The organism is Terriglobales bacterium (genome assembly GCA_035651995.1).
In the GTDB taxonomy this organism is placed as follows: Bacteria; Acidobacteriota; Terriglobia; order Terriglobales; family Acidobacteriaceae; genus DASRER01.
Genome location: DASRER010000027.1, coordinates 1 through 57671, shown reverse-complemented (window position 1 = coordinate 57671; position 57671 = coordinate 1). Strand labels below are relative to the sequence as shown.

General features: G+C 64.1%; 48 protein-coding genes and 1 tRNA gene (1 of these 49 running past the window's edge). 27 read left to right on the top strand and 22 right to left on the bottom strand.

What is annotated here, in order from left to right:
• Nucleotides 1–515: the 3' portion of an SPOR domain-containing protein gene (locus VFA60_10065; protein HZQ92125.1), read on the top strand. The gene continues 106 nt to the left of window position 1, outside the view; only the last 515 of its 621 coding nucleotides appear in the window; the start codon falls outside the window, past its left edge; the stop codon is at nt 513–515.
• Nucleotides 516–636: 121 nt separating this feature from the next.
• Here the strand turns inward: VFA60_10065 and VFA60_10060 are convergent, their stop codons facing one another.
• The gene (locus VFA60_10060) at nt 637–1257 is read right to left on the bottom strand and encodes a sulfite oxidase-like oxidoreductase (protein HZQ92124.1); all 621 of its coding nucleotides are present in this window, start codon (nt 1255–1257) and stop codon (nt 637–639) included.
• A 145-nt stretch (nt 1258–1402) separates the two neighbouring features.
• Here VFA60_10060 and VFA60_10055 point away from each other — a divergent pair, with 145 nt between their 5' ends.
• Both VFA60_10055 and VFA60_10050 read left to right on the top strand, forming a co-directional pair.
• Nucleotides 1403–2038, top strand: a complete 636-nt coding sequence (locus tag VFA60_10055) for a non-canonical purine NTP pyrophosphatase (GenBank protein HZQ92123.1) — start codon at nt 1403–1405, stop codon at nt 2036–2038.
• 260 nt (nt 2039–2298) lie between these two features.
• A complete protein-coding gene (locus VFA60_10050; protein ID HZQ92122.1) occupies nt 2299–5286 on the top strand; it encodes a prolyl oligopeptidase family serine peptidase in 2988 nt (995 codons plus the stop codon).
• 177 nt (nt 5287–5463) lie between these two features.
• On the opposite strand, the gene VFA60_10045 is transcribed toward VFA60_10050, so the two are convergent.
• Entirely contained in the window at nt 5464–6042 is a 579-nt protein-coding gene (locus tag VFA60_10045) for a putative Ig domain-containing protein (GenBank protein HZQ92121.1), read from the bottom strand.
• 231 nt (nt 6043–6273) lie between these two features.
• A tRNA-Ala gene (locus tag VFA60_10040) sits at nt 6274–6349 on the bottom strand.
• Nucleotides 6350–6455: 106 nt separating this feature from the next.
• On the opposite strand from VFA60_10040, the gene ribA reads away from it, so the two are divergent.
• On the top strand, nt 6456–7061 hold the full coding sequence (ribA, locus tag VFA60_10035) for a GTP cyclohydrolase II (GenBank protein ID HZQ92120.1): 606 nt from the start codon (nt 6456–6458) through the stop codon (nt 7059–7061).
• A gap of 121 nt (nt 7062–7182) precedes the next feature.
• Here the strand turns inward: ribA and VFA60_10030 are convergent, their stop codons facing one another.
• Nucleotides 7183–8043, bottom strand: coding sequence for a Rossmann-like and DUF2520 domain-containing protein (locus VFA60_10030; GenBank protein HZQ92119.1), 861 nt, complete (start codon nt 8041–8043; stop codon nt 7183–7185).
• Between the two features lie 100 nt (nt 8044–8143).
• Here VFA60_10030 and VFA60_10025 point away from each other — a divergent pair, with 100 nt between their 5' ends.
• From VFA60_10025 to VFA60_10010, 4 genes are all read left to right on the top strand, one after another.
• Nucleotides 8144–8716, top strand: a complete 573-nt coding sequence (locus tag VFA60_10025) for an NUDIX hydrolase (GenBank protein ID HZQ92118.1) — start codon at nt 8144–8146, stop codon at nt 8714–8716.
• Between the two features lie 316 nt (nt 8717–9032).
• The gene (locus tag VFA60_10020) at nt 9033–9242 is read left to right on the top strand and encodes a cold shock domain-containing protein (GenBank protein ID HZQ92117.1); all 210 of its coding nucleotides are present in this window, start codon (nt 9033–9035) and stop codon (nt 9240–9242) included.
• Between the two features lie 143 nt (nt 9243–9385).
• Entirely contained in the window at nt 9386–11311 is a 1926-nt protein-coding gene (locus tag VFA60_10015) for a PHP domain-containing protein (GenBank protein HZQ92116.1), read from the top strand.
• A gap of 120 nt (nt 11312–11431) precedes the next feature.
• Entirely contained in the window at nt 11432–12037 is a 606-nt protein-coding gene (locus tag VFA60_10010; GenBank protein ID HZQ92115.1) for a hypothetical protein, read from the top strand.
• A gap of 129 nt (nt 12038–12166) precedes the next feature.
• On the opposite strand, the gene VFA60_10005 is transcribed toward VFA60_10010, so the two are convergent.
• On the bottom strand, nt 12167–13024 hold the full coding sequence (locus VFA60_10005) for a hypothetical protein (protein ID HZQ92114.1): 858 nt from the start codon (nt 13022–13024) through the stop codon (nt 12167–12169).
• A gap of 452 nt (nt 13025–13476) precedes the next feature.
• On the opposite strand from VFA60_10005, the gene VFA60_10000 reads away from it, so the two are divergent.
• From VFA60_10000 to VFA60_09975, 6 genes are all read left to right on the top strand, one after another.
• Nucleotides 13477–14022 carry a hypothetical protein gene (locus tag VFA60_10000; protein ID HZQ92113.1) on the top strand — a complete coding sequence of 182 codons (546 nt, stop codon included), beginning with the start codon at nt 13477–13479 and terminating at the stop codon, nt 14020–14022.
• A gap of 182 nt (nt 14023–14204) precedes the next feature.
• A complete protein-coding gene (locus tag VFA60_09995; protein HZQ92112.1) occupies nt 14205–14771 on the top strand; it encodes a class D sortase in 567 nt (188 codons plus the stop codon).
• A gap of 68 nt (nt 14772–14839) precedes the next feature.
• Nucleotides 14840–15892, top strand: coding sequence for a glycine oxidase ThiO (gene thiO, locus VFA60_09990; GenBank protein ID HZQ92111.1), 1053 nt, complete (start codon nt 14840–14842; stop codon nt 15890–15892).
• Nucleotides 15892–16707: a class I SAM-dependent methyltransferase gene (locus VFA60_09985; protein HZQ92110.1), complete on the top strand. Its 816-nt coding sequence runs from the start codon at nt 15892–15894 to the stop codon at nt 16705–16707. The genes thiO and VFA60_09985 overlap by 1 nt, the downstream gene beginning before the upstream one ends.
• Nucleotides 16704–17132 (top strand): hypothetical protein, encoded by a 429-nt coding sequence (locus tag VFA60_09980; protein ID HZQ92109.1) that lies wholly within the window; start codon nt 16704–16706, stop codon nt 17130–17132. The genes VFA60_09985 and VFA60_09980 overlap by 4 nt, the downstream gene beginning before the upstream one ends.
• Before the next feature lie 635 nt (nt 17133–17767).
• Nucleotides 17768–19141, top strand: coding sequence for a dipeptidase (locus tag VFA60_09975; GenBank protein HZQ92108.1), 1374 nt, complete (start codon nt 17768–17770; stop codon nt 19139–19141).
• A 193-nt stretch (nt 19142–19334) separates the two neighbouring features.
• Here VFA60_09975 and VFA60_09970 read toward each other — a convergent pair whose 3' ends face one another.
• From VFA60_09970 to VFA60_09950, 5 genes are all read right to left on the bottom strand, one after another.
• On the bottom strand, nt 19335–20549 hold the full coding sequence (locus tag VFA60_09970) for a hypothetical protein (protein ID HZQ92107.1): 1215 nt from the start codon (nt 20547–20549) through the stop codon (nt 19335–19337).
• 92 nt (nt 20550–20641) lie between these two features.
• Nucleotides 20642–21157 (bottom strand): hypothetical protein, encoded by a 516-nt coding sequence (locus VFA60_09965; GenBank protein ID HZQ92106.1) that lies wholly within the window; start codon nt 21155–21157, stop codon nt 20642–20644.
• Between the two features lie 445 nt (nt 21158–21602).
• Complete coding sequence (locus VFA60_09960; protein ID HZQ92105.1) at nt 21603–22568, bottom strand: phosphoesterase; 966 nt, start codon at nt 22566–22568, stop codon at nt 21603–21605.
• Nucleotides 22569–22767: 199 nt separating this feature from the next.
• Entirely contained in the window at nt 22768–23133 is a 366-nt protein-coding gene (locus tag VFA60_09955) for a hypothetical protein (GenBank protein HZQ92104.1), read from the bottom strand.
• 261 nt (nt 23134–23394) lie between these two features.
• Nucleotides 23395–23895: a Fur family transcriptional regulator gene (locus VFA60_09950; protein HZQ92103.1), complete on the bottom strand. Its 501-nt coding sequence runs from the start codon at nt 23893–23895 to the stop codon at nt 23395–23397.
• Between the two features lie 257 nt (nt 23896–24152).
• On the opposite strand from VFA60_09950, the gene VFA60_09945 reads away from it, so the two are divergent.
• Entirely contained in the window at nt 24153–26699 is a 2547-nt protein-coding gene (locus VFA60_09945; protein HZQ92102.1) for a penicillin acylase family protein, read from the top strand.
• 480 nt (nt 26700–27179) lie between these two features.
• Here VFA60_09945 and VFA60_09940 read toward each other — a convergent pair whose 3' ends face one another.
• On the bottom strand, nt 27180–28385 hold the full coding sequence (locus VFA60_09940; protein HZQ92101.1) for a hypothetical protein: 1206 nt from the start codon (nt 28383–28385) through the stop codon (nt 27180–27182).
• 380 nt (nt 28386–28765) lie between these two features.
• Here VFA60_09940 and VFA60_09935 point away from each other — a divergent pair, with 380 nt between their 5' ends.
• The 3 genes from VFA60_09935 to VFA60_09925 all read left to right on the top strand — a co-directional run bounded on the left by VFA60_09935 (nt 28766) and on the right by VFA60_09925 (nt 31577).
• Complete coding sequence (locus tag VFA60_09935) at nt 28766–30652, top strand: bifunctional homocysteine S-methyltransferase/methylenetetrahydrofolate reductase (protein HZQ92100.1); 1887 nt, start codon at nt 28766–28768, stop codon at nt 30650–30652.
• Between the two features lie 239 nt (nt 30653–30891).
• Complete coding sequence (xseB, locus tag VFA60_09930; protein HZQ92099.1) at nt 30892–31179, top strand: exodeoxyribonuclease VII small subunit; 288 nt, start codon at nt 30892–30894, stop codon at nt 31177–31179.
• A gap of 29 nt (nt 31180–31208) precedes the next feature.
• Nucleotides 31209–31577, top strand: a complete 369-nt coding sequence (locus tag VFA60_09925; GenBank protein HZQ92098.1) for a hypothetical protein — start codon at nt 31209–31211, stop codon at nt 31575–31577.
• An 87-nt stretch (nt 31578–31664) separates the two neighbouring features.
• Here the strand turns inward: VFA60_09925 and VFA60_09920 are convergent, their stop codons facing one another.
• Nucleotides 31665–32117, bottom strand: a complete 453-nt coding sequence (locus tag VFA60_09920) for a hypothetical protein (protein ID HZQ92097.1) — start codon at nt 32115–32117, stop codon at nt 31665–31667.
• A 50-nt stretch (nt 32118–32167) separates the two neighbouring features.
• On the opposite strand from VFA60_09920, the gene VFA60_09915 reads away from it, so the two are divergent.
• Nucleotides 32168–33049: a farnesyl diphosphate synthase gene (locus tag VFA60_09915; protein HZQ92096.1), complete on the top strand. Its 882-nt coding sequence runs from the start codon at nt 32168–32170 to the stop codon at nt 33047–33049.
• 65 nt (nt 33050–33114) lie between these two features.
• On the top strand, nt 33115–33846 hold the full coding sequence (gene bshB1 / locus VFA60_09910; protein ID HZQ92095.1) for a bacillithiol biosynthesis deacetylase BshB1: 732 nt from the start codon (nt 33115–33117) through the stop codon (nt 33844–33846).
• 80 nt (nt 33847–33926) lie between these two features.
• Here the strand turns inward: bshB1 and VFA60_09905 are convergent, their stop codons facing one another.
• The gene (locus VFA60_09905; protein HZQ92094.1) at nt 33927–34562 is read right to left on the bottom strand and encodes an O-methyltransferase; all 636 of its coding nucleotides are present in this window, start codon (nt 34560–34562) and stop codon (nt 33927–33929) included.
• A gap of 110 nt (nt 34563–34672) precedes the next feature.
• Nucleotides 34673–35386, bottom strand: coding sequence for a metal-dependent hydrolase (locus VFA60_09900; GenBank protein ID HZQ92093.1), 714 nt, complete (start codon nt 35384–35386; stop codon nt 34673–34675).
• Between the two features lie 130 nt (nt 35387–35516).
• Here VFA60_09900 and hpt point away from each other — a divergent pair, with 130 nt between their 5' ends.
• Nucleotides 35517–36062 carry a hypoxanthine phosphoribosyltransferase gene (gene hpt, locus VFA60_09895; GenBank protein HZQ92092.1) on the top strand — a complete coding sequence of 182 codons (546 nt, stop codon included), beginning with the start codon at nt 35517–35519 and terminating at the stop codon, nt 36060–36062.
• Between the two features lie 153 nt (nt 36063–36215).
• Here hpt and VFA60_09890 read toward each other — a convergent pair whose 3' ends face one another.
• Nucleotides 36216–36731 carry a sigma factor-like helix-turn-helix DNA-binding protein gene (locus VFA60_09890; protein ID HZQ92091.1) on the bottom strand — a complete coding sequence of 172 codons (516 nt, stop codon included), beginning with the start codon at nt 36729–36731 and terminating at the stop codon, nt 36216–36218.
• A 485-nt stretch (nt 36732–37216) separates the two neighbouring features.
• Nucleotides 37217–40729, bottom strand: coding sequence for an ATP-binding protein (locus tag VFA60_09885; protein ID HZQ92090.1), 3513 nt, complete (start codon nt 40727–40729; stop codon nt 37217–37219).
• A 150-nt stretch (nt 40730–40879) separates the two neighbouring features.
• Between VFA60_09885 and VFA60_09880 the strand changes: the two genes are divergently transcribed.
• Nucleotides 40880–41989, top strand: coding sequence for an HD domain-containing phosphohydrolase (locus VFA60_09880; protein ID HZQ92089.1), 1110 nt, complete (start codon nt 40880–40882; stop codon nt 41987–41989).
• Nucleotides 41990–42188: 199 nt separating this feature from the next.
• On the opposite strand, the gene VFA60_09875 is transcribed toward VFA60_09880, so the two are convergent.
• Nucleotides 42189–42410 carry a hypothetical protein gene (locus VFA60_09875; GenBank protein HZQ92088.1) on the bottom strand — a complete coding sequence of 74 codons (222 nt, stop codon included), beginning with the start codon at nt 42408–42410 and terminating at the stop codon, nt 42189–42191.
• A gap of 264 nt (nt 42411–42674) precedes the next feature.
• On the opposite strand from VFA60_09875, the gene VFA60_09870 reads away from it, so the two are divergent.
• Nucleotides 42675–43364: a hypothetical protein gene (locus tag VFA60_09870; protein HZQ92087.1), complete on the top strand. Its 690-nt coding sequence runs from the start codon at nt 42675–42677 to the stop codon at nt 43362–43364.
• A 132-nt stretch (nt 43365–43496) separates the two neighbouring features.
• Nucleotides 43497–44225 carry an SIMPL domain-containing protein gene (locus VFA60_09865; GenBank protein HZQ92086.1) on the top strand — a complete coding sequence of 243 codons (729 nt, stop codon included), beginning with the start codon at nt 43497–43499 and terminating at the stop codon, nt 44223–44225.
• 120 nt (nt 44226–44345) lie between these two features.
• Here VFA60_09865 and VFA60_09860 read toward each other — a convergent pair whose 3' ends face one another.
• The 4 genes from VFA60_09860 to VFA60_09845 form a co-directional block, all read right to left on the bottom strand.
• Nucleotides 44346–45083, bottom strand: a complete 738-nt coding sequence (locus tag VFA60_09860; protein HZQ92085.1) for a TrbI/VirB10 family protein — start codon at nt 45081–45083, stop codon at nt 44346–44348.
• 208 nt (nt 45084–45291) lie between these two features.
• On the bottom strand, nt 45292–46305 hold the full coding sequence (locus tag VFA60_09855; protein ID HZQ92084.1) for a serine hydrolase: 1014 nt from the start codon (nt 46303–46305) through the stop codon (nt 45292–45294).
• A 21-nt stretch (nt 46306–46326) separates the two neighbouring features.
• Nucleotides 46327–48795, bottom strand: a complete 2469-nt coding sequence (locus VFA60_09850) for a serine hydrolase (protein HZQ92083.1) — start codon at nt 48793–48795, stop codon at nt 46327–46329.
• A gap of 169 nt (nt 48796–48964) precedes the next feature.
• Nucleotides 48965–52372 carry a TonB-dependent receptor gene (locus tag VFA60_09845; GenBank protein ID HZQ92082.1) on the bottom strand — a complete coding sequence of 1136 codons (3408 nt, stop codon included), beginning with the start codon at nt 52370–52372 and terminating at the stop codon, nt 48965–48967.
• A gap of 445 nt (nt 52373–52817) precedes the next feature.
• On the opposite strand from VFA60_09845, the gene VFA60_09840 reads away from it, so the two are divergent.
• From VFA60_09840 to murA, 3 genes are all read left to right on the top strand, one after another.
• A complete protein-coding gene (locus tag VFA60_09840) occupies nt 52818–53939 on the top strand; it encodes a serine hydrolase domain-containing protein (GenBank protein ID HZQ92081.1) in 1122 nt (373 codons plus the stop codon).
• Nucleotides 53936–54859: an N-acetylmuramic acid 6-phosphate etherase gene (gene murQ / locus VFA60_09835; GenBank protein HZQ92080.1), complete on the top strand. Its 924-nt coding sequence runs from the start codon at nt 53936–53938 to the stop codon at nt 54857–54859. The genes VFA60_09840 and murQ overlap by 4 nt, the downstream gene beginning before the upstream one ends.
• A 193-nt stretch (nt 54860–55052) precedes the next feature.
• Nucleotides 55053–56357, top strand: coding sequence for a UDP-N-acetylglucosamine 1-carboxyvinyltransferase (gene murA / locus VFA60_09830; GenBank protein ID HZQ92079.1), 1305 nt, complete (start codon nt 55053–55055; stop codon nt 56355–56357).
• A 365-nt stretch (nt 56358–56722) separates the two neighbouring features.
• On the opposite strand, the gene VFA60_09825 is transcribed toward murA, so the two are convergent.
• Complete coding sequence (locus tag VFA60_09825; protein ID HZQ92078.1) at nt 56723–57451, bottom strand: hypothetical protein; 729 nt, start codon at nt 57449–57451, stop codon at nt 56723–56725.
• Between the last annotated feature and the right edge of the window lie 220 nt (nt 57452–57671).

Here is a 57671-nt window from a genome sequence, read left to right as displayed (position 1 = left end):
CTCTGGGCCGCAGCTCACCGCACGGCGTGGCCGAAGCCGCCGTCGCGCCCGCGAGCGCGCCTGCGCCGGCGGTGGTGGCTGGCGGCAAGCCCGCGGCCACGCGCTCGGCTGCTGAACCGTCCAGCGAGTGCGCCACGGCGCCGTGCGAGAAGCCTTCCACCTCCGACGAGCTCGCCTTCTACCGGAACGCGCCGGAGAAACCGGCGGAAGCCGCTTCAGCCGCTGCTTCTGCTGTGAGTCCGCCGAAACCAGCCGAGCGCGAGACGCCGCGCCCGGCCGCTTCGTCGGCGACGCCGGTTTCAGGATTCGTTGTGCAGATTGCCGCCGTGACCAAGCGCGACGATGCGGACGCGCTGGCCGCCGCCCTGCGCAAGAAGAACTATCCCGTCTTCACCGTTCCCGATTCCAACGACAGGCTCTTCCACGTGCAAGTGGGCCCGTTCCCCGATCGCAAAGACGCCGCCGCGATGAAAGACCGGCTGGCGGGCGATGGGTATAACGCGATTGTGAAGTAGGTCCGTTCGGCGACGTTCATCGTCCCCGGCACTTGGCATTTAGCAGTTGGCATTGGCCGTCCAGTTTCCACCGGGAGGCACAGGGGCCAAATACCAATTGCTGAGCGCTCGTGGCCGGTTTTCAGTCCGTATCGAACCTCTGCTCCTTAAACGGGTCGCCGTAGATGTGGTAACCGTTGCGCTCCCAGAATCCGGCGTGCTCCTGCTCCTGGAATTCGAAGCCGCGCAGCCATTTCACCGACTTCCACGCGTACAGATGCGGCACGATCAGCCGCAGCGGGCCACCGTGCTCGGCGGTGAGCGGAGAGCCGTCGTGGTGCGTGGCAAGCAGCACGTTGTCGCGGTCGAGATCGGCCAGCGGGACGTTGGCGGTGTATCCCTGCTCGCCGTGGATGAGGACGTATTTCGCGCCCGGCTTCGGCTTCATCCGCTTGAGCAACTCGCGAAACGCCACGCCTTCCCAATGATTGTCGAAGCGGCTCCAGCGCGTAACGCAATGGAAGTCGCTGGTCACGCGAACGCGCGGCAGGCGGTTGAACTCGTCCCAGGTGAAACGCAGCGGCGATTCCACTGCGCCGAACAACTTCAGGTCCCATCGCGCCGGATCGAAGTGGGGCACCGAACCGTAGTGCAGAACGGGCCACTTGAGCGTCAGCGCCTGGTTGGGCGGCAGCCGGCCCGCGGCCTTCATCTTGGCTTCCAGTTGCCTGCGTTCGTTTCCGCTGAATACGCCGCTAAACATGGATTGCTCCGCGGGATTGGATTCGCGGTCCGGGAAATAGTTTCGCGCGAGAAGTACGATTTACGAAGTACGATTTGTGAAGTGGCTTCGTCGCGAGCTGTTCGGGTGCGTCCTTCGTAAATCGCGAATCGTACTTCATACTTGCATGCGCCTTCTCATCGCCACCTCGAATCCCGGCAAGCTGCGCGATTTCGCCGGGGCCGCCACGGGACCGTGCGTGGAAGTTCTCGCGCTGCCCGGCTTCGCTGCCCTGCCCGGCATCATCGAAGACGCGCCCGCGTTTGAAGGCAACGCGCGCAAGAAGGCTGAGCACTACAGCCGGTTTGCGCCGGGCGAGATTGTCGTCGCCGACGACTCCGGCCTGGAGGCAGACCCGCTCGGCGGCAAACCCGGCGTGCACTCGGCGCGCTACGCCGACTACGCCGCCGGCGTCGTGGACCTCTCGTCGGCCGGCAACACCCATGACGCCGACAACAACGCGCGCCTGCTGCGCGATCTCGATGACGTGGCTGACGAGCGGCGCACGGCGCGCTTTGTCTGCGTGCTCGCCGCCGCCCGCGACGGCAGGACGCTGGCGACGTTTCGAGGCGAAGCGGCGGGCGTGATCCTGCGCGCGCCGCGCGGCTCGGGCGGCTTCGGCTACGACCCGTTGTTCTTCTTACCGGCGATCGGCAAGACCTTCGCCGAACTCTCCGCCGAAGAGAAGGCGCGCTACAGCCACCGTGGGGCCGCGTTCAGGAAGTTGCTGGAGTGGTGCCGGACGGCCCTGCCCCAACATTAGTGATGGCGCCGTCTTGCGGGCGAAGCCGCCCGCGTCCGCACGGGCATGAGTGGCGTGGCCGTCCGGGTTCACCTGAACAGCGTTGGTTTGGCAAGCCGTCAATGCAGGTCCTTCGCTGGCTCGGGATGACAAGTTTTGGGCTTCGAGTCTCCTTCGTGGCCTTTGTGCTTCCTTCGTGTCCCTTGTGGTTAGCTTTGCTTTCCTCCAACGGAACCTAAATCTTTACCGCTACCAAGTACCTGCAATAAACTCCACGCGCCATGAACACTTCATCTGCCCGGTGGTTTCGCGCGGCTGCTGTCCTGGCCGTGCTTGTCCTGGTCTCCTCTTTTGCGCTCGCGCAGGCCAAGCGCCCGCTTACGCATCGTGACTTCGACGCCTGGCGCGACATCGTTACGCCCACCCTTTCAGCCGACGGCAAGTTCCTCGTCTACGGCCTGTTCCCACAGGAGGGCGACGGCGAGATCGTCGTCCGCAACCTGCTAACGAAGGCCGAGTGGCGGCAGCCGGCAGGCGAGCGTCCTGAGCCGCCGCCGGTGAATCAGGCTGAGCTCGGGCCCGAGGCGGGACAACCGCAGGCTCGCAATATCTCCATCGCCTTCGCGCCCGACGGAAGCTACGTGGCTGTGTCCACGTTTGCGAAGCATGCCGACGTCGCCGCCGCGAAGAAGGCCCGCAAGCGCCCGGACCAGATGCCCAAGGGCGGCATGGTGATCGTGAACCTGGCGACGGGCGAAGCGGTGCGCGTGGATCGGGTGAAAAGTTTTGCCACGCCCGAGAAGTCCGGCGCCGTGCTCGCGTACTTGCGCGAGCCGGATGAGGCGCCCGCCGGCCGCGGCGCGACCGAGGGACGCAGTGAAGAAGGCGCGCCTGAAGCCGGCGCCGGCACTGCCGTCCCCGGCGCAGGTCCGGGGCCCGGTTCCGAGCCGGCCGGCGGCGCGCCCCGTGGACGCGGCGATCGTCCCGAGTTCGGCTCCGAACTTGTCCTGCGCGACCTGAGCAATGGCGGGGAGCGCACGCTGGCCGACGTGCTCGAGTACAGCCTTTCGAAGGACGGCGCGCTGCTGGTCTATGCGGTGTCGTCGCGCAAGTCGCCGGAGACCAACGGCGTTTACATCGTAGAGACACGCAGTGGCGGCGCCCCGCGCCCGCTGCTCGCGGGCAAAGGCAAGTATCGGCGCGTCACCTGGGACGAAGACCAGACGCAGATCGCCTTCCTTTCCGACAAAGACGACGCCGCGTCGCGCTCGCCCAGGCTCAAGCTCTACGGCTGGCAGCGCGCCGCCGCCGCGCCGGTCGAACTGGTTTCCTCGGCCGATCCCGGTTTTCGCGACAAATGCGTCATCAGCGACCGCGGCGCCATCAGCTTCAGCCGCGACGGCAAGCACGTTTTCTTCGGATGCGCTCCCGCCGCCGCGGAAGAAAAGCCGGTTGACCTGCCCGACGACGACAAGGTCTCGGTTGACCTGTGGCATTACAAGGACGACTACATCCAGCCGATGCAGAAGGTCCGCGCCGAAGTGGAGCGCACGCGCACGTTCCGCTGCGTCTATCACTTCGCAGAAAAGAAGATGGTGCAGCTCGCCGACCGCACCATGCCCGAGCTGACGCCCAGCGACGACGGACTGTGGGGCATCGGCGGCGACGACCGCGAGTATCGCCGCATGATCGAGTACGACACCCGCTACGTAGACTCGTACCTGGTCAACACGCTCACCGGCGAGCGCAAGCTGCTTGCCAGGAAACACATCGGCCAGGTCGCCTGGTCGCCGAGCGGCAAGTACACGCTCTACTACAACGGCAAGGACTGGATCACCGCCGCTGTGCCCGACGGCAAGCTCACAACGCTCACCGCCAACCTGGGCGTGAACTTCTGGCGTGAGGACAACGACACGCCCGAGCTGCCGCCGCCCTACGCGCGTGCCAACTGGACGCGCGACGGCAAGTGGGTGCTGCTCTACGACGAGTTCGACGTCTGGCGCGTTGCGCCCGACGGCTCATCGGCGAAAAACATCACGCTGGGTGCGGGCCGCAAGACGCACACCGAGTTCCGCTGGGTGCGGCTGAACAACGATCCCCGCGATCCGGATTCGCGCTGGGTTGACGGTTCGAAGCCCCTCACGCTGAAGGCCGTGAACAAAGACTCGCGCGACCAGGGCTTCTTCCGCACCACGCTGGACGCGACCGACCCGCCCAAGCAGCTCATCATGACGGCGCACGCCTACGGCGCGCCTACGCAGGCGAAGAACGCCGACGTCGTGATGGTCACCGAAGCCAGCTTCACGCAGTTCCCCGACGTCAAGATCACGGATCCGGCTTTTTCAAAACTTGAAACAGTGACGAACGCCAATCCGGAAAAGGCGCAGTTCACGTGGGGCTCGGAAGAACTCATCCACTACCGCAACGCCGACGGCGTGCTGCTGAGCGGGATTCTGTTCAAGCCGGAGAACTTCGATCCCGGCAAGAAGTATCCGCTGCTGGTGTACATCTACGAAAAGCTCTCGCAAAACTTCCACGACTTCATCACGCCGCGGCCCACGCACCGCATCAACACCACGTTCTTCGTGAGCAACGGCTACCTGGTGCTGATGCCCGACATCGTCTACACCATCGGACAGCCGGGGCAGAGCGCGCTCAAGTGCGTGCTGCCGGCCATCGATGCGGTCGTGGCGCGCGGCTTCGTGGACGAAAAAGCCATCGGCATCCAGGGCCACAGTTGGGGCGGATACCAGATCGCGTACATGATCACGCAGACCAACCGCTTTCGCGCCGTGGCCGCGGGCGCGCCCGTCTCGAACATGACCAGCGCCTACGACGGCATCCGCTGGGGCCCGGGCCTGCCCCGGCAGTTCCAGTACGAGCACTCGCAGAGCCGCATCGGCGGCACGCTGTGGGAGCGGCCCATGCTGTTCGTGGAGAACTCGCCGGTCTTCTGGGCCGACCGCGTGCGCACCCCCATCCTGATGCTGCACAACGACTCCGACGACGCCGTGCCGTGGTACCAGGGCATTGAGTACTACCTCGCCCTGCGCCGCCTGGGCAAAGAGGTTTACATGTTCACCTACAACGGCGAGCCGCACGGGCTGCGCCGCCGTCCCAACCAGAAGGACTACACGGTTCGCCTCCAGCAGTTCTTCGACTATTACTTGAAGGGCGCGCCGAAACCCGATTGGATGGAAAAGGGAATCCCGTACCTGGATCGCGACCAGGAAAAGCTGCGGCTGCACGAGGCAACGGGAGCGTACTGAGGGGGGCCGCTTCGCTTTGACGTCATCCTGAGCGAGCGCAGAGCGCGGGTCGAACGATCCCTGCCTGACCACGGTCCGTGGTGGAAGCAGGGATGCTTCGACTGCGCTTGCGCCGGCCTTCGCTCAGCATGGCCCTTCAGTTCGTTTCTTGCTTCAGCGGCCCTGAGCGCGCGGCGCTCAGGGCACGACGGTGATGCTCAGCTTCGGCGACTCGATCCGGTCCCGGTAAATCGCCCTGACGCCTCGCACCTCGCCCACTGCGTCGGCGTGGACCACATACACGCCGCCTCCCGGCGAGCCGCTGAACGGAATCACCTGCTCGGTCGGGCGCTCGGCCGATGCCGCCCGAGCGAAGTTGAAGTGCTGGTACCCGAGCGTAGTAGCGCGCCCAATCTGGTTCACGCTGACAATGATTACGGTCAAGTCCATGTCGTACTCACTGAAGTTCGCCACCACGATCTCGCCTCCTATCTCGCGTCCATTCACGGCAGGCGGCCGCGTCCAGCGCACCGCGAGCGGGCGATTTACGCGAACGCGATAGTCCCGGCGAGCGGCGGCCCTTGAGCTCACACTCATCGCCTCAACCGTGAATGCGTAGTCTCCGGTCGCCGCCGGTATGCCGTGGAGATATCCATCTCGATCCAGTTGCAGTCCTGCCGGGAGCTGTCCCGTAACAATGCGCCACTGCAGCGGCGTCGCCAGCCCGGGGGCGCGGAGTTGAAACATCACCAGCTTGCCCACCAAGGGCGGAGGCAACGTGTCAGGAACAATCGACGGAGCCGGACCGGAGGACGCAGTTTGCGCGTTTGCCAACGAGGTGATGAAGAACACCGCGGCGAGAACCAGGGTTGGGAGGAAATCTGGCGGAGCTGGTCGGGACCGAACTTGAGCCGTTCGGCGGGCGTGAGTGAAGCGGGAGGCCGCAGGCGAAAACCCGGGCGCTTCTTGCCAGGGAACTCGTAGCACCCGGCCGATCACGGTAAGGATTGGTGGAGCTAGTCGGGATCGAACCGACGACCTCATCGTTGCGAACGATGCGCTCTCCCAGCTGAGCTATAGCCCCACTGCGCTGATCTGGGACGAATTGATTTTAGCAGCGGCAGCGCGAAATTGGGAACCGCACTCGCGCGGCTATAATCATGAGAATGGCGTCGAAGCCAGCCACCACAATGAACGCGACGGCCCGCAAAGTCGCCGAAGCCGACTTCCCCACGCGCTGGGGACGCTTCCGCCTGTCCGGCTTTGAGGGCGCTCCCGACGCCAAAGGGACGCCGGAAACGGCCGTCGCGCTGGTCATGGGCGACGTTACGTCGTCGCCCGCGCTCGTGCGCATTCATTCGCAGTGCCTCACCGGCGACGTCTTCGGCTCGCTGCGCTGCGATTGCCGCCAGCAACTGGAGATGGCGCTCGCCATGATCGCAGCCCACGGCTCAGGCGTACTCGTCTACGAGCAGCAGGAGGGACGCGGCATCGGACTGATGGCCAAGCTCCAGGCGTACGAACTGCAGGACCGCGGCCTCGACACGGTGGAAGCCAACCAGGAGCTCGGCTTTGCCGCCGACCACCGCGAATACCAACTCCCAGGTGCGGTGCTGCAGGCGCTGGGCGTGCGCGAGGTGCGGCTCATCTCGAACAATCCCGAAAAGGTTGCGGCGCTGGAGCGCGCCGGCATCCGCGTGACCGAGCGCGTACCCTGCGAAGTCGAGCCCCACTCGCACGTGGAGAACTATTTGAAGACAAAGAAGGAGAAGATGGGGCACTTGTTCGGGAAGTGAGGTTCTCGCGCTTCGCGCTCAGCACTTAGCGTTTGGCCGTTGGCACTCGGCCCTTCAGCGTTGACCGCCGATCGCATCCGTCAGGGGGCCAAGCGCCAAGCGCCAATTGCTGAGTGCGGAATCACCCAAGCAGTCTCCCGATCCTTCCGCGCTTCCTCACCGGCAACTCGCGCATCGCGGCCCGCACCAGCGCCCGATACGCCTCCAGCGCGCCGGGCACGCGCCGCAGCGCCTTGACGTGCGCCGCGATCGTGGTCACGTCACCGCGCATCAGGGGTCCGCTGAACGCAGCCGCTGCTCCGTGCTTTTCGTAGTTCTCTACCGTGCGGCGCAGGATGGGCACAATCAGGCCGCGCGCCGCGCGCGGCGAAATTCCCGATGCCCGTGCCAGCCGCTCGGCAATAGTGAGCGTCGCCACGATCATGGGCGAGCTGAACGATCCGATGGCGTGGTAGAGCGCCTTGTCCCGTTTGCCGATGGTAAGGACCTGGCCGCCCAGGTCACGCGCGATGTTCTTCGCCAGCCGGACGGCGGCGGGATCGCCCTCCACGCCGAGCCAGACGCCGCGCATGATGGCTGCCGACAGCCGCGCGCCGCGTACGAAGGTCATCATGGGATGCACCGTGCCTACGGCGGCGCCGCGACGCCGGAGGGGCGACAGCAGCTCGCTGGAGAGCGCGCCGCTGGAGTGCAAAACGATCTTCCCGTTCCATCCCGCGCGGCGCGCCAACCTGCGCGCCAACGCCGCGATGGCATCGTCGGGCACTGCCAACCAGATGATCTCTGCGTCGAGCGCGGCATCGGCGAGCGGCACGGCGCTCGCGCCGACGCGCCGGCCCAACTGGCGGGCGCTGTTCGTCGGCGCCGAGCGCGTCACGATCTCCGGCACACGATATCCCGCGCCGCGCAGCGCCACGGCCATTGTGCTGCCCAGGGCGCCGGGGCCGATGATGGCGATCGTTGGTTTAGCTTCCAACTTCACGGTTCCCGGAGTTTACAGTTCACAGTCTACAGTTCACAGTCCGAGTCCTCGTCTCGAACGACGGTTTGCCGTGGACCGTGGACTGTAAACTGTGAACTCAATGCCCGAGAAGCCAACCCGCTCCCGCCCTGTTCGCGTGCTCAAGTCCACCACTGTCTTTCGCGGCCCAATCTTCTACGTCGTCTCCGACCGCGTCCTCGAACCGGGCGGCGTTGTGGTGCGGCGCGACATCATCCGGCATCCGGGCTCGGTGGTCATCATGCCGGTGGACGACACTGGCCGCGAGCCGCGCATTCTTCTCGCGCGCCAGTATCGCTACGCAGCCCAGGCACGCCTATGGGAGCTGCCGGCCGGGCGCATCGATCCGGGTGAGGGCGAGCTCGCCGGCGCCCGCCGCGAGTTGCTGGAAGAAACCGGCTACACCGCCGCGCACTGGCAGCTTGCCCTGCGCTTCTGGGTGAGTCCGGGGTTCCTCGACGAGACCATGGCCGTTTACATGGCCACCGGGCTGCGCCGTGGAAAGGCGTCGCCAGAGGAGGACGAATTCATCTCCAAGCGCTTCTTTCCGCTGCGCCATGCTGTCCGCTTGGTCATGGCACACCGCATCCAGGATGCCAAGACGATCGCGGCCGTCCTCTGGCTGGCGGCAAAGCAAGGCAAAAGGAAAAAGTAAAAAGGCAAAGGGAAACACTGCCGGGCGCTTTTGCCGTCTGCCTTCTGCCGTTCGCCTTTCCCTGACCTCCCGGACTCGTCCGTCGCTGGCATGTTGATTTCCTCGGAAATGCCCGTCCAGAGCCGTGTTCAAGTAGTTAACCATGTTGACAACACTGCGCGATGCGTTCAACAATAGTTGCTCAGCAGCAAACAGGCCTTCCCGGTAGGCAGCATCAGCTCGGTGAGTGCTAACCCTCTGGCCCGGCCCGCTTGAGGCAGTCCCGGCCGCGGTTGTCGCACGCGCGGCAGCCCGGCAAGTTCGGAGGAAAGAGCACGTGGCTCGTATGCGGGGAAAAGTGAAGTGGTTCAATAACGCCAAAGGCTTCGGATTCATCGGGAGAGACGACGGGCCCGATGTTTTCGTCCACTACAGCGCAATCAGCAGTGAGGGTTACAAGAGCCTGCAAGAAGGCGATGATGTTGAGTTTGAGATCGTTCAGGGCCAAAAGGGCCCGCAGGCCGACCAGGTCACCAAGGTTTCCTGACCGTTCCCAATTTCACCTCCCAACCCAGCCGCTCGGCTGGGTTTTGTTTTCCCAGTCGTTCAGTCTGTCAGTCGAACAGTTGCCGCGCTGTGGTTGATTGACGGACGGACGGGCTCGTTTGCCGTGGCAGTTAAAATGTGCTGTTGGCCACCACGCGCATGCCGAAGAAGAAGGCCGCTACCGTCAAAGCCGCGAACGCTGCTGTTGCAGAGCCAGCTGCGCCGCCGGCCATGCCTGCCCGCCCGCTCGACAACAAGGCGGTGGCCAGCATCTTCCACGAAACCGCCGACCTGATGGAGATCAACGGCGACGACTCGTTCCGCATTCGCAGCTACCGGCGGGCGGCCGAGGCCATCGAGGCGCTGCCGCAGCCCATCTCCGATCTGATCAGCGATCCCAAGAAGCTGCTGGAGATTCCCGGGATCGGCAAGGGCATGTGCGGCCATCTGCAGGAAATCTTTCGTGACGGAAAATCGAGCCTGCACGCTTCCCTGCTGGACAAGTACCGGCCCAGCATGCTCGAGCTGCTGAAAATTTCCGGCCTCGGCCCGAAGACGATTGCCATGCTCTGGAGCGCGCACAAGATCTGCGACATCGAGGGCGTGGAAAAGCTCGCCCGCGAGGGCAAGCTGCGCGAGCTGCCGCGCATGGGCGAGAAACAAGAGCAGAAGATCCTGAAGGCGATCCAGGATTACCGGCGCATCGCCGGGCGCTACCTGCTCGACGAGGCCGACCGCACCGCCCAAAGGCTAATCGCGCAAATCGCAGGCATGCCGGGGGTGGAGAAGGTCACGCCCGCCGGCTCACTGCGCCGCGGCCGGGAGACCGTGGGCGACCTCGACGTGCTTGTCACCGGCCCGCTCGCCTCGAACGTCGCGCAGCGCGAGGCGGTGATTGACCGCATCCTCGCCATGCCGGGCATTCTCGACGTACTGCTGCGCGGCGAAAACAAAGTCAGCTTCCGCTTGCGTGGCGGCATGCAGGTTGACGTGCGCCTGCTTCCGCCCGAATCGTTCGGCGCGGCGCTCCAGTATTTCACCGGCTCCAAGCAGCACAACGTGGCGCTGCGCCAGCGCGCGCTCAAGATGGGCTACACGCTCAGCGAGTACGGACTCGACAAGCTGCCGCCCGGAGCCCCGAAAGACGCCGCAGTCAAGGAAAACGACGGCGACAACGGCGAGTCCAGGCGGAAACTGCCTCGCGGCAATCCCGCCCAGCGCGCCGCCGGCCGCACCGAAGAAGAGATCTACGCCAAGCTGGGACTCGACTACATTGCGCCCGAGCTGCGCGAGGCCACCGGCGAGATCGAAGCTGCTGCCGAGCATCGCCTGCCGCATCTGGTCACGCGGGGCGACATCCAGGGCGACGTGCACATGCACACCGTCGAGACCGACGGCCGCAACACGATCGAAGAAATGGCTGAGGCGGCCCGTGAGCGCGGTTACAAATACATCGCCATCACCGATCATTCGAAGAACCTGGCTTTCGCGAATGGCCTCGACGACAAGCGTGCCGAGCAGCACATCCAGCGCATCCGCGAGGCGGCGAAGAAGGTCAGCGGCATTACCGTCTTCGCCGGGATCGAGGTAGACATTCTTGCCGACGGCGCCCTCGACCTGTCCGATTCCGTGCTCGAGCAGATGGACGTGGTCATTGCCAGCGTGCACTCCATGTTTCAACAAGACCCGCAGCAGATGACCGACCGCCTGCTGCGCGCAATCAGCAACAAGAACGTGAGCATCATCGGGCATCCGACCGGACGCATTCTGCTGCGGCGCGACGGCTATGCCTATGACCTCGAGGCGGTGCTGAAGGCGGCGGCGCAGCACAAGGTCGCGATGGAGCAGAACGCGTATCCCGACCGGCTCGACTTGTGCGACCGGCACCTGCGGCTGGCGCGGGAGCGCGGCGTGAAAATCGTGATCAACACGGACTCCCACCATACCTCGCACATGGAGAAAATCAGCTACGGCATCCTGCAGGCACGGCGCGCGTGGCTCACGCCGGCCGACGTGCTGAACACGCGCTCGGCCGCTGATTTCGCCCGCGCCATGAAGCACCACTGGTAGGCGGCGAACAAGGCGCGGCGCCCCGTGTTCCGCGCCGTGTTCTTTGCGGCGCTAACGCGGGAACGGGCTGCCAGCACGGGCTGCGTAACGAGCATCTATTCAGGCACATCGGAGGACGACATGGCAGAACCGGCCAAGCAGAATCGAACCCCGGCGACGAAGCAGCCACCCAGGCAGGAGGCGCCGCCTCCCGACTTCGGCCACATTCCCATGACCGAGGAAATGGACCGCGCCAGGTGGACGCTGCCGCCGTTGCGGATCGTGGCGGTGGGCATCGGCATTTTCCTCATCCTGGTGGCCGTCGTGAGCTGGTTCACCCGCTACCAGCCGGTAGCTTCCGGCACGGTGGACCAGGTCTTCGCGGTGGAAACCGCCGACAAGGCAAACGTCCTCGCCGCCATCCAGGTGACGGTACGCAACGATTCGAAGAAGCTGCTGTACGTGAAGAACCTGAAAGCGACACTCAAGGCTGGCGGCAAGGAATCAACCGACGAGCCGGCCAGCGCCGTCGACTATGAGCGCTACTTCCAGGGTTTCCCCGACCTGCGCGCCCACGCCGGCGAGGCGCTGAAGCCGGAAACGCAGGTCCAACCGGGAAAAGCGGTGACCGGCACGATGATCGTTGCATTTCCCGTGAGTAAGCAGGACTTCGATGCCCGCCAGTCACTGACGGTCAGCGTGGAGCCGTATGATGAGCGGGCGATCAGCTTTGCCGAGAAAAAATGACCGCACCGCGCAGACCCGGAGGCGCGGAGCGAGAAGGCAAAGGAAAAAGTAAAAGGCACAGGCAAAACCGCGCTGTGAAGCGCTCCTTGCCTTGTGCCGTCGGTTTCTCCGCGCCTCAGCGGTCCGACGTTAATTCCTTCCCGTCTCAATCGGCGTTGGCGAACCCTTCGGCGTGCTCAGGTAGCCGGCGACCTTGTCCTTGTCGATGGTGAAGACCACGATCTCGTAGAGCTGGCGGTCGCGTCCTGAATAAAACTGGATCGGCTCGTTCAGGTTGCGGTCCTTCTTCTCAATGGTGCGATCGTCGGCCAGCACGTTCAAGGTGTACCTGCCCTTCTTTGGGTCGGTCTTCTTCAACTGCAGGCTGATGGTCCCGACCGGCGTGGCCGACTTGCTGTTCTTTGCCAGGTTGAACTCGTAGTAATTCCTGTCGCCCCGATGCTTCAAGATTTCCAGCTCGTCGCGCGTGTGGGCAATCAGGCCGCTCTGAATGCCGAGGTCGCCGATGGCGCGCTCCAGCTTCGCCTTCGCCGACTCCAGGTCGGCCTTGGTCGCAGCGACGTCGGTCTTCACATTGCCGACGTCCGTTTTCACGCCGGCCACTTCACCGGTCACGCTGCTCAACTGCTGCTTGGTCTCGGCTGAGAGGCGGCTCTCGGCCTCGCGCTGCTGCCGCTGGAGGGCGGCGGCGCGGCTGGCGAGGTCTTTCTGCGTCATGCCGATCTGCTCGGCCAGCGCCTGCGAGTCGGCCTTCAATTCGCTGCGGGTGGCGGTGACACGGTCGGCCAACGCCTTCACTTGCGCCTCGGTGGCGGCCTGCTGTTGCTGGGCTTTCTCCAGCGAGCTGCGCGTCTCAAACAACAGGTAGAGCGAGGCGGCTACATAGAGCACCCCCACCACCAGCAGCACCTTGCGCATGGCGCCGCCGCTTTCGGCCCGCGGCTCTTCTTCGTAAGAGACGGATTCCACGTTTGGTTCCTGGTCCATCTGGTTTTGCCTTCCTGTTGTGAGTTGCCGCTCATTGTTCAGCAGAAACGGCAGAGTGTCAATTTTCGCCGCCGGCCCAGGCAACGAGAGCGGGTTAAGGTCTTCGGGTCACAGACAGCGCTGGGCACCATTCGTATAATCAGAGCACCTGGACAAAGCCGCGGACCGCTCGGGACCGCGCCTGACGCGGCATTTCACGCGAGCGCGGGCCGCGCGTCGCTTCCTTTCGCGAGCAGCTTTGGGCCACTGAATTGCTCTTTGTTATGACACGAGATCGTTCCCCGGCGCGCATCTTGCAACCTGCCGCGCTCTGGTGGTCGAAGGAAATCAGCTGTTTACGCCCGGGCAGCACCGGCCCGGCAGCTGTGTTGGCCACGGAGTCGCGAGGCCATTTTGTATCATCCGCGTGCTCAGGTGTGGAGTGCGGGTGCTGCTAAGGAAAGACTGAGTTGATGAAGCGATTTTGTGTCGCGGTTGCGCTCGTCCTGGGTCTCGCAGTCGTCCTCGCCGCGCAGACGGCGCAGGCCCCTGTGGGCGTGCGGATCCTGGCGCCGCAGGCCGGTCAGAAGCTGACGCAGTCCGTCGTCGCCGTGCAGTATGTGTTGGCGAGCGCGGGCAGCACCGGCACGAGCACGCCGGAGTTCCAGCTTCGCCTCGATGAGCGCGATCCCATCATCACGCGTGACACGCGGTACGAATTCACCGGGCTCACCGCCGGCAATCACACGCTCGCCGTGGAAGTGGTGGACGCCAACCGCATCCCCGTGCAAGGTTCACGCGCTGAGGTCCAGTTCACCACCGCGCCCGATCAGCCCGAGCGCGCTTCTGCCCCGGCCAGCAGTGGCGGCCCGCCGAGCAACGTGCGGAACGCCAGCTCTCCTGCCGGCCCGCCTCAGCAGGACAACCTGCCCGGCGCGAGCAGCCCGCTACCGTTGATCTCCATCATCGGTTTTGGGGCGCTGGTTGGCGGCCTCGCCTCCGCCCTCAAAACGCGCTAAGCCCGCCGCGCGATCTGCCCGCCTGAGACCCTGAATTCCGCATCAAAACTCAGGTAGTCGAAGCCCGCATCGGGACTGACATGGAGATGCCTGCCCAGCTGCCGCCTGCCCCAGATCTCGCGCGCGAGTTGCGAACTCGCTTCTCTCGCCTTTCGTTTCGCCTCGCCCTGCCGTACTCGCTCATGACGATTGGCGTAATGCTGCTGCTATATGTAGCGGCCCAGTACGGAATCATGCTGCGCGAGCAGCACCGGCTGGCGCGCGAATGGCAGGAGCAGCAGCAATCCTCGGCCGCGACGAGTACAGCGATGCCCGTCGCCCGCGCGCTCACGCGGCTTTCCATCCCCAAGATCAACCTTGATGCGGTCGTCGTCGACGGCACATCACGCAAGCAGCTTCTCATCGGCCCCGGACACGTCTCTTCCACCGCCTGGCCCGGCGAGCCCGGCAATGCCGTCATCACCGCACATCGCGACACATTCTTTCGCCACATCTACGAGCTCGACCGCGGTGACGTCATCGAGCTGCGCCGCGGCGGCAACACGTACAAGTACGCCGTAACCGGCAAGCGGGTTGTTGATCCCGACGACGTCTCGGTGCTGAAGCCCACGCGTGATCCCGAGCTCACTTTGATCACCTGCTATCCCACGTACTACATCGGTCCGGCGCCCGAGCGCCTGGTGGTGCACTCGCGCCTGGTCAATGACGGGGCGCGCGCCAGCGACGTCCGCGGCGACGGCAATCCGTAAGCTCTCCCGACTCCGGCAAGCGGGTCCGCAGGCCGCGCCAGCACTTACAATCGCCTGAGGACGTTCGTGTGAAAGCTCACGACGTGGCCATCATCGGCGGCGGCATCATCGGACTCTCCCTGGCGCTTGAACTGCGCCGCCAGGGCGCGAGCGTGGTGCTGCTCGAGCGCGGCGAGCCCGGGCGCGAGTCTTCGCACGCCGCCGCCGGCATGCTCGCCTTCTGCGATCCGGAAACGCCGCCGGAAATGCAGGAAATCTGCTTCGCTTCGGCCCGCCTGTATCCCGGCTTTGTGCGTGAACTGGAAGACGAATCGGGACATCGCGTGGACTTCCGCCGCCAGGGCACGATTGCTTTCTTCCGCCACGGCGAACCGTCGCCGTGTGCGGCGCGCGAGCTTGCGGCCGACGAACTGCACAAGCTGGAGCCGCGCCTGGTGGCGACGTCCGGACCGGCCGTTTTTCTTGAAGAGCAGACGGTGGACAATCGCGCGCTCTCTTCGGCGGCTGCGGCAGCGGCGCGGCGCCGCGGCGTGGAGATTGCCTCCGGCGCCCAGGTCACGAGCGTCGAAGCGCAGGGCGGACGCGCAGCCGGCGTGCGCACCACGCGGGCGTTCTATGCCGCGCAATCGGTTGTGAACTGCGGCGGCGCGTGGGCAGGTCAGCTTGCGCCCATTGCATTTCCCACCTTGCCGAAGAAGGGCCAGATGCTCAGCGTGGCCGCGCCCGGCTTGCTCACGCATGCGATCCGCGGCGAAAACATCTATCTTGTGCCGCGCAGCGATGGCCGCGTGCTGATCGGCGCCACCGTGGAAGACGCCGGTTTCGACAAGCGCGTCGACCCCGCCGTCATCCAGCGCATGCACCAGTCCGCGGCCAACCTGGTTCCGTCGCTCGGCGAAGCGCGCATCCTGGAAGCGTGGGCGGGTCTGCGCCCCGGCACGCCTGATGGGCTGCCGATCCTGGGCGCCACATCGCTGCCCCGATATTTTGCCGCCACCGGCCACTTCCGCAACGGTATCCTGCTGGCGCCGGTCACGGCCCGGGTGCTGGCGCAAGTCATCGCCGGCACGCCCACGGAACTCGACATCACCGCGTTTTCTCCCGCGAGGTTTGCCTGCTGATGGCCACCGCCGAACAAGTCCGCGAGCACTACGATTCGCTGGCGCTCATCTACCGGACGTTCTGGGGCGACCACATCCATCACGGGCTGTTCCATACCGGCACGGAATCGCCGGAGCAGGCGCAGATCGCGCTGCTCGACCACTGCTGCGCGCTGCTCGACCTGTCCAAGGCAGAGCACGTGCTCGACGTCGGCTGCGGACACGGCGGCACGGCCGCCTACCTGGCGCAACGGTACGGCTGCCGCGTGCACGGGCTCACACTCAGCCAGAAACAGGCCAGCCTTGCCCGCGACAACGCCCGGCGCGCCGGGTTCGACTCGCTGTGCACTTTCGAAGTCGCCGACGCCGAGTCGTGGAGTTTTCCCCGCTCCGCCTTTGACCTGGTGTGGACGATGGAATCGAGCGAGCACTTCACCGGAAAGGCGGACTACTTTCGCAACGCCGCCGCAAGCCTTCGGCCGGGAGGCAGGCTGCTGCTGGCGGCCTGGACGGGAAACATGGACAGCCCGCGCGTGCGCGCCGTCGCCGAGGCTTTCCTCTGCCCCGAGCTGCTGACCTCGCAGCGGTACGAACTGCAAATCACCGACGCCGGACTGCGCCTGCTGCGCGTCGAAGACCTCACCGCGCGCGTCGTCCGGACGTGGGAGATCTGCCGGGAGCGCGCGCGCGCCGCCGCTGCCGTGGTGGCGCTGCTGCCGCGCAGCGTGCGTGATTTCGTCGCCGGAATTGACGTGATCCTTGATGCCTACCGCTCGGGCGACCTGAGCTACTCGCTCATTTGCGCCCGTCGCCCGTACGGCCAGGACACGCGATGAATCGTCCGCTCGGCATCACCCTGCTGGCGGTTCTGAACTTCGCTTCGGCGGCGGTGCAGATTGCCGCGGGCGTGCTGGTCTTCACCGGCCGGGTTAGCAATGCCATCACCGTGGGTACCGGCCTGGACTGGTTCCTGCACGGGCCGCTGGCGGGCCTGGCGGTGCTCCTGCTCGCGCTGATCCAGCTCCTCATCGGCATCGGCTTGTGGCGCCTGCGGAACTGGGCCCGGCGGCTGCTCGTCGTGATCCTTGGCCTCAACTGTGCCGGACTGGTGGTTGCCCTGTTCGCGGCCGGCCGCCTGCACGACTCAGTCGCCTTGATCGCGGTCGCGCTGCGGCTGGCCATCTCCGCCTTGCTGCTCTGGTACCTGTTGAGCCCGCCGGTGGCGCGTGCGTTCGCCTATCCACAGGCTGCGGAAGACTAGCTGCTTATACTGGTAACGATACGGAAGCCACTGTTGCAATGGTGGCGCGCCTGGCGCAAGGCGCAGCCCGCCTGCGTGCTGTTGTTTGCGTCACTTGCCGCCGCTGTCGGGTCTGTCCTCGCGGCTGGCGGTCGAGCCCGGTGCTCCGCGCTGGGTCCTGATCCAGGACAACGCCGTCAGCCATCCCGAGTAACCCTTCAACTTGCGCGTGGCAACTCAACCAGCTCCGAAACAGCGGCCCGGGCCAGCCAGCAATTGAAGCAATGGCAGCGGGCGCCGGATTCTTCCGAAACAACGTGTCCGCATTGCAGACACACAAACGTGCGTGGAAGGGCGAAGTTGCCGGCCATGTTGCGTGGCAGGCCGTCTTGCAGGCAATGCGGGCAGGTCGGCGTGTCCTTCATAAGGCTCCCAAAATTGACGTGCCCTAGCATCGCTCGGATTTTGAATTTGGTGTGGCGTCAACTTGCGCCTGAACAAATCAAGCCTGTGGAAGTCGCCCCCAGCTGCCGCTCCAGGTCTGGGGACCCATCCAACCCGCGCCGTCTCGACCCTGCGGCCAACAACCCGCCCGTGGCGGTTATACTGATTGGTTTGCTGTTGCTTTTTCGACCACTCTTTCACGGAGACCGTGCATGTCCACTGCCGCACTCGGCTACGCCCAGCAGAACCAGCAGCGCTTCCTGAGCGAGCTGAAAGACCTGCTTCGCATTCCCAGCGTCAGCACTCTGCCCCAGCACAAGAGCGACGTGGAACGCGCGGCGCACTTCATTGCCAGCGAACTCAAACGCATCGGGTTCGAGAACGTCGAGCTCATCCCCACCCAGGGCCACCCGCTCATCTACGCCGACTGGCTGCACGCCACCGGCAAGCCCACTGCGCTCTGCTATGCGCACTATGATGTCCAGCCGCCGGACCCGCTGAACGAATGGCTCACGCCGCCGTTCGAGCCCACCGAGCGCAACCAGAACCTCTACGCCCGCGGCGCGGTCGACGACAAGGGCCAGCTCTGGATGCAGCTCAAGGCCTTCGAGGCCCTCATGAAGGCCGACGGCAGGCTGCCCATCAACGTGAAGGTGCTCATCGAGGGCGAAGAGGAAGTGGGCGGCGAGTCCATCGCCGCGTACATTCCGCGCAACCGCGAGCGGCTGAAGGCCGACTTCGCCCTGGTCACCGACACCGAGCTGTTCGCGCCCAATCTGCCCACTCTGTGCGTCGGGCTGCGCGGCCTGGTCTACACCGAGATCGAGGCGCAAGGCCCGATGGTCGACCTGCACTCGGGCATGTACGGCGGCGCGGCGCCCAATCCGTTCTTCGCGCTGGTGGAGGTTATCAGCAAGCTGAAGGACTCGAAGGGCCGCATTCTGATTCCCGGCTTCTACAAAGGCGTGAAAAAGCCCGGCGCCGACGAACTGAAGGCGTGGAAGCGCCTGCCGTTCAATGAAAACCAGTATCGCAAGAAGGAGGTCGGCTCAACCGTGCTGACCGGCGAGCCCGGATACTCGGTGCTCTACCGCACCTGGGCGCGGCCCACGCTCGAGGTCCACGGCATGCCCGGCGGTTTCACCGGCGCCGGCGCCAAGACCGTTATCCCGGCGCGCGCCACGGCGAAGATCAGCATGCGCCTGGTGCCGGACCAGGACCCTGACGACATCCTGCGCAAGTACATCAAGTATGTGAAGAAGCTTACGCCAAAGGGCATCAGGCTCAACGTCAAGGTGCATAGCAAAGGCCCCGCCATCGTGGTGGGCACCGAGAATCGCTACGTGAGGGCCGCCAAGCAGGCGATGCACGAGGTGTTCAAGAAAGACACGGTCTTCATCCGCTCGGGCGGCTCGATCCCGGTGGTCTCCGACTTCGCCAACGTGCTCAGGATTCCATCCGTGATGATGGGCATGGGCCTGCCGGACGACAACCTGCACGCCCCCAACGAGAAGTTCCACATCCCGAACTTCTACCGCGGGATCGAGAGCATCATTCGCTTCTTCCACATCGTTGGAGAAGAGTAAGCTCCCTTCCGGGTCACCCTGGGCGAAACAGAAAAACCGGCGCAGGCCGGTTTTTCTGCCGGGTCGAGGGGCGCAGCAGGGCGCCAGGTCAACTGCTCAACTCGATTTCAACAAGAACAGGCGGCCCAGGGCCGCCTGCCACCAACCGGTGCTTGCCACCCGGTACCCGGTACTGCTCTTCGGCGCCGCTCTACTATTGCCCCGCCACGACTCTCGCCACCGCCAGCATCCCGATCGCCTGCGCCGTCGGATCAGCCAGCCGTTGGGCGCGGCTGAGGGCGGCGGGTGCGTCCACCTGGGCGGCGGCCTCGCTCACCTCTTCCACCACTGCCGCGGCATTGGTGTTGGTGGCGCGATCGCGCCAGTAGTCGTTCAGCGCTGAGAAGGCGATGTCGAAGTAATGCTCGGCCTGATTGCGGTTCCCTGCCGTTCCGCTGGCAAAGCCGTGGGCGGCGGCTTCCCGGGCCCGGCGCGAGGCGGGCAGCGCCTGCAGCGAGTCGGTCTGATCGCTGCCGGTCTTGTCCATGGCCTCGAGCACCGAGACGTTCTCCTCCTCGGGATGCTCGATCTCGCCCGCTTCACCCGCGTTGCGTACTACACCTTGGGCGACAACGTTCGACCGCAGGGCTTCCTCCAGCTTCTCTGCCCCGAGCAGCTGTTCCATGGCGCCCTTCATGATGCTGATCGCCAGGTTGCGGGGCCCGCCCTCGGGCACGCGTCCGAGCCACTCCAGCATGCGAAGGCCGGCCGCGCGGGCGGCCTCGAGGTCAACCTGCGGCGCCATCTCCGAGTACATGGCGGCAAAATTTGGCGCCTCCGATTGTGCCTTGGCGGCGTCCTTGGGCAGCGCCGAGAACATGCGTACGAACGCCGACTGCGACCAGGCCATCTTGGGCCCGGTGGCGTCCATGGCGGCCAGCAGCGCGCGCGCCGCCAGGATGTCCTGGCCGAGCGCTTCGTCGAGTTTGCCGCGGGCGTTTTCAAGCGCCGCCTTCGGACACAGTGTCACGGCGCTGATCAGCGCCTCTTCGCCTTCAGCCACAGCCGTGGCCGGCAGCGACTGAACAAAGTTCGCTGCCGCGGTGCAGGGTACGTGACCGGCAGAGAACATGGACACCGCCGGTTTCTGGCCGCTGCGAATCAGCTCCGACTCCAGCTGCACGCCTTCGCGAGAGAGGGTCCGGGCGATGTTGGCCGAGATCGGGCCAACCACCCCTACGGCCGAGTGCAAGACGCGGAGCCGGTCTTGCGGATCGGGCTGTGGCAACGCCACTGCCGTCCTGACTACGTCGAGTACGAATGCCGTGCGAGCGTCCTTTGGGCTGGCGGGCTTGCCGGTGCGAGCATCGGCGGCGACGGCGCCGGGCGCCAGCGCCGTCACAATCCACATCAGAACTGCTTTTTTCAATGCATCCCTCGTTTCCCAGAGTCGCGCTGGGCTGCCGGCCTCCACCTGCCGGCTCCTGAGTCGGGGCCTGCAGCCGGAGGCCGGCGCCTGAGTTACCAGTAGGTGAGCTTCACCTTGTCGAGCCATGTCGTGTAGGCCCTGTTCGTGGCATTGCCGTCCATCTGGAAGGCGACGTTGACTTCCTGCGCGCTGCTGGACCGCGGATAGTAGGTCCTGCCCAGGTAGTGCTTGACGCCGTCCATGGTCACGGTGACGAAGGCCATCCTGCCACTGGCCCGCCTGAACTCCAGCACCACGTGGTGCCACCGGTAAGCGCTGGGACGAGAGCAGCCCACGCTGGTGTGCACCCAATAACGGCCTGCCGCGTTGTAAACATCCCATTTGCGCGCAGCGATGTTGCACTGCGTGCCGAAGATGAACTTGCTTCCGCCAAACGACTGGTTCACGTCGAACTCCAGCGCCTGCGAGGCCGCCGGGTTCTTGATGTAGAAGTAGAGGTCGTAAACAAAGTTGCTAACGCCGCTGTTAGCGCCCAGCTGCTTCCACCAGAGCGCGTTGGCGAATCTGGAACTGCCTCCCAGATAGAACTGGGCCGAACGTCCGTCCATTGACGGGCTGCTTACGTTCAGCCTCAAGGAAAAGGGAGCAGTCGGCCCCGAGCCGTTCTTCCCGGCACAAGCGCCGCACGACTGCCATCCCGGCATTTGGTCGATGTTGGAGAAGGTTCTGGAGGCGGCGAACGCCACTGTCGTCGTCAAGATCGCGAGCGCCAGGAGCGCCAGGTTGCGAAACTTCATTCAGCAAAATCTCCACAAAGGATTTTTCCATCGCGCTCGCCACGTTCCCCGAACAGGCCAGCACTGACGGAACCGCAAGCCTAGGGACACATCTACTCCGGTTCAACGCAAAACTGTCGCCGCGCCGCGATTTTTGAAATTTGGAATTACACGCGGGTTAGGGCCCGGCCCTAACACTTCAGCGCGGAACATCGAAGGGTTTTCTAAGGTGAGTGCCCGACGCGCAGCTTTTCAGGCTCGTTTTCGGTCCTGTTTCTCAGCCGCGAACATTGGCCCGCAGCTCGGCCACGATTTCCTTGGCGGCTTGCCGCGCCCGCTCCAGTTGGTTGCGGTCAAAGGAGATAGCGCCCACGCGCGCGTGCCCTCCACCGCCGTAGCGCTCGCAAATCTTCGCCAGGTTTACCATGGACTCCGCCTTAGCCCACGGGTTGGATCCCACCGAAACTTTCGTTCGAAAGCTGCTCATGCTAAGGCCGACGCTGTAGATGCATTCTGGATGCAGATAATACGGAATGAACTTGTTGTAACCCTCCAGCTCCTGGTCGGTAACGTCGAAAAACAGCACGCCGTCTTCGCAAACTGCCCGCTGGCGCAGCACCTCGATCGAGCGGCGGTGGCGCTCCAGCAGTGGCGGCAGAAGCGGGGCGATGAACGGCTCCTCCAGGATGCGCGCCAGCGGCTTCTCGGTGAGCAGCGGAATCAGCCGCGGCACGAACGCCGAATCCTGCGTGGACTCGATCACCATGGTGAGCTTCATCGCCGGCTGCGCCATCTCGACCGCCGCCTGCGGGCTGTCGTACAGGGCCCCGTCGATGATGTCGGCCCAGGTGACCAGTTCGCTCACCGGCCTCGGGTCGAAGCCGAACTTCTGCTCCGCCACGGTGGCGATGAACTTGGTGCACGACTTGAAGTCCGGATCGTAAAACTTCTTGCCATCGCCGTTGTTACGGAAGTGCTGCGCGTCTTCCGGCGTGAGGAACGCGCTCTGATGATGGTCGAACCACCAGGTGATGCGCGGCGAGCGTGAGTACTTGAAGTCGACGATCGCGTTCTCGTCGCCGGTGAAGTCGCCCTCGTTGAACAGCGCGCCGGCCCGATGCACCAGCCCGTGGTAGAGGAACTCCACACCATTGCGGATGCGTTCCCGGTAAAAGCGCGAGAACACGGCCGCCGAGCTGGCGCCGTCGAAGCATTTGTCGTGATAGAAGACCTTCACCTGCACCCGCAGCCCTCTTCCCTTAGAGGCGCCCTCACAGAAGGACGGCGCCGTCAAAAGCAAAGTAGATAGAGATGCCATTGCGGGAGACGGCTGTCAAGCGGCCGGCTGGAAAAAGCACCATGAGGATCGCGACCCCAGCGTCAAGCGCGGGCAAGAAAAAAGGCGGAGGCCGCGGCCTCCGCCTTCTCCCGAATCGGAAAATCTAAGCGTTCGCCTGCTTCTCGGCGAAGTTTCCGATGACCGGCACCTTGAACCGGCCGCCACTGAACGCCTTGATCACGCAGATCAGCCACATCACGGCGGTCGTCAGGTAGCCGAGGATGCCGACAATCCATCCCAGGATCGGGATGATCATGATCACGCCACAGGCGAACATTGTGATCGCCAGCCCGATGCACTGGAAGGCATGGAACTTGATGTTCTTGTTCTTGTTGTACGGCTCCACGATCAGGAAAATGATCGCGGGGATGATGGTGATGTACGCAAGCCCGCTGGCAACGTTCTCAGATAGTCCCCCTGCCGCTGCGGGTGCCGGTGCCGCCCCACCGGGATTTGGTGCATCGGGCATGTGCAAACCCTCCTCGATGTCGAGTGGAAACCTTTCAGCGTCCGCGGCGAAGTGGCTCCGCAGGCACGGTGAATGGTTGCGCACATTATCAGAACCGGGATGCAAAGGCAATTTCAGAATTCTTGGAATTGCGTGCCCGGAGCGGACTTACGGGACTTTTCCACGGTCATTAAAAATATCGGGAAAAATATCAGGTCACGGCATCATCGGATCATTGGGGCCGGGACCGGTTCCTGATGTTCCGTGACCCGATGGTCAATCCTACACGAGCCGTCGCCCCTCATTCTTCTTGCGGCACTCCTCGCACAGGCCGTAAATCTGGAAGGTGTGGCGCGTGGTCAGGTAGTGGTGCTTGCGCCCGATCTCCTGCTCCAATTTACGAACCTCGGGCGAGAAGAATTCCACCGAGCTGCCGCAGCCGGTGCACACCATGTGATGGTGGCTGCGCCGGTTGTACTGGTGCTCGTAACGGGCGATGCCGTCGTGGAAGGCCACTTCGCTCGCCAGTCCGCATTCGGCCAGCAGCTTCAGCGTGCGATACACGGTCGTAAAGCCGATGCCCGCATCTTTTTTTTTCACCAGGCGGTGCAGCTCGTCGGTGGAGAGGTGCTCGCGCGTCTCTAGGAAGGTCCGCAGGATGGCGTCGCGCTGCTCGGTGTGCTTCAGTCCCACGCTCTTCAGGTGGCGATGAAAGATTTCCTGCGCTTCGCGCATGTCTTCGCGCGAGATCTGTGGCTGATCATCAATGCGTTTCTGAAGCATGTGCCGGAAGGCAGTCGACCTGCCTCCAGCATAACACCCAGTCAAGACGGGGTCATCGGGGGCATTGATCGTCTGGTTTTCGGGCGTGCTTTCGCCCGGATTTTCGACGGGCCTTCGTCTCCAAGCCCCGATGGCCGAAAATCCCCCATAATCAATGAGCAATGCGGTGAAAGCCTGATTGTCCCGCAACAGCCCTGACCCGTAGAATCGTGCGTCCCCGGACCGCAATGGCTTCCACCGCTCCCGCTCACAACGCCGTGACGCGACGTCCCGCGCGTCTCTGGCCGCGCCTTCTTGTCCTGCTCGTGCTCCTGGCCTTGGCGGCCGCCGCAGTGGCTGTCTCCTGGTTCTATGCGACGGCGCGCCGCGCCCTGCCGCAGCTCGACGGCGCGGTCCGCGTGGCCGGCCTGCACGCTCCGGTCACGGTCGTCCGCGATGCGCAGGGCGTGCCGCACATCACCGCCTCGACCGCCGACGACCTGTTCTTCGCCCAGGGCTACGTCACTGCGCAGGACCGGCTCTGGCAGATGGACATGTCGCGCCGCTACGCCTCGGGCGAGCTGGCTGAAATCCTCGGGCCGAGCCTCATCCAACACGATCGCCAGCAGCGCATCCTCGGGCTGCGACAGGCGGCCGAGCGCGGGTTGAGCCTGCTCTCGCCCGCCGAGCGCGCTCACTACGAAGCCTATGCGCGCGGCGTGAACGCCTACATCGAATCCCGGGGCGACCGCCTGCCGGTGGAGTTCCACGTTCTGCGGTACTCGGCGCGCCACTGGACGCCGCTGGATTCCCTGCTCTGCGGCGCAAACCTGTGGCAGACGCTCAGCGGGAATCTTTACTTGACCGCCGTGGAGCGCGAAACGATTGCCCGGAAGCTCGGGCCCGAGCTGGCTGCCGACCTCTACGTGAACAGCTCGTGGCGAGACCATCCGCCCGGCGCCGACTCGAAACCCATGGGCCTGCCGGACGAACTGAATCCTGAAGACCGGCAGAACCGTCTTCAGCCCGACCACGGCTACCGCAACGACTACGCCCAAGGCGCCCCACTCAAGCCTTCTTCTGGCGCGGGTGGCCCAATCAAGCCGTCTTTTGGCTTGCGTGCGGATCTTGGTGTTTTAACAACCAATATCGAACCCTCACCTGAATCCCTGGTTCCCGGCTCCAACAACTGGGCCGTTTCAGGCCAGCGCACCGCCTCAGGCCGCGCCATGCTCGCCAATGACATGCACCTGGTGAACACCGTGCCCAACACCTGGTACGAGGCGCACTTAAAGATCACCGGCAACGACACCGAGGCGCTCGACGTCGCCGGCGTCACCCTGCCCGGGCTCCCCTACGTAGTTATGGGGCACAATCAGCGCATAGCCTGGGGCTATACCAACATGGGCCCGGCGGTGCAGGACGTCTTTGTCGAGACCCTGCGCGCCGGCCAGCCCGCACCGCAGTACCAGACGCCCACAGGCTGGCAGCAGGCCGGGCAGCGCAGCGAAGTGATCTACGTGAAGGGCGAGCCGCCAGTGGTCATGCGCGTCATAAGCACGCGCCACGGCCCGATCATCAGCGAACTCATCCCCGGCGAGTCGCGCCCGCTCGCCCTCAAGTGGACGCTCTACGACCCCGGCATGATGGCGCCGCTCTGGGACCTGAATCGGGCTTCCAACTGGCAGGAGTTCCGCTCGGCGGTCGCGCGCTTCGCCGGCCCCGCGCAAAACATGGTCTATGCCGACGCCGAGGGCCACATCGGCTACCAGGCGATGGGGCGCATCCCGATTCGCGCTTCGGGCGACGGCTCCGTGCCTGTTTCTGGCGCCGATGATGCTCACGAGTGGACCAGCTTCGTGCCGTTCGAGAAGCTGCCCAGCGTCTTCGATCCGTCCTCGGGGATCGTCGCCACGGCCAATGGACGCATCACGCCTGATGGCTATGCTTACGTGCTTAGCACGCAGTGGGCCGCGCCGTATCGCACCGAGCGCATCTACCGCGTGCTGCGCTCCTCACCCAAGCTGAACGCCGAGCAAATGCTGCGCCTTCAGACCGACATCTATTCGGTCTTCGACCGCTACTGCGCCGACCGCTTCGCGTATGCGGTGGACCACGTGGCGGCCGCTTCCCCGCGCGCCAAAGAGGCGGCGCGCCTGATGCGCGGCTGGGACGGCCGGGTGACCGCCGACTCGGTGGCACCCACGCTGGTCACGCAGTCGCGCAACGAGCTCTGGCGTCTGCTGCTGGAGCCGCGGCTTGGGCCTTCGCCCGATCCGCAACCCAATTCACCGCCCGCGCCGCCGGTGGGATGGCGGCAGTACTCCTGGTTCATGTCGGAGGTTGCGCTGGAGAACATCCTCGAACGCCAGCCGCAGCGCTGGTTGCCGCCCGGTTTCCGCAGCTATGACGACTTGCTGGCCGCCGCGGTGGAGGCGGCCGCGTCGCAGAAATCGGCGCCGCGCGACCTGAGCAAGTGGACGTGGGGCTCGGCGCGCCACGTCGAGTATCGGCATCCGGTGCTCGGCGCCGCGCCGCTGGTCGGGAGGTGGGCCGGGACCGGATCGCGTCCGCTTTCCGGCAACGGCAACACGGTGAAGCAAATGGGACGCCAGCTCGGGCCCTCCGAGCGCATGGTCACCGACTTCGCCGACCTGGACGCGACGCGGCTGAACATCGTCAGCGGGCAGTCAGGACAAATCCTGAGCCCGCACTTCCGCGATCAGTTCGACGCCTGGTACGAAGGCCGCAGCTTTGTGCTTGCGTTTTCCGATGAAGCGGTGGCGAAGGCGAAGCAGCATGAGCTGCGGCTGGAACCGCGGTAGCGACCTATACCCCTCCCCCTCCTCGCTAATGGAATGTTTGGGTTAGCGATGGAAATCCGTCGATGGTCCGTTGATCTAAAGGACTTACACGTAAGATCCTTTGTCTAAAGGAGTTAGCGACGCAAATTTGTCAAAGAAGAAAACCCGCGCGTGTGCGCGGGCCTGCTTCCAGGGTAGCAGTTCCGGCGAGGAGAATGGGAAGGCGGCGAGGAAGTTTAATCGGAGTGTTTCGTGCAAGTTGAGCGGAAAAGTCCTTGGGGCGGGGCTTGACACAGATTTTGAGATACGTGGCAATTCACGGCTTCCGCCCCACCGACGCCTGGCCGAAGCCCCGCGGCTGTTCCTAACGGGCGGATCGCCCCGTGTTCGCTGATTCGTGCCGACGGGCGAGGTCGCCCGTCGGCACAGCGTGCGAGGTTGAGGCAGGTCAGCGCGGGTGAGGTCGCCCGCGTCCGCACGGTCCGTGGTGAGAGCGGCGGCTCAGTCGATGGCCTTCACGTCGACGGCGCGGCCGACGATGTCAATGGAAGGATTGGTTTGCTCGGCGCCGGTTTGGGTGCTGTAGATGCGCAGCTCCCCGCCTTCGACCACGTAGACCACGTTGCGGCCGTCGATAGGCTGCATGCCGGTTACGTCGCCCTTGGGAGCGTCAATGACGGCGGTCTGGGCTGCCGTGTCGAAGATGCTGAGGCAGCCGTTGGTCACGTTGTTACAGGTGCGGGCGCCGATGAACAGCTTGCCGCCGGCGAGGGCGATCTGGTTGTGGAAGCCGTCGCTGATCGGCACGGCCGACTTGGTCACCGCCATGGTCGAAGTGTTGACCACGTCGAGGCGTCCCGCGCCCAGGCGCGTGCCGGCCACGTACAGATTGGCGCCGTCGAGCAGGCCGGTGGTCGCGGCCGAGACGTTCACGCTCTGGCCAGCCGTTTTGGTGGCGACGTCGAGCACGGTAACGCGCGCCGTGCCGCCGCCGCACTCGGCGCCGCAGCTCAGGATGAAGGCCTTCGAGTCGTCGGTGCTGAAGACGCCGAACACCGGCCGGTCGAAGCCGCCGACGGGCGACGCCTGATTGGTCGAAGTGTCGATGATGTTCAGCGAGTCGGATTCGTCGCTGAAAGCGAGCACTTTGCTGCCGTTGTGGCTCTTCACCAGGGTGCGCACGGTGGGGATGGGAATGTTGACCGTCACCTTGAAGTTGACAATGTCAATGATCGAAACCTGCCCCAGATTGCGCAGCGCCACGTAGCCGAACTTATTGTCGGAGAGCGCCACCATACTGGTGGTCTGCTCGCCGACGGCGATGGTGCCGGCCAGCGTCTCTTTGGTGTTGTCGATGACCTGCACGGCCTGGTCCTGCTGGTCGAAGATCAGCGACTTGGTCTTGTCGGGCGTGACCACGATGATGGATGGCCGGTTGGTCAGGTTCACGGCGCCGCCGATGGTGTCGTTCAGCGCGTTGATGATCTCCAGGATGCCGTTCGCAATGCCGACCGTGGTGGTCTGGTTGGTGACGAAGACGCGCTTGGCGATCTTGCTGGGCGGGCCGGAACTGCCGCTGCCGCTGCTGCCGGAAGAGCCGCCGCAGGAGAGCCAGAGCGCCAGCAGAAGCACGGTGGCCAGCGTCGCGCCCCCATTTCGGCGCGCGCGTGGCTGCTTCGGTTGGAGTGCTGCGCTCAATGGATTCATGATTATAGCAAGGCGGGCTTCACCCCTGGCAGAACGCAGGGCGAAGCTCGACTTGCGCGCTGCCGGCGCCGAGCGACGGTTGTTTTCCCACGTTCGCGTCGCAAAGAACGCGGCGCGAACGCGGGAGCCCAACGGAAGTTTGGTTGTTTGGAAAAAAGCCGGGGCTGAAGCCCTCGGTTCGTGGCGCTTTTTCACCGGCCTAAAAGGCCGGTGCTTCCACCGACGCCGGGCTGAAGCCCAGCGTTGTTGGCGTCAGTATTCTTCCGCGAGTCGTGTCCTAGTTCAAGTCAGGACACTCCCCCTCGGCGCACCGGGGAGACGCGCTGCATTTGATATGCTGAAAGTCCCGGTTCGCGCCTGCACGGAGCCGGAAATGCGGCATGCCCGGCAGCTTCAAAACCCGTCTGGAAAAGGGCGGCCCCATCGTCTGCGACGGGGCGATGGGCACGCTGATTTACGAAAAAGGCGTGTTCATCAACCGATGTTATGACGAGCTGAACCTGTCGCAGCCCGACCTCATCCGGGGCATCCACCACGATTATCTAACGTCCGGCGCCGAGATGGTGGAGACGAACACCTTCGGCGGGAACCGCTTCCGCCTGGAGCGCCACGGCCTGGCCGACAAGGTCCACGACATCAACTGCGCCGGCGCGCGCATTGCGCGCGAGGCGGCCAAGAGCTTCGACGCCTGGGTTGCCGGCTCGGTCGGACCGATGGGCGTGCGCCTGGAGCCGCTGGGGAAAACGTCGCGCGAGGAAGCGCGCGAAGCGTTTCGCGAACAGATTGCCGCGCTCCGCGAAGGCGGCGTTGACCTGGTGGTCCTGGAGACGTTCGGGTATTTGGAGGAAATCCACCAGGCGATTCTTGCCGCGCGCGACGTTGATCCCACGATGGCGGTGATCGCGCAGGTGACGATTGACGAAGACGGCAACTGCCTGGACGGCGCTTCACCCGAGATCTTCGGCGAGCGGCTCGACGCGTGGGCGCCGGACGTCATCGGCTGCAACTGCTCGGTCGGTCCGGTGGCGATGCTGGACGCAATGGAGCGCGTGCGCCGCGTGACGGCGCGCCCGCTCTCGGCGCAACCGAACGCCGGAATGCCGCGCTCGGTGGAGGGCCGGAACATCTATTTGTGCTCGCCTGAGTACATGGCCAGCTACGCGCGCAAGTTCGTTGCGGCCGGCGTGCAAGTGGTAGGCGGATGCTGCGGGACGACGCCCGAGCACATCCGCGCCATGCGGCAGGGGCTGCGCGTGGGCCAGGCGCGCGCGGCCGCGCAACCGGTTGCCGCCAAGCCAAAGGCCGCGCCGGCAGTGACGGCGCCGCCGCTGGCGAAGCGCTCGCGGCTGGGCGCCAAGATCGCCGCCGGCGAGTTCGTGACGCTGGTGGAGATCGTGCCGCCCACGGGCACGAACTCGACCAAAGAAGTGGAAGGCGCGCGCTACCTGAAGTCGGTGGGCGTGGACGCCATCAACATTCCAGATTCGCCGCGGGCATCGGCGAGGATGAGCAACCAGGCGCTATCGCTGCTGGTGCAGCAGCAGGTGGGGATCGAGGCGGTGCTGCACTACACCTGCCGCGACCGCAACGTGCTTGGCATTCAGAGCGACCTGCTGGGCGCTTCGGCGCTGGGCATTCACAACCTGATCTGCATTACCGGCGATCCGCCCAAGCTGGGAAACTATCCCGATGCGACTGCGGTCTTTGACGTGGACGCGATCGGGTTGGTGAACATTGTCCACAACCTGAACCAGGGTCTCGATATCGGCGGAAACCCGATCGGCACCGCTACCGGGTTCGTGCTCGGCGTGGGCGCCAACCCCGGCGTGCCCAATCTTGATGAGGAGATTCGCCGCTTCGAATACAAAGTAGAGGCAGGCGCCGAGTACGCCGTGACGCAGCCGGTGTTCGACATCGCGCTGCTGGAGAACTTCCTCAAGCGCATTGAGCACTGCCGCATCCCGGTTCTGGCGGGAATCTGGCCGCTCACCAGCGCGCGCAACGCCGAGTTCATGAAGAACGAATTGCGCGTTGCCGTGCCCGACTCGATCATGCAGCGCATGGCCGCGGCGACCAGCGCGGAAGCCGCCCGTGCCGAGGGTGTGGCCATCGCGCGAGAAATGCTCCTCGCCCTGCGCGGCACGGTGCAGGGAGCGCAGATCTCAGCGCCCTTCGGCCGCTACTCGACTGCCGTGGACGTGCTGGAAGCGCTGGGAACGGGGAACGACGCGTCGAACCGCGTGGCCGTCAGCAAATCGGGTAATTGAGGAATCGCTCTCATCGGGTAAGTGAAGATCAGGAGCCAGCGGCGAAGGACACGTAAGTCCCACAAAGGGCACGAAGGAGTCCACTCGCCTTCGCGTCGGTCGTGACACCTTGTTTCCTTCATGATTTGCGTTCGGTTAACCCGATTGGCCGATCTCCCAATTACGCGGTCCGTACGCCGGCTTGCGCCCTGTCCAGCGGTCCTGCAACCAAAGTTGTTGAACATTCGTCAAACTTTCACTTGCATGAGCGCCGCTTCGTCTTACAATGTGAGAGAGGAATTTTTACTTTGCCGAAGTTTGAAGAGTGTCTGGAACGGCTGGAACGGATCCTCGGAGAACTGGAACGCGGGGACATTCCTTTGGAGCGCTCGCTCCAACTGTTCGAGGAAGGCATTCAGCTCTCGAATTCCTGCCGCAAGGAACTAGAGGACGCGGAGGGCAAAGTGGAAATCCTGATGAAGCAGAACGGCAAACTCCACGCTGAGCCCTACGAGGCATTCGCCGAGCGGGCTGACAGCAGGAAGTAACCTCCAACCGGCAGTCAGGAGTTATTGCCATGCGTCCGAACGTGATCATCGCGCAGCATGATCCAGCCTCCGCCGCCAGCCTTGCCCTGTCCCTGATGCCGCATTGCCGCGCCATCCGCGTGGTGAACTCGCGCGAGGAACTCTCTGCCGCAGTGCCCCGGCATCGTGCCGACGTGGTGGTGGCTGACCTGGAAATGCTCAGCATGAGTGAGATCGAGGCCCTGCACGAGCAGTTCCGCCAGCTTGCCATCGTGTGCACGCACCGCGTTCCCGACGAGGAGATGTGGGCCAAGGCGCTGCGCGCCGGCGCCGTGGACTGCTGCTCCACAGACGATGTGCCGGGAATCGTGGGGATTGCGACGCACCAGCAGAGTTTGTCGAAGAGCATCGCCGCGTAGGAACAGTCGTCGGTCGTAGGTCGTAGGTCGTGGGCCAAAACCAACCTTGCCCGACGACCGAAGGCGGGCGGGGCTTCTGAAGCTGTCTTAAGGAAAAAATCCCAAGTCCGCCGTGCGCTCGACCTGGTCGAAGCGGCACTCCTTTGGGCCCTTGTCGGGCCGCCAGCACAGAAAACGCGTGCTGTGCCGGAAGCGGCCGCCGCTGAAGGGGTCGTAGCTGACCTCGCAAACAAGTGTGGGTTCCAGCGCCTCCCACTCGCCGCTGCGCTCGGTGCTCCAGCGGCTGTGCACACGGGGGGCGCGACCGGTGAATCCTTTGCCACGCGCCAGCGGTTGCAGCACTGCTTTAAGTTTCTCCCGCTCTTCCCTCCTGAAGCTGGATGTAAATCCCACGTGGTCGAGCAATTCGCGATCGTTGGAGAAGCCCGGGAGCAGCGAGCCGACCGGCGAAGACGCGGGTGGGGTCGCGGCGGGGCATGGCGAGTTGGATGCCTGAAGCGGGCGATCTGGCGATTCGGGTTTTGTGAGTGCGATGGTCAAATCGCCAGCTGAGCAGGCCGTCAGATTTGGCTTGTTATACTCCCCCTCTCATGCTCATCGAGGTCCTGGAACACGGCCGTCAGATGGCCGATGAGGCGCTTGAGCGGCTGATTCCGCCGCCCACGGAGCCGCCCGAATCCATCCATAAGGCGATGCGGCACAGCGTGTTTGCCGGCGGCAAGCGCTTGCGGCCGATCCTCGCGATGGAGGCGGGGAAAATGATCACCGGTTCGCTGCCCGCGGGAATCGAAGACCTGGGCGCGGCGCTGGAGATGCTGCATACGTACTCGCTGATCCACGACGATTTGCCGGCGCTCGACAACGACGACCTGCGGCGCGGGCGTCCTACGTGCCACAAGGTTTTCGGCGAGGCGCTGGCGATCCTGGCCGGCGATGCGCTCCAGACGCAGGCGTACGAAGTGCTTGCCAACCTGCGCTGCGGCGCTGAGGCGCGCGTGGCCATCGTCGCAGAAATTGCGCGCGGCACCGGCACGGTGGGCGGCATGATCGGCGGTCAGGTAATGGACCTGGAGGCCGAGCGCACCCGCCCCGACGCGAGGACGCTGGAGCAGATCCATCGTTCCAAGACCGGCGCGCTGATTACCGCGAGCCTGGTGAGCGGCGGATGGTATGCGGGCGCGACACAGCAACAGGCGTCGCGGCTGAGGAACTTCGGCAAAGCGATCGGCCTGGCATTCCAAATCGCGGACGACGTGCTTGATGTGACGCAGCCTACCGAGCAGTTGGGGAAAACGGCGGGGAAGGATACTGCGGTCGAGAAGGCCACGTATCCCGCGTTGTTCGGCGTGACTGAATCGGAACGCATGGCGGCAGAGTTGGTGGCGCAGGGGTGCGCGGAGTTGGACGAGTTCGGCGCGCGGGCGGACGACCTGAAGGAGCTGGCGCGGTTTCTGGTGGAGCGGAAGAAGTAAATCGTCGATCGTCGTTGGCCGGTGGCAGGGTCAACGGCAAGAGCAAACCACAAAGGACACGAAGGTTGCAGGAAGGACACAGAGGCCTCGACATTCTGGCCATCGCCGCGCATCGCGACGACGTGGAGCAAACCTGCGGCGGGACGCTGCTGAAAGCGGCCGAGCACGGCAAGCGCTGCGGCATCCTTGACCTGACGCGCGGCGAGATGGGCACGCGGGGGACTGCGGAACAGCGCGCGGTGGAAGCCGGGGCGGCGCAGCGCATCCTGAAGGCGCAATGGCGCGAGGCGCTCGACATTCCCGACGGCCGGGTGGAGAACACGTGGGAGAACCGGCTGAAGGTCGCGCGCGTTATCCGGCAGCAGCGGCCGCGCGTGGTGATTCTGCCGTATTGGCAGGGACGGCATCCCGATCACTACACCTGCTCGACGCTGGGGTACGAAGCGTGCTTTCTCGCGGGACTGCGCAAGCTCGATCTGCCGGAGGCGCCCGAGGCGCATCGTCCGTTCAAGATCGTGTATGCGACGCTGTACCACGATGTGCGGCCGACGTTCGTGGTGGACATCACGGCGCAATTCGACGCGCGCGTGGCGGCGCTGATGGCGTACAAGTCACAGTTCGGGGACCAGGCGGCCGGCGCCGGGCTCTTCCCTGCCCAGGCCGAAATTCGCGGACGCCTGGAGGCGATGGCGCGCTTCTACGGCATGATGGTGGGCGTGAAGTATGCCGAGCCGTTCCTGCAAAAGGAAGTCGGGCTGGTGGAGGATTTGACGGCCCTGCCGGTGCAGTCGATCTAGGCAAACCTCTAACCACGGAGGACACAGAGGAGCGCGGAGGAAACCTTTTGTGATTTGTCCGTGTCCTCTGTGGTTAAGTCTTACCGCTTCGTCGCGACCGCCACGCCGTCCCGCAGCGGCAGAATCGTGGTGAACAATTCCGGCGAGGCGTAGAGCAGGCGGTTGAACTCCCGGATGGCCCTGGTGCTTTCTTCCGGTTTGGCGGAAGGATCGGCGACGCGGCCGGACCAGAGTACGTTGTCGGCTACGAACAGGCCGCCCTTGCGGATGCGCGGGAGGGCGAGCCTGAAGGCGCGCGGGTAGTCTTCCTTGTCGATGTCGCAGAAGATGATGTCGAACGGGCCCTTGTGCTCGCTGAGGATTTCCAGCGCGTCACCAACCTTGACTTCAATTCGCGCGGTCACGCCAGCCTTTTCAAAGTTGCGGCGGGCCTCGTCGGCATTTTTCTGGCTGCCGTCGGTGTAGATCACCTTGCCGCCATCGCCGACGGCGCGCGCCCACCAGAGGGTGGAGTAGCCAATGGCCGAGCCCATCTCGAAGACGGATTTGGCGCCGATGAGCTGCGCCAACTGGCAGAGCACGCGGCCGACGGCGGGTCCGACGATCGGGACGTTGCGCCTGGCGGCTTCGGCTTCCATGGCGGAGAGGACGGCGTCGCGGGGCGGCAGAAGTGAGAGCAGATACTGGTCAATGGCGGGATAGGTGATGTTGGGCATGATCGGTCGTTGGCCGTCGGTCGTCGGCAAAGTCAAAACCAACTGTAAAAGCCAAACCAAAAGCTTAAACACAAAGGGCACGAAGGAACACAAGGATCCCAAAAACTACGTTAGGCCAGTGTTTCACCTGGGCTCATCTCGCAGACCTCCAGTTCGAGGTCGCCGATCAGCTTGCCTAATTTTTCCGGCGTTCCGGTCAGCAGCGGAAATGTACCAAAGTGCATCGGGATGACGACCTTGGGCTGAAGCAGGTTGCAGGCGTAGGCGGCTTCGCGCGGGCCCATGGTGAAGTGGTCGCCGATGGGGATCATGGCGATGTCGGGCTTATAGAGGTCGTGGATGATGTGCATGTCGCTGAAGACGTTGGTGTCGCCGGCGTGATAGATGCGCAAGCCGGTCTCGAACTCCACCACGTAGCCGCAAGGATCGCCGGCATAAACGGTGTGCCCGCCATCGTCGATGCCGCAGGAGTGGTTGGCGGTGGTCATGGTGACGTGCACGTCGAGCACCTGCTGCGTGCCGCCCTTGTTCATGGGCGCGACCTGCTTTACGCCTTTCTTCTGCAGCCACAAGCACAGCTCGTAGATACCGACGACGACGGGGTCGTGCTGTTTCGCGATCTCGACTGCGTCGCCGATGTGGTCGCCGTGACCGTGCGTGACGAGCATGGCGTCAACTTTCTTCAGCTTCTTGTGCTCGGGCGGGCAGGCGGGATTGTTCATCACCCAGGGGTCGATAATGAACGTCTTGCCGCCGGGTGTCTCGATGCGAAAGGTGGCGTGTCCGAGCCAGGTGATGCGGACGCCCTTGAGGTCTACACGCATGATGGCATGGCCTCCGAAACGTTCGATTGTAAACCGGAGAGGGTCGTTGGCAGACCGCTCATTGGCCGTTGCTTCTCCAAGACGATTTCGCCTAGCCAGCCCGCGCGGTTCCTGTTATGAATATGCGCTCATGCAGGCTGTCCAAGTGAAACCGGAACTGAAGGTGTTGTTCACGCGGGCGCAAATTCTGGCGCGCGTCAACGAAATGGGCGCGCAGATCACGCGCGATTTTGCGGGGCAGCCGATCATCTTCGTGGGCGTGCTGAAGGGCGCCACGGTTTTCCTGAGCGACCTGGCGCGCGCGGTGCAGCTCGACGCGACGTTCGACTTCATCGCCGTCTCCAGCTACGGCAAGGCGGCGCACTCCTCGGGCGAAGTGCGGCTCACCAAGGACCTTGACCAGTCGGTGAACGACAAGAACGTGATCCTGGTGGAGGACATTCTGGACACGGGCCTGACGCTGACTTATCTGCGCAAGCTGCTGGTCGCGCACCAGCCGCGCGCGCTAAAGCTGGCCGCGCTGCTCGACAAACCGTCGCGCCGCGTGCAGCCGATCACCGCCGACTACACCGGCTTCCAGATTCCCGATCACTTCGTGGTCGGATACGGCATGGACCACGCCGAGCGCTATCGCAATTTGCCGGACATCTGCGTTCTCCCACCCGAGTTGTTCTAATCCGCACGCTTCTTTCACCACGAAGGGGCAAAGACACACCGATTGCTTCAATTTCTTCGTACCTTCGTGTCTTCGTGGTGAGCCCTGAAGAGCAGAAAAATGCCCCTCGCGGACGAGGGGCCAGGAGAGAGGACCCAGGGGCCCGAAATTTGTTCAGCGCATGCCGGCCAGCAGTTCGCGAACGCGCAGCCGCGCCTGGTGCAGGCCGTAGCGCGATTCATCCGCGCTCAGGCCCAGGGTGCGGGCGATGCGCTCGTGGCTGTAGGACTCGGCATCGTGCATCAGGAAGATGAGGCGCTCGGTCGGCGGGAGCTGCACGACGGCGCGCTCCAGGTGCACGCGCATGACATTGCTGCGTACGTTCAGCGCCTCGGCCGCCGGAGAGCACTCCAGCGTGAGGACGCCCAAAGGCGCGGTCTCGCGCAGCTCGGCAATGAGTGCGCGGTCGATCATTTCATCCGAAGGCACGGTCGAAGCCGCGAAAGCGCGATGGAAGACCTGCGCCATCAGCTCCTCGGCCGCCATCTCGTTGTCGGTCATCCAGAACGACAGCGCGTAAACCCGATGCCGGTTCTGCTCATAGATCAGTTCGTAGTTTGCTCCGGATTCGAATGCGGGCAGATACGACGCGAAGCTGGTCAACTTCAGTTCCTGAATCGTGCTCGCCATGTGTGACCTCTGTGGGGCTCAGCCCTGGGGAACGCTTCTGGTAACTGCCGACCCCGCCGTAGCGGAAGCCTTGGCAACCCTTGCTCAAGCACTTGGCCCGCCATTTCTGAGCGCCTGCCGGCCCGGCCGCACGGCGTTGGTACGTCAAGAGATGGAGGGCACGTGTTACGGCCAGAATGGCAGCCGCATATAGACGATTCCCTGAGACAAGCAGAATTTACACACTGAATATGCAGGCGCGCAGGGCCCGTAACCTTATGAAATCGCTAGGACTGAGAAGCCAGTAGGCGCGCGCCGCCTTGAGACGCCCCGCCCGAGGAAGGGCCAATTGCACTGTTCCCGTCCGAAGAAATTCGGGTAGAAATCTCTCGCCGAGAGCGTTTGCCGTTGGGTGGCTGTGAAATTCCAGGGTAGCTGAATACCGGGAGTTGGCACCGCGGTACACACTGTTAGACCAGCAGCTAACAAGTTCCGAACGGGCTGCGTCAGGCGCGCGCAGTTGTGGTAGTGCGGCGGTCAAGCACGCGCCGGATGGTGGCGATCAGTTCGGCGACTTCAAACGGCTTGATGAGATAGGCGACCTGCTTGGTCTCAACCAGTGCGCGCAACTCCGGATCGCTGATGTCGGAGAGGGTGAGCACAACCACGGACTCCAGCTCGGGACGATGGGAGCTGATCCAGTTGAAGATCTCAAACCCACCGCATTTGCCCGGCATCTTGCCGTCGACGACCATCGCCTCAAACGACTCGCGCTGCAGCAATCGGAGGGCGTCTTCGCCGCGTCCCAGCGCCGTGACCTCGGCGCCGGCGCCGGCCAGGACCTCGCGCTCGAACTCGAGCACGCTCTCCTCGTCGTCAACAATCAGCACCCGCCCGTGCAGCATGCCATGCTGGGTGCGGGCGGCGGGGGCTTCGCGCGCGGTGGCAACGGCTTCTTCGGCGGCAGGCAGCAGCACACGGAAGACGGCGCCCCCCTGCGGGTGATTGAAGGCGGTGATTTCGCCGCCGTGTTCCTTGACGATGCCGTAGCAGATGCTCAGTCCCAGGCCGGTCCCCTTGCCCACCTGCTTGGTGGTGTAGAAGGGGTCGAAGATGCGCTTGGTGTCCTTCAGCCCGGGGCCGTTGTCGTGAACCTCGACGGCGATCTTGCCGGTCTCGGTGGCGACGCGAACGCGCAGGCGGCCTGGGCGACCGCCCTCGAGCATCGCATCCGCGGCGTTGTTGATGATGTTGAGGAACACCTGCTCGAGCTGGTGGGCGTCGGCCACCACGGGCGCCGCGTTTGCGCCGAACTCGCGCTCCACCACGATGTTGTTGAGCTTGAGATCGTAATCGCGAAGGGTGAGTGCGTCCTCCACGACGCGACGAACATCCACCTGCTCCTTCTCCGGTTTGCGCTGGCGGGCGAAGGAGAGCAGATTCTGCACCACCCGGTGGGTGCGCTGCGCCTGCCGGAAGATTTTGTTGGTGAAGTCGCGGGCGCGGTCGGTTTGCGACTCGCCTTCCAGCAGCTGAGCGTAGCCCAGGATGGCGGTAAGCGGATTGTTCAGCTCATGGGCAACGCCTGAAATGAGCTGACCCACCGCGGACATTTTTTCGCTCTGCAGCAGCTGCTCCTGCGTCTGACTGAGGTGCTCGTAGGCGCGACAGGTCTCTTCGTACAACCGAACTTTTTCGATGGTGGTGGCCAGTTGCCGGCCGATGGCGAGCAGCAGCTCGCGGTCGCGATCGGAGGAGAAGACGTTGGGCTCGCGGCTGCTCAGCCCGAACGTGCCGGCGATCGTGTCCTTGTTCCAGAGCACGACGATCAACCAGGACCTGATTTCCTCGGCGAAGACGAATGCCTGCACCTCGTGCGGCAACTCGCTCAGCATGCCGGAGGAAAGCACCTCGAGGTGCTGGCTGCGGATTTTCTCGAGCAGGGTTTCGGACATCCGCACCTGGTTCATCTCCGGCATCTGTGCGCTGCTGCCGAAGGCGGCGCGGCGCGACAGTACTCCGGTCGCCGGATCGAGCAGGCAGATGGAAGCGCCGTGCGCCGAGAACAGATTCCCCACCTGGCGCAGCGTGAGGTTCAGTATCTCGTCGAGATCGAAGGACTGGGTGGCGATTACGGCGAGCGAGTTGAGGACGTTCAATTCGTGGTTGCGGCGGCGGAGCTCGTCTTCGGTGCGCTTCTTGTCGGTGACGTCGAGCAGGAAGCCCTGGTAGCGGTCCACGGCGCCGGCGCTGTCGCGGGTGGCGAAGCTGCTCTCGAGCGCGATCACCTCGGAACCGTCCCTGCGGCGCAGGCGCACCTCGAAGTTGCGCACGAAGCCGTCGCGCTCGATGGCGGCGAGGAAGTCCTGGCGGCGCTTGGGATCGGCGTAGAGAGCGCCGGCAATGTCGAGCGCCAGGACTTCTTCGCGCGTCTGGTAGCCGAGCATGCGTACGAGCGCCTCGTTGCAATCGATGAGTTTGCCTTCCGGAGTGGAAATGAAAGCGCCTTCGTGGACGCCGTCGAAGAGCAGCTTGTAACGCTGTTCGGCGAGGCGGCGCTCGGTGGTGTCGCGAATGATATGAATCGTGCCCAGGCGACTGCTGCCGTCTTCGCTGTAAGAGAACGTGGAGACCACCGAAAAGCCGCCGAAACAGGGATCGGGGCTTTCCAGGTAGCTCACGTCATTGCTGTAGGCCTGGCGGAGGCAGTAAGGGCAATGCCCGGGGACCGTGGCGGTGCTGGCAGGAAGAACATCGAGCACCTTGCGGCCGTAGATTTCGCTGGGCGCCTGGTTGACCAGCACGCCAAGCGCGCGGTTGGCGCGAATGATGTTGAGCTGGTCGTCGTGCACCACGATGGCGTCGGCAATGGAGTCGAAAGTGTTGACCCACTGCCGCTGGGAGTGGAGCACACGATCGAGCATGCGCAGGTTCTCGACCGCCAGCCCCAGGTGGCGCGCCGTGCTCGCCACAAACTGGATCTCGTCGAGGCTGTAGGAGCGTTGACTGCGGTTGGCAATCGCGAGCGAGCCCACCGGGCCGGACTTGCCGGCAACGGGCACGATCAGGACGTGATCGAAGCCGTCCTCCATCAGGCGCCGGAGGGTAAGCGAGTCGGCGTCGCGGCGGCGTAACATACGGGGAGTTCCGGAGCGGAGCACCCCAGCGGTAAAGCTGTCGTTGCCCAGGACGGCGCGTGAACGAATGTATTCGTCCCTGAGTCCGATGTGACTGGTAATGATCAGCTGATCGCCCTCGAGCAGGCGGAACCACGCGGCGTCAGACTCAAGCAGCCCGGAAAGCTCCTTCAGCGCCGTGTTCATGAGGCTGCCGAAGTCGCGGGCCTGCGTCATCTCCTCGCTGAGCGCGTTGACCACCCGCAGGCGGCGCAGGCGGGCCTGCGCGGCGTCGAGCAGGAGCAGCAGCATGCTCAGGCCGAGCAGCGTTTCCACCCACAGACCCAAACGCGGTACCACGGCGGGAGCGTTCGGACTGACGCCGGGCAGCAAGGCCAGCGTCACCGCGAGAAGCCACGGGGCAAGCTTGGGCCGGCCCATGAAAAACTCGCCCAGGCGCATGGCGCCGAGGGCGCAAATGGCGATCCACACCAGCAGCACCAGCGTGGCCATGAGGGCCGACGTGGGCCACCAGAAAGCGTGCATCAGCGCCAGGTCCACACCAACAGCGGTGGCGATTCCCAGCGGCAGCAACATGCGGTTGGAATCGGTGTAGAGCAGCACCGAGGCGACAAATCCCGCGGCGGCGATGCCAAACGTGGCCTCGGAGAGCGCTGCCCAACCGCGCACTCCGGGATACAGAACGGCGAACTTTATGGCGAGCCGGAAGGCCAGGTAAGCGCCCCAGCCCGCGATCCAACCGATCAGGTAGCGTTCCTGAAAGGCGCGGTAGACCACCAGCGCGGCGACGAGAAGCAACACGATGACCGAGGCCTCGGTCAGCACGTCGGCAGGGGCGTGCGACGAGAGGGGCCATAGCCGCTCCAAGACGTCAGGTGACATTGGTTTCTTGCGCTGGTATAGCACGGAATGGCAGCGCGGCTGATTGCGTAAAACGGTCCAACCCGTTACTTAAGGCATACATGCCAATTGAATCGTTTCAGGCCTCATGCCAAAATGCCGCAGCCCTAGGTAACCCAGAGGACCGGAAACGTGCCCGCGGAACGCATTCTTGTGGTTGACGACGAAGAGTCCATCCGAGAGATCGTTACCTCCATGCTGAGCAGCGCCGGTTACGAGTGCGCGCCTGCCTCGTCGGGCGTGGAAGCGCTGGGCATCCTTAACTCAGGGCAGGATTTCGAGCTGATGCTCTCCGACCTGATGATGGCCGAGCTCGACGGCCTGGGCCTGCTGGAGCGCACCAAGGAACGCTTCCCTGACATGCCGGTGATCATGGTGACGGCGGTGCACGATATTTCCGTCGCGCTGGGAGCGATCCGAAACGGGGCCTACGATTACCTGCTCAAGCCGTTCGAGCGCGAGCAACTGCTCGCGACCGTGCGCCGCGCGCTGGAGAACCGGCGCCTGCGCATGGAGAACCGCGCCTACCAGTCGAACCTGGAGTCGCTGGTGGCGGCGCGCACCGAACAATTGCGCGCCACGATGGTGGACCTGGAGCGGTCGTACGACATCACGCTGGAAGCGCTGGGCGACGCGCTCGATTTGAAAGACGCCGAAACCGAAGGCCACTCCAAGCGCGTGACCGCGTTCACCATCGCCATGGCGCGCGCCATGGGGCTTTCGGCGGAGCGCATTCGCGTGATCGCGCGCGGGGCATTTTTGCACGACATCGGCAAGATGGCGATTCCCGACGCCATCCTGCGCAAGCCGGGCGCGCTGAACGAAGAAGAAAAGATGATCATGCGCGAGCACTGCTACCGCGGTTACCAGATGCTGCGCAAGATTCCGTTCCTGGGCGAGGCATCGGAAATCGTGTATGCGCACCAGGAGTGCTACGACGGCTCGGGCTATCCCCGCGGGCTGCGCGGCGAGGAGATCCCGCTCGGGGCGCGGATTTTCGCCATCGCCGACACGCTGGATGCCATCACCAGCGACCGCCCGTATCGGCGGGCGCAGCCTTTTTCGGCGGCGCGCGACGAGATCGTGAAGTGGTCCGGCCGGCAGTTCGATCCGCAGATCGTCAAGGTCTTCACCTCGATGCCGGAGAGCATCTGGGACGACCTGCGGAAGGAAATCAACTCCCACATCTATCGCTTCCAGTATCCGCCGCAGAAGAAGACGGCCGGCGTGGCGGCGGAGTAAGACGCCGTTTCCGGTTGTTCGCTTCCCATTTCCCAAAAAATCACGGCGTGCGGGCATCCGTGCTAAACGCGACCTGCCTGCTGGCGCCAGCCGATATATGCAGGTACCTCGCTGCGCTCGGGATGACAACTTTGGTGTTTGGGAGCGGGAAACGATGTTGGAATGCGGGAAACGGGAAACGAACAACGGGAAACTCGCTTCAGCCCTGTGCTGATTCGAGGGATTCGGCCACGCTCTTCAGCGCGGCTTCGATGCGGTCCAGTTCGTTTTGCGCGAACTGGTTGAAGTCGGCGAGAGCTTCGGGAGAGCGTTCGAGGGCGACGAGCAGGCGGCGCAGGCCGCGGCGTCCGGCGTCGGTCGCGAACAGCAGACCGAGCCCGCCGATTCCGATCACCGTCAGTGGCAGATACAGCTTGCGCATAGTGCGTTCCGGGACCCGTTTTCAGCGGCCATCTCCACAGCCCCAACTACTTTGACACCTGGACCTATTCTAAGGTTTCAGAGTCTCTGCTGAAAGCAGAATAGCGCCGCAAGCCGTTACCTTCGTCGCATTCTAAAGGTTACCGAGCATGTTCCCCCGGGCGCAGAGCGTGGCGAGATTTCGCGGTCAGCCGTACAGCCCTGCAGCCACTCTGCCTCATCCAACGCGTTACAACCCCTGCTTTTCAGGCAAGTGAGGTTTGCTATGAGCAAGCGCAGACACAGGTCTATCTATCTTCTTTCGCCGGCGTTGGCCATCGGGCTGGCATTGCAGGCGGCTCCCGCCTGGGCGCAATACAACAATGGGTCGTATGATCGCCCGGCCTACCAGAACAGCCCTTACGTCGTCCCGGAGGGGACGAGGATCATCATCCGGCTCGATGACACACTAGACACGCGTAAGTTACAGCAGGGCAAGCACTTCCAGGCCAAGCTGGCGGAAGACCTGCTCTCGCCGGCGAACGGCGACGTGCTGATCCCGCGCGGCAAGAAGATCAAGGGCCACGTGAGCGCCATCGATCGAGGGTTCCATGGCCGGATTCTGCTTAGCTTCGATCAGATCGAAACCCGGCACGGCTGGATTCCGCTGATCGCCACGGTCACCGGCGTACCCGGCGAACACGGCGTGAAAGAGGAAACCGGTCCTGAAGGCGAAATCGAGCGGCGCGGCGTGGACAAGAAGCGCGCGCTCGAGTCGGCCGTGGTCGGAGCGGCGATCGGCGCCACGGCCGGCGCAGTAGCGGGCGGCGGAAAGGGCGCGGCCATTGGCGCGGCGGTTGGCGGGACGGCGGGAACCGGCGCGGGCATCCTGACCGATCGCGACCTGCGGCTCGACAAGGGCCAGCAGATCGAGATACGGCTGGACCGGCAGTTGACGGTCCCGCAGCGCGGGTAATCACCATTTGGCCGTTAGCATTTGGCATGTGGCCGTTCGGGAGTTGCTGGCTGGGTGCTAAAACGATCTCGACGGATCAACTGGCCGCAAGACATGCTGATCAGTACACTTCCCTTCTGAATTGCGAGGAAGATGATGAAGCAGATTGGCAAGCTGATGCTGGTGGTGTGTTTTCTTTCGACGCTGAGCGCGGCGCAGGAGCGGCCGGCGCCTGCCGCGATGCCGAACACGGTGTTCGTCGGGGCCGACGGAAAATTCGAAGCCGCGCCGGACACGGCCGTGGTCTCGTTCAACATTGCCGCGCAGGAAGAAACGGCGAAGGCGGCGTACGACCGGGCGGCGCGCGCGGCGCAGCAGGTGCGCGACCTGCTGCGCAACAACGGCATCGATCCGAAGCAGGCCGAGATCGGCTACTTCGCGCTGCAGCCCGTGTACGACTACCGCTCAGCGAAGCGCAAATTGCTGGCGTATCGGGTGAACAGCAGCGTGAGCGCGCGGCTGAAGGACTTCACCAAAGTAGCCGGCATCGTGGAGCAACTGGCGTCACTCGACGTCACGGAAAACCAGTCGCTGCGGTACGAGCTGCAGGACACCGAGTCCGCGAAGGTGAAAGCGGTGGAAGACGCCTTCCAGCGCGCGCGCAGCGAAGCCGCGGCGGTGGCGAAGGCCGGCGGACGGACGCTCGGCGAAGTCCTCTACGCGTCGGTTGACACCTACGAACGCGGGCCCGTCGTGCCCATGCAAATGCGGATCCAGACCGCGGCCGGCGCAGCCCCGGTCGCACCCGCGCCAACCGAGCAGTTCACGCCCAACACGGTCACCGTGGGCGCGCACGTGAATGCGATGTTCGCGTTGAAGTAAGGCGGTTTCGAGTTTCAAGTTCAACTCAAAAGCAAAAACGCATGGCAAGATGTCTCTGAGAGAGACTCGTGCCGTGCTGTTTGAAACTGAAACTGGAAACTCGAAACCTGAAACGGTCTCTTAGTCCGCGCGCTTCATCTTGGCTTCGTCGAGGGTGACGTTGCGCTGGAAGACCATCTCCAGTGAAGTTCCGGGCGGCAGCACGAGGTCGGGGCCGCGCGACAGCATGGTAATGAGCGCGCCGGCAGCGCCGCCGATGCCGGCGCCGATGGCGGCGCCCTTGCCGCCGTTGGTCACGCCGCCAATCACTGCGCCGGTTCCGGCGGTGCTGGCGATGGTGCCGACCTTCTGCGCCTTGTTGCCCTCGCCCTGGATGGTCCCTTCCTGGTCCTTGATTTGTCCGCTGCCGGAGCCGGTCTCGGTTTGCGGCGCGCCTTCCACGGCGCCCGGGAGCGAGACCGTGTAGCCGTTGGGGAACACGAGCGTGGTGAAGTGGATGAGGATTTCAGCCTTGCCCTTCACGTGACCGGGGCGGCGAACTTCGCTGATCTCGCCATGCACGTACGTCCCCGATGGAATGGCGATGTGGTCGTTGATCGCGACGGGGAAGCTGGTGGAGGCGTACACCTGGTTGCCGGCGCGCGAATTCTTGCTCGAGATACCGTGCTTCAGCACCAGCGGAACTTTGGTTCCAGCAGGCACCGTAATCAGACGGCGCTCGGCGGAGGCCGAGGCGGTGGACGTCGTCGCGTCTCTGCTCGGCGGCGCAGCGCCTTCGCGGACACGCAGCGTGGGCTGCGCCTCCTGAGCAGCAAGTCCGGATGCGACAAAGAGCACGGCTATCGGCGTGATGCGCACAGTCTGACCTCCTGGGTGGAACACAACGCGGCCGGGGGCGCGGAACTCGGAAAGCATAACTCAGCGGGAGGAGAAAAGGTTCGGGGCTTCTCTCCTCCCGCTTCCCACCCGTCGCACAGCCGCCATCTCCGATCCATTGCTTCGCGACTGCGCCCCAAGCGGGGCCTTCCCTTCTGCTGGAAGATCGCTGTCCCGCGGATTTCTTGCGCTAATTCTTGGGCGTACCCGGGGCGGCAGCGGTGACCGGGACCGCATTTGAGGCGCTTCCGGCAGCTGACGGTTTCACCGCGGCCGGCGCCCAAGCCTGCAGGATGGCCTGCGCCATGCGGCCGATGAGCAGCGCGCCCTGGTTGTCGGGCGTCCAGCTGCGGTCCTGGTTGTCCCACGTGAAGGCGGAGATGACGATCGGCCCGCCGGCGGTGTAGACGAGCGCCACGTCGTTGCGCACGGCGTCGAGCGATCCGGTCTTGTTGGCGATCATGCTGGGGCGCTCGGATGTATCGGCGAACTCGATGTAGCGCGGGATGGCATCGCGGTTCTGCTGGCCCTTGAGGATTTCGATCATGCGCTTGCAGAGTGCCGCATCGCCAATATCGCAGCGCTCGATCGACGCCATCACGTCGGCCATCTCGCGCGCGGTCGTCTTGCCCAGGCCAAACTTTGGCTGATCAGACGGCATGGGGCCTTCCGCCGGCTTCATGACTTTCTTATAGAGCCACGTGTTCTTTTCGCCCATGGCGGTCAGCTTCTGGTCCACGGCGGCGACGCTGAGGCGGTCGATCACCATGTTGGTGGCGGTGTTGTCGCTGAGCTGGATCATGAGCACGATGGCGTCGCCGAGGGTGATCTGCAGGCCGGGCGTGAGGGCGCCGAGGATGCCGGAGCCCGAGACCTGGTTTTCCTTGGTCAACGCAAGCTTTTCCTCGAGGCTGAGCTTGCCGGCATGCGCCAGGTCGAACGCGGTGACCATGATCGCCAGCTTGATGACCGAGGCGGTCGGTACGGGCGTGTCGGCATTCACGGCGACGCTGGCGCCGGTTTTCAAGTGGCGTGCGTAGATCGCCGCCTGCCCGTGATGCGCGCGGACGAGGGCCTCGAGCTGGGATTGCAGGTCGGCGGCGAAGGCGGTGGCGGTGAGTACGACGATGAGCACCGCCCGCTTGATAAGGCTGATGGCCATCATGGATCCCCGCTGCGCGCGGGATGTTTGCAGCAGGTGCATTTGCCCACCTCCAGGCAAGCGCTACTTGTAGATCAGGTACTTCTGACGCATTTGCACGAAATTCTCCAGGTCGGTCCGCCAATCGTCCACGATTCTGCGCGGGTCTTCGCCCCTGGCGAGCGCGTCCATGACGCGCGCGTTAGCCACGAGCGCCTTCATCTTGTCGAGCGCGAAATCGGCGGGATAGAGCTTATGCAGCGCCGAGGCGATTTCGATGCCGAGGTGGGGTGCGTCGAGCGTGGTGCGGTCCAGCAGCAGGATGCCGACGCCGCCGCAGAGCTGTCCACCGAACTTGCTGCCGGCCGCCGGCGTGAACGTGACCGGCACGAAGCGCACGCCGCTGATGTAGCGATCGTTCAGATACGCCGCCAGCTCGCGCGGTTTGCTGCCGGCGGATGATGTATTCGGCGACGGTCTTGGTGTGATCCAGGGCGCGCCCACAATTTCAAACGGCGTGTCCGTGCCGCGGCCTACGGAGACATTCGTGCCCTCGACGAGCGCGACACCGGTGTACAGCGCGGCGGCGGTCATGGAACGCAGGTTGGGGGAGGGATTCACCCAGAGCAGCGAGGTCGAATCGAACCAGTCTCCGCGGAACCAGCCCCGCATCGGCACCACCGTGACCTTCGCGCCGATCTTGCGCTCGCCGTTGTAGAGCTGCACCGCTTCGCCAATGGTCAGCCCGTGACGCACCGGCAATTGATGCCAGTTCACGAAGCTCTCCGTGCCGGGATCGGAGATCGGTCCCTGAACGAAGGACCCGGTGATGGGATTCGGCCGATCGAGAACGATGAACTCCACGCCGGCATCCCGCGCCGGCTCCAAGAACCACGCGGCGGTCGTCTCATAGGTGTAGAAGCGCGCGCCGGCGTCCTGAATGTCGTAGACGATGGCGTCGAGGGAGCGCAACAGTTCGGGCGCGGGCTTGCGGAAGCCGCCGGGGCCGTAAGTGCTGAAGATGGGGATGCCGCTGGCTTCGTCTTTCGCGTCGGGGACATTGGTGGTGTCCACCTGGCCGGCGAAGCCGTGCTCGGGGCTGAAAAGGACTTTCAGCTCGATGCCGGGAACGCGCGCCAGCACGTCGAGCGTGCGGCGGCCTTCGGCGTCGAGGCCGGTCTGGTTGGTGATGAGGCCGATCTTGCGCACGCCTGAGCCATCGCGCGACGGGCCCCTAAGCGCTGCGAAGTTCGTCGCCTCGAGCACGTCAATGCCGGTCAGGACTTTGCCGTTGCGCGCGCTGACGCGGCGCATGCCGGCCAGCAGCTCGTTGTATCCCGTGATTTCCGCGGTGCGGACCTTTTCTTTCTCCGAGGGCGTAAGGTCGAGCGCGGCCGCTACCGCAGTTGCCACCCGATTGCGCAGCGCGATGGCACTGCCGTGTCCGCTGGGATGCACGCCGTTGGCGAGGATCGCGATGTAGGTCTTCGTGGTGGGGTCGATCCAGAGCGAGGTTCCGGTGAAGCCGGTGTGTCCGAACGAGCCGATGGGCAGCAGGTCGCCGCGATTGGAGGAGAACGAGGTGTCCAGGTCCCAGCCCAGGCCGCGCAGCGACGTGGCATTGATGGGCTGCTGCGGCGTCGTCATTTTTTCGATGGTCAGCGGCGAGAGGATTTTGTGGTCCAGGACCGCCTGCGCGAACTTCGCCACGTCGTCGGCGCGGGAGAACAGGCCGGCGTGTCCGGCCACGCCGCCCATGCGGCGGGCGCGCGGATCGTGCACCACGCCGCGCAGCATCGGCCCGGCGGCGCCTTCTTCGTATTGCGTGGGCGCGATGTGCGGCAGCCACGCGGCGGGCGGCAGGAAGCGCGTGTACTTCAGGCCGAGCGGCGCGAAGATGTGCGCCTCCGCGTACTGGTTGAGCGGCATCTTGCTCACGCGCGTGACCAGCTCGCCCAGCAGGATGAAGTTCGTATCGCTGTAGATGAAGCGCGAGCCCGGCGGCGTCACGGGCGTCTCGTCGCAGGCGAGCTTAAGGCCGGCGGCGTAGCCGGTCCAGGGCGGATCCAGGTCGAAGTCGGGGCGCAGGCCGGAGTAGTGCGTGAGCAACTGCCGGATGGTGATCTCTTCTTTGCCATTCTTGGCGCACTCGGGCATGTAGCGCGTGAAGGGCTCGTTGAGCCGCACCTGTCCCAACTCAACCAGCCGCATGATGGACATGGCGGTGGCCATGGGTTTGGTCAGCGACGCCATGTCGAAGATCGTGTCGAGCGTCATCGGCTCGCGCTTGGGCTCCAGGGCGCGGTCGCCGAAGGCTTTGCGGTAAACGACGGCGCCGTTGTGTCCAATGACGACGACCGCGCCCGGCACCTGGTGGGTGGCGATGGCGTCGTTGACGATGGCGTCCAGCGGCGCAAAGCGCGGCGAACTGATGGGGCGGAGCGCAGGTTGGGTGGACGGGCGCGAGCGGCGCTTCTGGGCTTCAATCCGGCCTTGGAGCGGATGGGCGGCGAGCAGGCAGATGAACAGGGAGCGCGCGATCAGGGTTCGCATGCTGGCGTGAACAGCCGATTGTGAGGCATGCGGGCGGTTTGTGCAATCGGGTGGTGGGGACCGAAGACCAAAGGCCTAAACACAAAGGACACCAAGCGAAACAAAGGACACGAAAGGGAGAAAAAAATCGGGGAGAGCTTGCGCCCTCCCCGGCGTAAAGCAGTCCGGATTAGAAGATGAACTTCAGCCCGAACTGGATGTTGCGCGAGCCACCGTTCAGCTGCTTCGGGTTACGGAAGTTCGGGTTGCCGTTCACGTCCACGAAGCTCTCGGCGTCGATAGCCGAAGAGTCGATGCCCGCGATGGCGAACACGCCCGGGTTGGCGAAGCTGTACTGGCGGTGGTTGAAGATGTTGAAGAATTCCGCCCGGAACTGGAGGTTCTTCGTTTCACCGAAGTGATAGTTCTTGAAGAAGCTCATGTCCCAGTTGTTGCGGCCATCGCTGGTGAGCGTGTTGCGGCCGGTGTTGGTCAGAGTACCCGCCCGGGCACGGACGAAGCCGGCCGTCGGATCCACTGCCACATAACCCACAACCTGCGCCGCGCCGCCGGCGCAACCGGTGCCGGGCGACACGATGGACCGCGTGGTGCCGTTCCAGCAGACCAGGTTGACGTCGGTCGACTTGAACGGATCGCCAGCCGGATTCAGGATGGCGCGGTCACCCGCGGAGTCCTTGTTCAGGTTGGTGTCCGTTGCCGAGCGAGCGTTGACCGGCTGACCGGTCTGGATGAGGTAGGTACCGTTCCACTCCCAGCCGTCCAGCAGGGCCTTCATCAGCGGGTTGCTGGTGTTCATCTTGCGGAATTCATACACCCAGGTGATGGCGCCCTTGTGGCGGATATCGAGCACCGAGCGGCCACGCTCGTGCTGGATGTTCTGCCCGTCTTCACCACGACGCGGGTTGACCAGCGAGCTGAACAGTTCGTTGGTGCCCGTGTCGATGGTGTGGGCCCAGGTGTAGTTGGCGCGCAGCGAGAGACCATGCGTCATGCGCTGAACGAAGTCAGCCGATGCGCCGTGGTAGATGCTGTACGCGTTGTTGAGGAAGCCGGTCACCGGACCTGCAAACTGCGGATACGGACGCACCGAGAAGGCGCTCACTGCCGCCAGCGTCGGTGCTCCGGCCGGGAACGTGGTGGGCACAGCAGCCGTGCTCAGGAACGTCGGGATCGGCGTCCCCCCGGCAGCGAATGCGGTTTGCGCGTTCAACTGCGTCTGGGTCAGCAGCTCGACGCCGCGAGTACCAAGATACCGGGCTTCGATGCTGGCGTTCTTCCAGACCTGGCGCTGAACACCCAGCGTCCAGTTGAACACCTTCGGCATCTGGAGGTCGTTCATGATGCCCTGGGTGTTGTTGCGGCAATCCGCCTGGGTGGCGCAGACGATGTTGACCTGCAGCAGACCGCCGTTCTGGAGGAAGCCGCGTCCCGTCTGACCGCCTTGCGCATACGTCGTGGAGTTGTAGTTGGCGCACCACGACGGACGGCCAGGAAGGCTGCAGGTGATGTCCGGATCCTGCTCGGACTGCAACTGCGGAGGCAACTGGAGTGACGGGAAGTTCTGCGGGAAGACGTCGTAAGAAACGCCGAAGCCGCCGCGCAGGGCCGTCTTGCCGTCGCCGAACACGTCCCAGGCGAACCCGAAGCGGGGCGCCCAGTTGTTGGTGTCGGAAACCGGCACGCGGAAGTTGAACGGTGAATTCGGCAGGGTCGAGATGGCGTTGAGCGCTTGCGTGCGCGCCATGTTCGGAATGCCGAACCACTCGTAACGGATACCCAGGTTCACGGTGACGCGCGGCGTGATCTTCCAGTCATCCTGGACGAAGCCGAAGGCGGCCGTCTGATTGCCGTCGGTCTGGCCGCTGCCGGCTCCGCGCTTGGCGAAGTCGATCGGCACCGTGTCGTTGATCAGATTACCCAGCGTCGAGTACTGCCACTCGCCGCGGGCGCGGGGCAGGAACACGGCCGGCGCGATCCAGCGGCGCGACTCGGCGCCCCACTTTAAGGAGTGATGACCCTTGATGTAGGACATCTGGTCGAGCAGCTGGTACACGTTCTGGCCGCCGCCCTGCGGGGCGTTGCCGTCCGGACCGATCAGGAAGTTCGACAACGCGGGATCGTTGATCTGCACGTTGGGGAAGTTCTCAAACGGGCTGGGAACAGCGAAGCCGTTGAACTGGCGGGTGTAGCTGGCACGGACGTCGTTGATAAAGCGGTCCGTGATGGCCCACACGTCGGTAACGGTCGCCTTGTGAACGTTGAAGAACTGGGAACCGATGAACTGCGAGGGCTGACCGAAGATATCGGGCTGGCGCTGCCGGTTATAGAGGTAGCGCGTGCGGAACTGGTGCTTACCGATATTCAGGTCGCCGTTGATGTGGTAGTCGTGCTCGTTGTAGAAGGCAGGCAGCAGCGCGTTGAACGTGCCAATCTGCACCGGCAGAGTGACGCCGGTACGAGTGTTGGTCACGTTGGTAGTGCCCACCGTGCCGGTAGCATTCGGGAACTGCGCCAGGATGTCTTTCACAGCCTGGTCTTCGGCGAGCGCGTTCAGGTTCTGAAGGCCCGATGCGTTGGGAGCGCCCATCGAGGCGGACGTGCCGCTGAAGCCGGCGAACGTGCGCTGGTAGGCGCCGAAGATGAACAGCTTGTTCTTGATGATGGGGCCGCCGACGGTGCCGCTGCCCACGTTGAAGTCCGTGCGAGGCTTCTCGCAGGGACCGGTCGAGGGGCAAGCACCCTTCTGAATGTTGTCGAAGGCATTGAAGTTGCGGTTGTTCGTGGTCCACGAGGCGGTGCCGTGCCAGTTGTTCGTTCCCGACTTGGTAACGGTAGCGAACTGGCCGCCGGCCGAGTGGCCGTACTCGGCGCTGAACTGGTTGGTGATCAGGTTGAATTCGGCAATCGCGTCAGGAATTACGTTCGACTGCGGACCGGTGATGTCCACGCGGTTGTCGTCCACGCCATCAACCGTGAAGTTGTTGAAGCGCGGGCGAACGCCGCCGATCGAACCACCGGTGCCCAGAACGCCGCCACCCTGCGTTGTGGTGCCGGGGGCGAACGTCGCCAGGTTCAACGCGCCGTTCGTGCCCAGCGCGGTGGGAATCGGCAGGTTCACAACCATGTTGCTGTCGAAGTTGGCCGCCAGGGTCGAGCTGGTGGTCTGCACCACCTCGGCGCCGGCCGTGACTTCAACTGTGGTTTCGTTGCCGCCAACTTCCATGCGGGCGTTGGCTTCCGTCACCAGGTTCGAACGGACCACAACGTTCCGGCGGACGTACCGCTTGAATCCGCTCTTCTCCACTGTAACGGTGTAGGTGCCGCTTAGCAGGTTAGGAAAGTTGTAGGTACCAGAGCTGGTGGTCTCGGTCACGTTCTTGATGCCGGTTCCATCGTTGGTGGCCGTTACCTTGGCTCCCTGAAGTACCGCGCCGGTCGAGTCATCGACCACGCCTGTCAGCGTACCGTCCAGGCGTTGGGCAAATGCTCCGACCGCCGAAATCCCGACTACGAGGGCCAGGGCGACAATCAGGGAAACAAATCGCCTTGTCCCGGTAAACCGGGTGCGTCTGCTCATGCTGCCTCCTTGAGCGTGTGAATGGCTCATTTCCTTCTTTTCTGCCTCTATGACTTCAGCCTGCTTCCGGTAGGTGCCCGGGGAAAGGGCAGGTTTGAAGCGTATTGGGGACTCTTCCGGGTGCGAGTTGATGCACGTGGGTGACCAATGCTGCTCAATATTGAGCTTTGAAATCAGCAGCTTAGGAGGAATCAGGCACCTACCGGGAGGGCCTGAATACGCATTTCTGTAGAAGAGCAGCTAGTCCCATTCCATATCTTGTACTTTGGTTTATGTGGTTGCGCCGTATGCCCATAGCCACCGAGGATGACGCCTTCACCCCTTGTGTGACCGGTTTGGGCCCAGCTTCGATTTGCGACAAGAGGCTGACTGATTTCGGAACCTGGCGCCGATTTCGGACGCTGCACCGCGGGGCTGATACAGTACTTCCGTTCGACCAGGAAAAATGTCGCGCGCCATCTTGCAGCCACAACTGAGCGTTGCCGGGCAGGACCAGCGCTTCGCCCGCGCCTTCGCCGTGATCAACGGCGCGATCGCCGCACGCGCCTTTCCGGGGGCCGCCGTCGCGGTGGTGCACGCGGGCCGAATGGTGGCGCTGCGCGGCTTTGGAAGGTTTACCTACGCCGATGACGCCCGGCGGGTCGGGGCTGAGACGATGTACGATCTGGCGTCGGTCAGCAAAGTGGTGGCGACGACCGCCATGGCGATGCTGCTCTACGAGCGCGGCCTACTGGACCTCGACGTGGCGGTGCGCGCCGTGGTCCCGGAATTTGCGGATGTCGCCGATCCCAGGCGCGACCGGGTAACGGTGCGCATGCTGCTGGCGCATTCCTCCGGACTTCCGGCGTATGCGCGCCTGTTCGAACAGGCGCGCTCACGCGAAACCTTGCTGGAGGCGGCCTACAAGTTGCCGCTGGAAGCCGATCCCGGCACGCGCGCCGAGTACAGCGACATTGGCTTCATCATTCTGGGGGAAATACTGGCGCGTGTTGCCGGCGAAGGGCCCGCGGAAAATGCCCTGAGCAGCTTCTGCCGCCGCGAGGTCTTTGGGCCGCTCGGCATGACCAAGACGTTGTTTCGCCCGGCCGAGCAGATGTGTCAGCAATTCCCTCCCACGGTGGAGGACCTCGATTTCCGGCATAGGGTGGTACAGGGCGAGGTCGACGACGAGAATGCGTGGGTGATGGGCGGCGTGGCGGGACACGCCGGAGTATTCTCGAGTGCCGGCGACGTGGCCCACTTCGCGCACGTCCTGCTGGAAGGAGGATCGCCGCTGGTGCGCCGAGAAACCCTCGAACTGTTCACGCGACGGCAAGCCTCGCCCGCAGGCACGACGCGCGCGCTTGGCTGGGACACGCCCTCGCGGCCGGTTTCGCAGTCGGGAAAGTATTTTTCCGAACGCGCATTCGGACACCTGGGTTACACCGGCACGTCGCTGTGGATCGATCCCGAGCGCCGGCTGGCGGTGGCGCTGCTGACCAACCGGACCTGGCCTGACCGCAGTTCGCAGGCGATCAAGCAGGTGCGTCCGGCCTTTCACGACGCGGTAGTGGAGGCGCTGGCATGACGGTCAAGGCGGGTCGCGCGATGGGCGCTCCCGAAGTGCGTGGACTGACGACGGAGTCGCAGAACCGGGCGTCGGCTGAACTGGACACCAGACCGGCGCTGGAGATTGCGCGCATCATCAACGCGGAAGACGCGAAGGTCGCGGCCGCCGTGGAACAAGCATTGCCTGAGATTGCGCAGGCGATTGACTGGATCGCCGACGCCATCGGCCGCGGCGGGCGCCTGATCTACGTGGGCGCGGGGACCAGCGGACGGATCGCCGCGCTCGACGCTTCCGAGTGCCCGCCGACGTTTGGCGCCGATCCTAAGACGGTGCGGTACGTGATGGCGGGCGGCGAAAAGGCGCTGGGTCGCGCCGCTGAGTTCAACGAAGACTCGCGCCGCCATGGCGAGCGCGACCTGGCGCGACTGAAACCCAATAAGAAGGATGTGGTGGTGGGCGTCGCCGCCAGCGGACGCACGCCTTATACGGTGGCGGCGGTGGAGTACGCGCGCCGCAAGGGCGCGCGGACCGTTGCCGTTGTCTGCAATCGAGATTCGCAGCTGGAGCGAGCGGCGGAATTGGCAATTGTGGCGGAGGTCGGACCCGAAGTCGTCTCCGGCTCCACACGGATGAAAGCGGGCACTGCGCAAAAGCTCGTCCTGAACATGCTGTCCACCGGCGCGATGACGCGGCTGGGCTACGTCTACGGCAACCTGATGGTGAACGTGCGCCTGAAGAACCGGAAGCTGGTGGAGCGCGGCATCGGCATCCTGGAGCGGGCGCTGGGGGTGGACCGCGCCGTCGCCGAGCGCGCCATCGCGGAGTCCGGTCAGAGCGTGCCGGTGGCGCTGGTCATGCTGAAAGCGGGTGTCTCTCGCCGCGAAGCCGAGAAGCGGCTGAAGGCGGCGAAGGGGAATGTTCGGCAAGCGATGGGCTAAGTTCTGAGTCCTCGATTCTCGGTTCTCGATTTCCAGTTCCCGGTCCTCCGTTCCCGGCACTCGGTGCCCACCGCTGGTGTCTATAGAATAGAAGCAGTTAACAGGGTTTCCACAACCGGCTGTGTTAGCTTCGCGTAAGTGCGAGAGCCGGTGCGCGCCACTCGCCAATTTCGTCTCCTGAGCAGGCCATTTCATGGATAAGTTCGTCATCCGGGGCGGCAACCCGCTGATCGGCACCATTCGCGTCTCGGGCGCGAAGAATGCGGCGCTGCCGGCGATGGCAGCCGCCATTTTGAGCGATGAGCCGGTGGTGCTGGAAAACATTCCCGACGTGAACGACATTCGCACCGAGCGACGCCTGCTGGTTGCGCTGGGCGCCGAAGTCGAGCTCGGATACGGACGCGCGCACCATCGCACGACCATCCAGTGCCGCAAGCTGAAAGAAGACGCGGAGGCAGCGTACGAGATCGTGAAGACGATGCGCGCTTCGACGCTCGTCCTCGGGCCGCTGGTGGCGCGCATGAAGCGGGCGCGCGTCTCGCTGCCCGGCGGATGCGCCATCGGAGCGCGGCCGATTGATTTGCACATCAAGGGCCTGGAAAAGCTGGGCGCGACGATCACACAACAGCACGGATACATCGAAGCGTATGCCGAGCGGCTGCGGGGCGGTCACATCGTTTTCGACAAGATCACCGTGACCGGCACCGAGGACCTGATGATGGCGGCCACGCTCGCCGACGGCGAAACCGTGATGGAAAACTGCGCGCGCGAGCCTGAAGTCTCAGACCTGGCGGCGCTGCTGAACAAGATGGGCGCCAGGGTCGAGGGCGCGGGGACGTCGACCATCCGCATCAAGGGCGTGGATCGGCTGGGCGGCGCCAAGCACCGGATCATTCCCGATCGGATCGAAGCGGGAACGTTCGTCGTCGCCGGCGCGCTCACCGGCGGCGACCTGATGGTGGCCGGCTGTGAGCCGCGGCATTTGGGCGCGCTGCTTCAAAAGCTGGAGGAAGTCGGCGTGAAGATCCGTCCGGGCGGGCCCGACACGATTCGCGTTTCCTCCGACGGCGGCCTGAAAGGCAGCGACATTGTGACCGAGGAGTATCCCGGCTTCCCCACCGACATGCAGGCGCAGTACATGGCGCTGGCGACGCAGGCGGAGGGCACGTCGGTGATCACGGAGAACATCTTCGAGAACCGCTTCATGCACGCGCTTGAGCTGGTGCGCATGAATGCCGACATCCGGATCGAAGGGCGCCGCGCCGTGGTGCGTGGACGCACGCCGCTCAGCTCCGCCGCCGTGCTGGCTTCCGACCTGCGCGCCTCCGCCAGCCTGGTGCTGGCCGCGCTGGTGGCCGACGGCGAGACCATCATTGACCGCGTCTATCACATTGACCGCGGCTACGAGCGCATCGAGGAAAAACTGAAGGGCGTGGGCGCGCAGATGAAGCGCATCGGGGAAATGCTGCCCAAGCGGAGTGCGGTGCCAGTGGCGTAGGCGATGCCGTGGGATTCCCCCCGCCCCCCGGGAGTTACATCATTTGTTTCAACCGTTTACACGGGCGCTACCTCGCAAATTGATGAAAGCAGGCACGTTAGGACCGAGATCCTAAGTTATTTCCCTTCAGTGGCTTGCATTTTCAGCAACGATCTTGGCGCAATCTCGCATTGTTCCGGGGCGGGAGTGTGCTCACTGGACTTCCTATTCCCAGAGTAGCAAAACCGAATGGGGGAATGGGAAGGCACAGAAAGTTTTTATTGTGAGCGTTTGGATGAGGTTAGACGAAAAGTGCTGAGCGGGAGGGCTTGACAGCGAGCTGCCCCCGTCAATCCCAACAGAAGGCTTGAATGCGCAACCCCGCTTCACGGTTTCGGCCGAGCCAACTCCCGCTTTAGAACTTGCTCCCATCCGCGACGGACAGTCGAGAGAGCAGACCATTCATGAACGGTCTTTCCACCGACCGTTCGCGTCCTGTGAATCCACCCCACCGGATAGGTGCCGGTCAGGTGCTCCGGCGAGATTGAATCGTGTACCGCCACGTCGTTCAGCACATCCCGCAAGGCCGCTGAATGCACCTCAACCGACACTCCGGGACCGGCAGATCTGAGCCCAGGCCCGATAGAGCCACACGACGGCACGGGTTTTCCCTGGAGCAGGTACTGTTGAAGTTCCGGAATGAACCGGCCTGGGTTGCCGAAAACATCGTATGCAGGAACGGAAGCTAGTTTCATTGCTGCAATATGCAGGTTCATCACATCGGCAGGATCATACTTGCTGGCAACGGGGTAGACAGAAACGACGTGCGCTGAGACAACCTCATATGTGTAGCCCCGCGCCTGTCCCACAATCTGGGCCAATGCCGTACCCAAAGAGACCGCCTCGCTCAAATCTACGTTGACGGTAGGATCTTCGCCGCGAATATCAAGCCCGAATAGCACATAGTCATCTTGGAGGTGCAAGGCGACAGTGACAAGGGCTTCGCTCAGTGGAAGGGTTTGGCGTGGCGGAACATTCCTCACGCTTGCCAGAGCCACGTCTTGCGCCGGAGCAGCAACACCCAATACAAACGCAATGAATAGTGCCGCTAGCATGCCCGACCCGCGTCTTGGCCACGACAACTGCATCACCTCGCCTCCATAATGACTCGTTCTACGGCGTGAGAGTCGCCGATGTACAGGTCGAGGTGATTGCTTCTTGGCGCACTGACCTGCCCCCTTACTCCGCACACTCCTGAATACGAACGTTGATGTTAACTCCATCCTCGTGGTGAGCGGGGATGGGGGTGTGGGGCAAGGGGACGGCGTTTGAGTC

Coding starts and splice junctions, on each gene's coding strand:
- VFA60_10060 (HZQ92124.1), bottom strand. CDS start 1,257: ATGTTTAGCGGCGTATTCAGCGGAAACGAACGCAGGCAACTGGAAGCC.
- VFA60_10055 (HZQ92123.1), top strand. CDS start 1,403: ATGCGCCTTCTCATCGCCACCTCGAATCCCGGCAAGCTGCGCGATTTC.
- VFA60_10050 (HZQ92122.1), top strand. CDS start 2,299: ATGAACACTTCATCTGCCCGGTGGTTTCGCGCGGCTGCTGTCCTGGCC.
- ribA (HZQ92120.1), top strand. CDS start 6,456: ATGAACGCGACGGCCCGCAAAGTCGCCGAAGCCGACTTCCCCACGCGC.
- VFA60_10025 (HZQ92118.1), top strand. CDS start 8,144: ATGCCCGAGAAGCCAACCCGCTCCCGCCCTGTTCGCGTGCTCAAGTCC.
- VFA60_10010 (HZQ92115.1), top strand. CDS start 11,432: ATGGCAGAACCGGCCAAGCAGAATCGAACCCCGGCGACGAAGCAGCCA.
- VFA60_10005 (HZQ92114.1), bottom strand. CDS start 13,024: ATGGACCAGGAACCAAACGTGGAATCCGTCTCTTACGAAGAAGAGCCG.
- VFA60_10000 (HZQ92113.1), top strand. CDS start 13,477: ATGAAGCGATTTTGTGTCGCGGTTGCGCTCGTCCTGGGTCTCGCAGTC.
- VFA60_09995 (HZQ92112.1), top strand. CDS start 14,205: ATGACGATTGGCGTAATGCTGCTGCTATATGTAGCGGCCCAGTACGGA.
- VFA60_09985 (HZQ92110.1), top strand. CDS start 15,892: ATGGCCACCGCCGAACAAGTCCGCGAGCACTACGATTCGCTGGCGCTC.
- VFA60_09980 (HZQ92109.1), top strand. CDS start 16,704: ATGAATCGTCCGCTCGGCATCACCCTGCTGGCGGTTCTGAACTTCGCT.
- VFA60_09975 (HZQ92108.1), top strand. CDS start 17,768: ATGTCCACTGCCGCACTCGGCTACGCCCAGCAGAACCAGCAGCGCTTC.
- VFA60_09965 (HZQ92106.1), bottom strand. CDS start 21,157: ATGGACGGACGTTCGGCCCAGTTCTATCTGGGAGGCAGTTCCAGATTC.
- VFA60_09955 (HZQ92104.1), bottom strand. CDS start 23,133: ATGCCCGATGCACCAAATCCCGGTGGGGCGGCACCGGCACCCGCAGCG.
- VFA60_09950 (HZQ92103.1), bottom strand. CDS start 23,895: ATGCTTCAGAAACGCATTGATGATCAGCCACAGATCTCGCGCGAAGAC.
- VFA60_09940 (HZQ92101.1), bottom strand. CDS start 28,385: ATGAATCCATTGAGCGCAGCACTCCAACCGAAGCAGCCACGCGCGCGC.
- VFA60_09935 (HZQ92100.1), top strand. CDS start 28,766: ATGCCCGGCAGCTTCAAAACCCGTCTGGAAAAGGGCGGCCCCATCGTC.
- VFA60_09925 (HZQ92098.1), top strand. CDS start 31,209: ATGCGTCCGAACGTGATCATCGCGCAGCATGATCCAGCCTCCGCCGCC.
- VFA60_09915 (HZQ92096.1), top strand. CDS start 32,168: ATGCTCATCGAGGTCCTGGAACACGGCCGTCAGATGGCCGATGAGGCG.
- VFA60_09905 (HZQ92094.1), bottom strand. CDS start 34,562: ATGCCCAACATCACCTATCCCGCCATTGACCAGTATCTGCTCTCACTT.
- VFA60_09900 (HZQ92093.1), bottom strand. CDS start 35,386: ATGCGTGTAGACCTCAAGGGCGTCCGCATCACCTGGCTCGGACACGCC.
- hpt (HZQ92092.1), top strand. CDS start 35,517: ATGCAGGCTGTCCAAGTGAAACCGGAACTGAAGGTGTTGTTCACGCGG.
- VFA60_09890 (HZQ92091.1), bottom strand. CDS start 36,731: ATGGCGAGCACGATTCAGGAACTGAAGTTGACCAGCTTCGCGTCGTAT.
- VFA60_09885 (HZQ92090.1), bottom strand. CDS start 40,729: ATGTCACCTGACGTCTTGGAGCGGCTATGGCCCCTCTCGTCGCACGCC.
- VFA60_09875 (HZQ92088.1), bottom strand. CDS start 42,410: ATGCGCAAGCTGTATCTGCCACTGACGGTGATCGGAATCGGCGGGCTC.
- VFA60_09870 (HZQ92087.1), top strand. CDS start 42,675: ATGAGCAAGCGCAGACACAGGTCTATCTATCTTCTTTCGCCGGCGTTG.
- VFA60_09865 (HZQ92086.1), top strand. CDS start 43,497: ATGATGAAGCAGATTGGCAAGCTGATGCTGGTGGTGTGTTTTCTTTCG.
- VFA60_09855 (HZQ92084.1), bottom strand. CDS start 46,305: ATGCACCTGCTGCAAACATCCCGCGCGCAGCGGGGATCCATGATGGCC.
- VFA60_09850 (HZQ92083.1), bottom strand. CDS start 48,795: ATGCGAACCCTGATCGCGCGCTCCCTGTTCATCTGCCTGCTCGCCGCC.
- VFA60_09845 (HZQ92082.1), bottom strand. CDS start 52,372: ATGAGCAGACGCACCCGGTTTACCGGGACAAGGCGATTTGTTTCCCTG.
- VFA60_09840 (HZQ92081.1), top strand. CDS start 52,818: ATGTCGCGCGCCATCTTGCAGCCACAACTGAGCGTTGCCGGGCAGGAC.
- murQ (HZQ92080.1), top strand. CDS start 53,936: ATGACGGTCAAGGCGGGTCGCGCGATGGGCGCTCCCGAAGTGCGTGGA.
- murA (HZQ92079.1), top strand. CDS start 55,053: ATGGATAAGTTCGTCATCCGGGGCGGCAACCCGCTGATCGGCACCATT.
- VFA60_09825 (HZQ92078.1), bottom strand. CDS start 57,451: ATGCTAGCGGCACTATTCATTGCGTTTGTATTGGGTGTTGCTGCTCCG.